Annotated in this window: 53 protein-coding genes and 3 tRNA genes (1 of these 56 running past the window's edge); 23 read left to right on the top strand and 33 right to left on the bottom strand. The window is 71.5% G+C overall.

Translation table 11 applies throughout. The annotated features are described in order from the left end of the window. Together recG and FR742_RS03165 are read right to left on the bottom strand one after the other, a co-directional pair. A protein-coding gene (gene recG / locus FR742_RS03170) for an ATP-dependent DNA helicase RecG (protein ID WP_148029518.1) crosses the window boundary here: on the bottom strand, positions 1–2180 show its 5' portion. It extends 7 nt beyond the left edge of the window; the window shows 2180 of its 2187 coding nt (coding positions 1–2180); the start codon lies at positions 2178–2180; its stop codon lies off the left edge, out of view. 34 nt (positions 2181–2214) lie between these two features. Next, entirely contained in the window at positions 2215–3762 is a 1548-nt protein-coding gene (locus FR742_RS03165) for a DAK2 domain-containing protein (RefSeq protein WP_148029517.1), read from the bottom strand. A 199-nt stretch (positions 3763–3961) separates the two neighbouring features. Here FR742_RS03165 and rpmB point away from each other — a divergent pair, with 199 nt between their 5' ends. Next, positions 3962–4147: a 50S ribosomal protein L28 gene (gene rpmB / locus FR742_RS03160; protein WP_043618345.1), complete on the top strand. Its 186-nt coding sequence runs from the start codon at positions 3962–3964 to the stop codon at positions 4145–4147. Positions 4148–4257: 110 nt separating this feature from the next. On the opposite strand, the gene thiD is transcribed toward rpmB, so the two are convergent. The 3 genes from thiD to FR742_RS45555 all read right to left on the bottom strand — a co-directional run bounded on the left by thiD (position 4258) and on the right by FR742_RS45555 (position 8360). Continuing rightward, positions 4258–5043, bottom strand: coding sequence for a bifunctional hydroxymethylpyrimidine kinase/phosphomethylpyrimidine kinase (gene thiD / locus FR742_RS03155; protein ID WP_148029516.1), 786 nt, complete (start codon positions 5041–5043; stop codon positions 4258–4260). Between the two features lie 68 nt (positions 5044–5111). Next, positions 5112–6812, bottom strand: a complete 1701-nt coding sequence (locus tag FR742_RS03150) for a cellulose binding domain-containing protein (RefSeq protein WP_148029515.1) — start codon at positions 6810–6812, stop codon at positions 5112–5114. Positions 6813–7112: 300 nt separating this feature from the next. Continuing rightward, a complete protein-coding gene (locus tag FR742_RS45555) occupies positions 7113–8360 on the bottom strand; it encodes a thiamine-monophosphate kinase (RefSeq protein ID WP_261808330.1) in 1248 nt (415 codons plus the stop codon). 140 nt (positions 8361–8500) lie between these two features. Here FR742_RS45555 and FR742_RS03140 point away from each other — a divergent pair, with 140 nt between their 5' ends. Then, positions 8501–8734, top strand: coding sequence for an Lrp/AsnC family transcriptional regulator (locus FR742_RS03140; RefSeq protein ID WP_138708324.1), 234 nt, complete (start codon positions 8501–8503; stop codon positions 8732–8734). An 11-nt stretch (positions 8735–8745) separates the two neighbouring features. Then, a complete protein-coding gene (locus FR742_RS03135; protein ID WP_148029513.1) occupies positions 8746–9174 on the top strand; it encodes a DUF3515 family protein in 429 nt (142 codons plus the stop codon). On the opposite strand, the gene FR742_RS03130 is transcribed toward FR742_RS03135, so the two are convergent. Genes FR742_RS03130 through FR742_RS03120 form a run of 3 tightly spaced genes read right to left on the bottom strand, consistent with a single transcriptional unit; the run spans position 9157 to position 12038 of the window. Beyond that, positions 9157–10254, bottom strand: a complete 1098-nt coding sequence (locus FR742_RS03130) for a D-alanine--D-alanine ligase family protein (RefSeq protein ID WP_148029512.1) — start codon at positions 10252–10254, stop codon at positions 9157–9159. The genes FR742_RS03135 and FR742_RS03130 overlap by 18 nt on opposite strands. Before the next feature lie 58 nt (positions 10255–10312). After that, positions 10313–11323, bottom strand: coding sequence for an NAD(P)H-dependent glycerol-3-phosphate dehydrogenase (locus FR742_RS03125; RefSeq protein WP_148029511.1), 1011 nt, complete (start codon positions 11321–11323; stop codon positions 10313–10315). Positions 11324–11327: 4 nt separating this feature from the next. Further along, the gene (locus FR742_RS03120; RefSeq protein WP_148029510.1) at positions 11328–12038 is read right to left on the bottom strand and encodes a 1-acyl-sn-glycerol-3-phosphate acyltransferase; all 711 of its coding nucleotides are present in this window, start codon (positions 12036–12038) and stop codon (positions 11328–11330) included. 77 nt (positions 12039–12115) lie between these two features. Between FR742_RS03120 and cofC the strand changes: the two genes are divergently transcribed. Both cofC and FR742_RS03110 read left to right on the top strand, forming a co-directional pair. Beyond that, positions 12116–12754, top strand: coding sequence for a 2-phospho-L-lactate guanylyltransferase (cofC, locus tag FR742_RS03115; RefSeq protein ID WP_148029509.1), 639 nt, complete (start codon positions 12116–12118; stop codon positions 12752–12754). An 18-nt stretch (positions 12755–12772) separates the two neighbouring features. Then, a complete protein-coding gene (locus FR742_RS03110) occupies positions 12773–12973 on the top strand; it encodes a hypothetical protein (RefSeq protein ID WP_148029508.1) in 201 nt (66 codons plus the stop codon). Positions 12974–13021: 48 nt separating this feature from the next. Here the strand turns inward: FR742_RS03110 and FR742_RS03105 are convergent, their stop codons facing one another. The 4 genes from FR742_RS03105 to leuC form a co-directional block, all read right to left on the bottom strand. Then, positions 13022–13321, bottom strand: a complete 300-nt coding sequence (locus tag FR742_RS03105; protein ID WP_148029507.1) for an HU family DNA-binding protein — start codon at positions 13319–13321, stop codon at positions 13022–13024. Between the two features lie 100 nt (positions 13322–13421). Further along, entirely contained in the window at positions 13422–13649 is a 228-nt protein-coding gene (locus FR742_RS03100) for a hypothetical protein (RefSeq protein ID WP_148029506.1), read from the bottom strand. Further along, positions 13628–14215, bottom strand: coding sequence for a 3-isopropylmalate dehydratase small subunit (gene leuD / locus FR742_RS03095; RefSeq protein ID WP_148029505.1), 588 nt, complete (start codon positions 14213–14215; stop codon positions 13628–13630). The genes FR742_RS03100 and leuD overlap by 22 nt, the downstream gene beginning before the upstream one ends. Before the next feature lie 14 nt (positions 14216–14229). Further along, on the bottom strand, positions 14230–15615 hold the full coding sequence (leuC, locus tag FR742_RS03090) for a 3-isopropylmalate dehydratase large subunit (RefSeq protein WP_148034312.1): 1386 nt from the start codon (positions 15613–15615) through the stop codon (positions 14230–14232). Positions 15616–15716: 101 nt separating this feature from the next. Here leuC and FR742_RS03085 point away from each other — a divergent pair, with 101 nt between their 5' ends. Continuing rightward, positions 15717–16433, top strand: a complete 717-nt coding sequence (locus tag FR742_RS03085; RefSeq protein ID WP_148029504.1) for an IclR family transcriptional regulator — start codon at positions 15717–15719, stop codon at positions 16431–16433. Positions 16434–16554: 121 nt separating this feature from the next. After that, positions 16555–18273, top strand: a complete 1719-nt coding sequence (locus FR742_RS03080; RefSeq protein WP_148029503.1) for a hypothetical protein — start codon at positions 16555–16557, stop codon at positions 18271–18273. Positions 18274–18380: 107 nt separating this feature from the next. Here FR742_RS03080 and FR742_RS03075 read toward each other — a convergent pair. The 4 genes from FR742_RS03075 to FR742_RS03060 all read right to left on the bottom strand — a co-directional run bounded on the left by FR742_RS03075 (position 18381) and on the right by FR742_RS03060 (position 19323). Then, positions 18381–18456 (bottom strand) — tRNA-Glu (locus FR742_RS03075). 18 nt (positions 18457–18474) lie between these two features. Further along, positions 18475–18550 (bottom strand) — tRNA-Glu (locus FR742_RS03070). Between the two features lie 78 nt (positions 18551–18628). Further along, positions 18629–19210: a hypothetical protein gene (locus FR742_RS03065; RefSeq protein WP_148029502.1), complete on the bottom strand. Its 582-nt coding sequence runs from the start codon at positions 19208–19210 to the stop codon at positions 18629–18631. 41 nt (positions 19211–19251) lie between these two features. Next, positions 19252–19323: transfer RNA gene (locus FR742_RS03060), tRNA-Gln, on the bottom strand. Positions 19324–19466: 143 nt separating this feature from the next. On the opposite strand from FR742_RS03060, the gene FR742_RS03055 reads away from it, so the two are divergent. Then, complete coding sequence (locus FR742_RS03055; RefSeq protein ID WP_148029501.1) at positions 19467–21434, top strand: M3 family metallopeptidase; 1968 nt, start codon at positions 19467–19469, stop codon at positions 21432–21434. Between the two features lie 4 nt (positions 21435–21438). Here FR742_RS03055 and FR742_RS03050 read toward each other — a convergent pair whose 3' ends face one another. Both FR742_RS03050 and FR742_RS03045 read right to left on the bottom strand, forming a co-directional pair. Then, positions 21439–22254 carry an NAD(P)H-binding protein gene (locus tag FR742_RS03050; protein WP_148029500.1) on the bottom strand — a complete coding sequence of 272 codons (816 nt, stop codon included), beginning with the start codon at positions 22252–22254 and terminating at the stop codon, positions 21439–21441. A 59-nt stretch (positions 22255–22313) separates the two neighbouring features. After that, the gene (locus FR742_RS03045) at positions 22314–23945 is read right to left on the bottom strand and encodes a heparinase II/III family protein (RefSeq protein WP_261808329.1); all 1632 of its coding nucleotides are present in this window, start codon (positions 23943–23945) and stop codon (positions 22314–22316) included. A gap of 129 nt (positions 23946–24074) precedes the next feature. Here FR742_RS03045 and FR742_RS03040 point away from each other — a divergent pair, with 129 nt between their 5' ends. After that, a complete protein-coding gene (locus FR742_RS03040; RefSeq protein ID WP_148029498.1) occupies positions 24075–24674 on the top strand; it encodes an HD domain-containing protein in 600 nt (199 codons plus the stop codon). Positions 24675–24684: 10 nt separating this feature from the next. On the opposite strand, the gene FR742_RS03035 is transcribed toward FR742_RS03040, so the two are convergent. Beyond that, a complete protein-coding gene (locus FR742_RS03035) occupies positions 24685–25053 on the bottom strand; it encodes an antibiotic biosynthesis monooxygenase (RefSeq protein WP_148029497.1) in 369 nt (122 codons plus the stop codon). Between the two features lie 124 nt (positions 25054–25177). Between FR742_RS03035 and FR742_RS03030 the strand changes: the two genes are divergently transcribed. Further along, on the top strand, positions 25178–25954 hold the full coding sequence (locus tag FR742_RS03030) for a fumarylacetoacetate hydrolase family protein (protein ID WP_148029496.1): 777 nt from the start codon (positions 25178–25180) through the stop codon (positions 25952–25954). Continuing rightward, positions 25947–27320 (top strand): glutamate--tRNA ligase, encoded by a 1374-nt coding sequence (gene gltX / locus FR742_RS03025; RefSeq protein WP_148029495.1) that lies wholly within the window; start codon positions 25947–25949, stop codon positions 27318–27320. The genes FR742_RS03030 and gltX overlap by 8 nt, the downstream gene beginning before the upstream one ends. A 91-nt stretch (positions 27321–27411) precedes the next feature. Here gltX and cimA read toward each other — a convergent pair whose 3' ends face one another. Both cimA and FR742_RS03015 read right to left on the bottom strand, forming a co-directional pair. Then, positions 27412–28986, bottom strand: coding sequence for a citramalate synthase (gene cimA / locus FR742_RS03020; RefSeq protein WP_148029494.1), 1575 nt, complete (start codon positions 28984–28986; stop codon positions 27412–27414). Between the two features lie 192 nt (positions 28987–29178). Continuing rightward, complete coding sequence (locus tag FR742_RS03015) at positions 29179–29826, bottom strand: thioredoxin domain-containing protein (protein ID WP_148029493.1); 648 nt, start codon at positions 29824–29826, stop codon at positions 29179–29181. Positions 29827–29916: 90 nt separating this feature from the next. Between FR742_RS03015 and FR742_RS03010 the strand changes: the two genes are divergently transcribed. From FR742_RS03010 to FR742_RS02995, 4 genes are all read left to right on the top strand, one after another. Further along, positions 29917–30573, top strand: a complete 657-nt coding sequence (locus FR742_RS03010; RefSeq protein ID WP_148029492.1) for an O-methyltransferase — start codon at positions 29917–29919, stop codon at positions 30571–30573. Positions 30574–30655: 82 nt separating this feature from the next. Continuing rightward, a complete protein-coding gene (locus tag FR742_RS03005; protein ID WP_148029491.1) occupies positions 30656–31006 on the top strand; it encodes a YciI family protein in 351 nt (116 codons plus the stop codon). Between the two features lie 5 nt (positions 31007–31011). Beyond that, entirely contained in the window at positions 31012–32250 is a 1239-nt protein-coding gene (locus FR742_RS03000) for an RNA polymerase sigma factor (RefSeq protein ID WP_148029490.1), read from the top strand. A gap of 75 nt (positions 32251–32325) precedes the next feature. Next, entirely contained in the window at positions 32326–32871 is a 546-nt protein-coding gene (locus FR742_RS02995; protein ID WP_148029489.1) for a Uma2 family endonuclease, read from the top strand. Positions 32872–32874: 3 nt separating this feature from the next. On the opposite strand, the gene FR742_RS02990 is transcribed toward FR742_RS02995, so the two are convergent. Next, on the bottom strand, positions 32875–34053 hold the full coding sequence (locus tag FR742_RS02990) for a DUF418 domain-containing protein (protein WP_187280966.1): 1179 nt from the start codon (positions 34051–34053) through the stop codon (positions 32875–32877). 82 nt (positions 34054–34135) lie between these two features. Between FR742_RS02990 and FR742_RS02985 the strand changes: the two genes are divergently transcribed. Next, complete coding sequence (locus FR742_RS02985; RefSeq protein WP_148029487.1) at positions 34136–34759, top strand: TetR-like C-terminal domain-containing protein; 624 nt, start codon at positions 34136–34138, stop codon at positions 34757–34759. 13 nt (positions 34760–34772) lie between these two features. Here FR742_RS02985 and FR742_RS02980 read toward each other — a convergent pair whose 3' ends face one another. Together FR742_RS02980 and FR742_RS02975 are read right to left on the bottom strand one after the other, a co-directional pair. Continuing rightward, on the bottom strand, positions 34773–35870 hold the full coding sequence (locus FR742_RS02980) for a branched-chain amino acid aminotransferase (protein WP_148029486.1): 1098 nt from the start codon (positions 35868–35870) through the stop codon (positions 34773–34775). Between the two features lie 176 nt (positions 35871–36046). Continuing rightward, on the bottom strand, positions 36047–37093 hold the full coding sequence (locus FR742_RS02975; protein WP_148029485.1) for a 3-isopropylmalate dehydrogenase: 1047 nt from the start codon (positions 37091–37093) through the stop codon (positions 36047–36049). A gap of 107 nt (positions 37094–37200) precedes the next feature. Here FR742_RS02975 and FR742_RS02970 point away from each other — a divergent pair, with 107 nt between their 5' ends. Further along, positions 37201–38016, top strand: a complete 816-nt coding sequence (locus tag FR742_RS02970; protein ID WP_148029484.1) for a class I SAM-dependent methyltransferase — start codon at positions 37201–37203, stop codon at positions 38014–38016. A gap of 405 nt (positions 38017–38421) precedes the next feature. Here the strand turns inward: FR742_RS02970 and serA are convergent, their stop codons facing one another. After that, positions 38422–40011 carry a phosphoglycerate dehydrogenase gene (serA, locus tag FR742_RS02965; RefSeq protein ID WP_148029483.1) on the bottom strand — a complete coding sequence of 530 codons (1590 nt, stop codon included), beginning with the start codon at positions 40009–40011 and terminating at the stop codon, positions 38422–38424. A 238-nt stretch (positions 40012–40249) separates the two neighbouring features. Here serA and FR742_RS02960 point away from each other — a divergent pair, with 238 nt between their 5' ends. Beyond that, the gene (locus FR742_RS02960; protein WP_148029482.1) at positions 40250–41104 is read left to right on the top strand and encodes a hypothetical protein; all 855 of its coding nucleotides are present in this window, start codon (positions 40250–40252) and stop codon (positions 41102–41104) included. A 50-nt stretch (positions 41105–41154) separates the two neighbouring features. Continuing rightward, the gene (locus tag FR742_RS02955; RefSeq protein ID WP_148029481.1) at positions 41155–42537 is read left to right on the top strand and encodes an MFS transporter; all 1383 of its coding nucleotides are present in this window, start codon (positions 41155–41157) and stop codon (positions 42535–42537) included. Here FR742_RS02955 and FR742_RS02950 read toward each other — a convergent pair. The 3 genes from FR742_RS02950 to FR742_RS02940 are packed head-to-tail and all read right to left on the bottom strand — an operon-like array spanning position 42494 to position 46334. After that, a complete protein-coding gene (locus FR742_RS02950; protein WP_148029480.1) occupies positions 42494–45148 on the bottom strand; it encodes an FtsX-like permease family protein in 2655 nt (884 codons plus the stop codon). The genes FR742_RS02955 and FR742_RS02950 overlap by 44 nt on opposite strands. Then, the gene (locus tag FR742_RS02945; RefSeq protein ID WP_148029479.1) at positions 45145–45825 is read right to left on the bottom strand and encodes an ABC transporter ATP-binding protein; all 681 of its coding nucleotides are present in this window, start codon (positions 45823–45825) and stop codon (positions 45145–45147) included. The genes FR742_RS02950 and FR742_RS02945 overlap by 4 nt, the downstream gene beginning before the upstream one ends. Next, the gene (locus FR742_RS02940) at positions 45822–46334 is read right to left on the bottom strand and encodes a PadR family transcriptional regulator (RefSeq protein WP_148029478.1); all 513 of its coding nucleotides are present in this window, start codon (positions 46332–46334) and stop codon (positions 45822–45824) included. The genes FR742_RS02945 and FR742_RS02940 overlap by 4 nt, the downstream gene beginning before the upstream one ends. 88 nt (positions 46335–46422) lie before the next feature. On the opposite strand from FR742_RS02940, the gene FR742_RS02935 reads away from it, so the two are divergent. The 3 genes from FR742_RS02935 to FR742_RS02925 all read left to right on the top strand — a co-directional run bounded on the left by FR742_RS02935 (position 46423) and on the right by FR742_RS02925 (position 49660). Continuing rightward, positions 46423–46980, top strand: a complete 558-nt coding sequence (locus tag FR742_RS02935) for a DUF1707 and FHA domain-containing protein (protein WP_148029477.1) — start codon at positions 46423–46425, stop codon at positions 46978–46980. 94 nt (positions 46981–47074) lie between these two features. Beyond that, positions 47075–48616, top strand: coding sequence for a D-alanyl-D-alanine carboxypeptidase/D-alanyl-D-alanine-endopeptidase (dacB, locus tag FR742_RS02930; RefSeq protein ID WP_148029476.1), 1542 nt, complete (start codon positions 47075–47077; stop codon positions 48614–48616). Positions 48617–48829: 213 nt separating this feature from the next. Beyond that, positions 48830–49660: a CAP domain-containing protein gene (locus FR742_RS02925; protein ID WP_222708821.1), complete on the top strand. Its 831-nt coding sequence runs from the start codon at positions 48830–48832 to the stop codon at positions 49658–49660. A gap of 140 nt (positions 49661–49800) precedes the next feature. Here FR742_RS02925 and FR742_RS02920 read toward each other — a convergent pair whose 3' ends face one another. Continuing rightward, positions 49801–50643, bottom strand: a complete 843-nt coding sequence (locus FR742_RS02920) for a LysR family transcriptional regulator (RefSeq protein ID WP_148029475.1) — start codon at positions 50641–50643, stop codon at positions 49801–49803. Positions 50644–50751: 108 nt separating this feature from the next. Here FR742_RS02920 and FR742_RS02915 point away from each other — a divergent pair, with 108 nt between their 5' ends. Beyond that, complete coding sequence (locus FR742_RS02915) at positions 50752–51264, top strand: nuclear transport factor 2 family protein (protein WP_148029474.1); 513 nt, start codon at positions 50752–50754, stop codon at positions 51262–51264. A gap of 87 nt (positions 51265–51351) precedes the next feature. Here FR742_RS02915 and FR742_RS02910 read toward each other — a convergent pair whose 3' ends face one another. From FR742_RS02910 to FR742_RS02895, 4 genes are all read right to left on the bottom strand, one after another. Further along, the gene (locus FR742_RS02910) at positions 51352–51603 is read right to left on the bottom strand and encodes a hypothetical protein (protein ID WP_148029473.1); all 252 of its coding nucleotides are present in this window, start codon (positions 51601–51603) and stop codon (positions 51352–51354) included. A gap of 314 nt (positions 51604–51917) precedes the next feature. Further along, on the bottom strand, positions 51918–52901 hold the full coding sequence (ilvC, locus tag FR742_RS02905) for a ketol-acid reductoisomerase (protein WP_148034310.1): 984 nt from the start codon (positions 52899–52901) through the stop codon (positions 51918–51920). 23 nt (positions 52902–52924) lie between these two features. Continuing rightward, positions 52925–53449, bottom strand: a complete 525-nt coding sequence (gene ilvN / locus FR742_RS02900; RefSeq protein WP_148029472.1) for an acetolactate synthase small subunit — start codon at positions 53447–53449, stop codon at positions 52925–52927. Continuing rightward, the gene (locus FR742_RS02895) at positions 53446–55182 is read right to left on the bottom strand and encodes an acetolactate synthase large subunit (RefSeq protein ID WP_148029471.1); all 1737 of its coding nucleotides are present in this window, start codon (positions 55180–55182) and stop codon (positions 53446–53448) included. The genes ilvN and FR742_RS02895 overlap by 4 nt, the downstream gene beginning before the upstream one ends. Positions 55183–55334 lie beyond the last annotated feature (152 nt).

Genomic DNA, 55334 nt, shown 5'->3' with positions numbered 1-55334 from the left:
TTCTCCAGGTATTCGGCCTTCTCGTCTTCCAGGAGCCTGTCGATCTCGGCCCTCAGCGCGGGGTGGGAGGCCAGCTCCGGGTCCTCGGCGAGGAGGGCGGCGGACTCCTCGCGGGCCGCGGCGATGACGTCCTCGTCCCTCAGGAGCTGCAGCAGCTTCAGGGACGAGCGCTTGCCCGACTGGGCGGCGCCCAGGACGTCGCCTTCACGGCGCTGCTCCAGGTCGACCCGGGAGAGCTCGAACCCGTCGAGTGTCGAGGCGACCGCGTCGAGGCGGGCGCGGGCGGGGGTGCCGTCGGCGAAGTCGGTGACCAGCAGGCAGAGGCCCGGCAGGCCGCCCCGGCCGACGCGGCCGCGGAGCTGGTGGAGCTGGGAGACGCCGAACCGGTCGGCGTCCATGATGATCATGACGGAGGAGTTGGGCACGTCCACGCCGACCTCGATGACCGTGGTCGCGACCAGGATGTCGAGCTCGCCGCGGGTGAAGGCGCGCATGACCGCGTCCTTCTCCTCCGGCGGGAGCTTGCCGTGCAGGACGCCCAGCCGCAGGTCGTGGAACGGCCCCTGGCCGAGCAGCTCGGCCACGTCGAGCACCGCGAGCGGCGGGCGGCGCTCGTCGTCGGCCGCCGGGGTCTCCTGGGCCGCCAGGTCGCCCTCGTCGCCTTCGAGGTCGCCGATGCGCGGGCAGACGATGTAGGCCTGCCTGCCGAGCGCGACCTCCTCGCGGACCCGCTCCCACGTGCGCTCCAGGTAGTGGGGCTTCTGCGCGGCGGGCACCACGTGGGTGGTGATCGGCGCGCGGCCCGAGGGGAGCTGCGAGAGCGTGGACACCTCCAGGTCGCCGAAGACCGTCATGGCGACCGTGCGCGGGATCGGGGTGGCGGTCATCACCAGCACGTGCGGGCGCGCCTCACCCGCCTTCTCGCGCAGCGCGTCGCGCTGCTCGACGCCGAAGCGGTGTTGCTCGTCGACCACCACGAGGCCCAGGTCGGCGAACTGGACGTGCTCCTGCAGCAGGGCGTGGGTGCCGACGATCACGCCGGCCGTGCCGGAGGCCGCGTCGAGCAGGGCCGCCCGGCGGGCCTGGGCGCCCATGGAGCCGGTCAGCAGGGTGACGGCGGTGCCGCCGAACATGCCGCCCTGCGCCAGGTCGCCCAGCATCGAGGTGATCGAGCGGTGGTGCTGCTGGGCGAGCACCTCGGTGGGGGCGAGCAGCACCGCCTGTCCGCCCGCGTCGACCACCTGCAGCATGGCCCGCAGCGCCACGACGGTCTTGCCCGCGCCGACCTCGCCCTGCAGCAGCCGGTGCATCGGGTGCGCGGCGGCCAGGTCGTCGGCGATCTCCTCGCCGACCTGGGCCTGCCCCTCCGTGAGCGCGAACGGCAGCCGCCCGTCGAAGGCGGCCAGCATGCCGTCGTCGCGGCGCGGCCGGGGCCTGGCGGGCCAGGCGACGGCCGCCTGCCGGCGCTGCAGCAGCACGGACTGCAGCACGAACGCCTCGTCGAACTTCAGCCGCTTGCGCGCCCGCTGCACGTCGGCGAGGTCCTTCGGCCGGTGGATCGCCTCCAGCGCGTCGGCCAGGCCGGTGAGGCGGTGGCGGGCGCGCAGCTCGCCGGGCAGCGGATCGTCCAGCGGGCCCAGCGTGTCGAGGACCACGCCGACGGCCCGCCTGATCGCCCAGGGCGTGATGTCCTTGCCCGCCGGATAGATCGGCACGGGTGCGGCGGCGAACTCCTCGGCGCTCGCCTCACCCTCCTCGAACAGCTCGAACTCCGGGTGGGCGAGCTGCCAGCGCGGTTTCGCGCGGGCGCCGAACAGGCCGACCTTGCCGGCGAACATGCCGCGCCGCCCCGCCTTGAGCCGCGACTCCGCGGCGTGGGAGCCCTTGCCGAAGAACGACAGGTAGATCTTGTTGCCGGTGCCGTCGACGACCTCGACCTCCAGCCACGTGCCGCCGCGGTTGCGCATCGGCTTGCGCATCAGCCGGGTCACCTCACCGACCACGGTGACGTGCTCGTCGACCGACAGCGCGTCGAGCGAGGTCAGCTCGCCGCGCTCGGCGTAGCGGCGAGGATAGTGGCGCAGCAGGTCGCCCACGGTCTCCAGGCCGAGCACGCCGCCCAGCAGCTTGGCGGTCTTCGGGTCGAGCGCCTTCGTCAGAGGCTCGTCGAAACGGCTCACGGCACCTAGTTCTACCGCGTACGGCCGACAGGAATCACTCGACACCGATGAGAAGCGGGTAACCGCCCTGCTCGCCGCCGTAGACGACGAGGTCCGCGTCGGGCCTGGCGCGCCGCAGGTGAGCGGCCACGCCGTCGGCGAGCCCGGCCGGCGCGCCGGCCCCGGTCACCAGCGTCACCAGCTCGCCGCCGCCCGCCAGCATCCGGTCGACCACCAGCGCGGCGACCTCCTCCAGCGTCCGCCCGATCACCGCCACGTCGCCGTCGATCAGCCCCAGGACGTCGCCGGGGTGGCACAGGCCCGCGCTGGTGACCCCCTCGCGGTCGGCGACAGCGAGATGGCCGTAGCGGGTGTGGCCGGCCGCGCCCGTCATGGCCACCACGTCGTCGTCGTAGCGCCGCAGCGGGTCGTGCACGGCCAGCGCCGCCAGCCCCTGCACGGTCGCCCTGGTGGGCAGCACGGTCACCACCACGCCGTCCTCGCGGGCGATCTCCGCCGCAGCCACGGCCACCGCGCCGGCGTCCTCGTCGTTGGGCAGCACCACGACCTCGCGGCCCGCCTGCCGGATCGCGGCGAGCATCGCGGGCAGCGCGGGCCGGCCGCCCGGCTCGCGCCGCACCACGACCGCGCCGCACTCCTCGAACAGCTTCGCGATGCCCTCGCCCGCCGCCACGGCCACCACTCCCCTGCCGTCGCCTACGCCCCTGGCGACGCGCTCGGCGAGGTAGGTGACCCTGATGCGGTGCGGCCTGCCCACCCGCAGCGCCGCCTCGATGGCGGGCCCGGCCTCCCCGACGTGGACGTGCACGTTCCACAGGCCGTCGCCGCCGACCACGACCAGCGAGTCGCCCATCGCGTCGAGCTCCTCGCGCAGCTTGCCGACCGCGCCGTCGTCGGCGTCGAGGAGGTACATCACCTCGTAGCCGGCGCCCACCTCGGTCATCGGCGCGACCCTCGCCGTCGGCGCGGGCACGTCGTAGCGCTCGCGGTGGCTGCCGGTGATCGCCGCGGCCAGCGACTCCAGCACGATGGCCAGCCCCGCGCCGCCCGCGTCGACCACGCCGCTGCGGGCCAGCACGTCGAGCTGGTCGGGCGTACGGCGCAGCGCGGCGCGGGCCTCCTCGGCGGCCCGCCGCGCCACCTCCGCCGGCCCGCTCTCCACCTCCTGCACCGCAGCGGCCGCCGCGGTCAGGACGCTCAGCACGGTGCCCTCGACGGGCCTGGCCACGCACCCGCGCGCCAGGTCGGCGGCCCTGGACAGCGCCGCGCGCAGGTCGGCGCCGTCCTTCAGGACCTCGGCCAGCCCGCGCAGCGCCTGGCTGACGATCACCCCGGAGTTGCCGCGCGCGCCCACGAGCGCCCCGTACGAGAGCGTCTGCCACATCACGCCGGCGTCCACGTCGTCGGGCAGCGACTCCACCGCCTCGGCGGCCGAGAGCATCGTGAGATGCAGATTGGTGCCGGTGTCGCCGTCGGCCACCGGGAACACGTTCAGCGCGTCGATGTCGGCCCTGGCCCTGCCCAGCGCGTCGGCCGCCAGCCGCGCCCACCGCCGCACCGAGGGCGGATCGAGAACGTCCATGGGCACGCCCCGACCTCCCGGTGCTACAGTTTCGACACAGAGGAGAATATCGTCGCGTCACGCCCGGTCCCAGTGATCGGTTCGCATGCACTGGTGGCGATCCGATATTCTTGCCTGGCTAGCCGGTTGTCCCGGCATGCCCTCCGCCCTCACAGCATCAGCGGACAGGGCTACATCGACTGTTTTAAGGAGCGATACCGTGGCTTCCGTCTGCGATGTCTGCCGCAAGGGACCGACTTTCGGCAACAACGTGTCCCACTCCCACCGCCGCACCCGCCGCCGCTGGAACCCCAACATCCAGACGGTCCGCGCCGTCGTCGGCGGGACGCCGAAGAAGCTCAACGTGTGCACCTCCTGCATCAAAGCCGGCAAGGTCACCCGCTGAGCCACACCTGACGAAGAAGCCCGCACTCCGCGAGGGGTAGCGGGCTTCTCGCTTTCACCGCGCCCGCCTCTCCACGAGTGGCGGGCTTTCGCGCGTACGGGCCCGGCGGGTCAGCGCCAGCGCCAGGCGTGGTCCACGGGGCCGATGCCGGCGCCGAGCGGGAAGCCGTGGGCGATCGCGCCCGTGACGTACTCCTTGGCCTTGCCGACCGCGCCCGGCACGTCCTCGCCCAGAGCCAGGTACGAGGCGATCGCCGAGGCCAGCGTGCAGCCGGTGCCGTGCGTGTGACGGTTGTCGTGACGCTCGGCGGTGAACCGGTGCTCGGTGACGCCGTCCGTCAGCAGGTCCACCGGGGCGCCCGGCAGGTGGCCGCCCTTGATCAGCGCCCACCTGGGCCCGAGTGCGAGCACGGCGTCGGCGGCGCGGCGCAGGTCGTCCTCGTCCTCGACCTTGACGGAGGTGAGCTGCTCCACCTCCCACAGGTTCGGGGTCACCACGGTCGCCACCGGCATCAGCCGCGCCCGTACCGTCTGCACGGCCTCAGGCGCCAGCAGCGCGTCGCCGTGCTTCGACACCCCCACGGGGTCCACCACGACCGGGGCCGCGTACGCGCCGAGCGCCTCGGCCACGGTCTCCACCAGGGCCGGCGAGGCGAGCATGCCCGTCTTGACCGCCTGGGCGCCGATGTCGCCCAGCACCGAGTCGAGCTGCGCCCGCACCGCCTCGGGCGGCAGCTCCCAGTAACCCTGGACGCCGATCGAGTTCTGCGCGGTCACGGCCGCGATCACGCTCATGCCGTGCACGCCGAGGGCCAGCATGGTCTTCAGGTCGGCCTGGATGCCCGCGCCGCCGCCGGAGTCGGATCCGGCGACGGTGAGGACGCGTGCGGGACTCATGGGGGAAGCTGAATCCGTCATGTCCCCCATCCAACCACTTGACCAGCGACGCAGCGGCCGCGCTCCGGTCAGGCGACGGCGCACTCCCCGCCGACGAGGCCGCAGCTCTTCGGCGCGCCCGCCTTGCCGGTGGCCGAGATCGTCAGGTCGGCGGTGGCGCCGGTGGCGATCGGCGTGGTCATGTCCAGGATCAGCAGGTTGCCGTCCTGCGTCCAGTCAGCGCCCTCCACGTCCAGGACCTTGCCCTTGACGGGCATGGACAGGGTGAAGACGCTCAGCGTCTTCCGGGAGTCGTTCGTCACGCTCATCGTCGCCGTGTAGCCGGTCAGCCGCTGCCGGTCCACGTTGAACTGGACGTTGACCGAGCTCGCCCCGCCCGACAGCGGCCGGCGCGAGCTCCCCGTGTCGCTGGACGGCGGCGTGTCCTCCGGCTGGGGGACGCCCTGGGTCGGGATGGAGCCGTTGTCGACGTCGAGCGGCGTGTCGGTCGGCTCCTGGGTGACCTCTTCCTCGGATATCTCCACCGCCGGCTCGTCGATCAGGTCCTCGGCGGGCGCCTTGGACTTGGTCCTGGTCGGCTTCGGCGTGGGCGTGGCGGTGCGGCGCGGGGCGGGCGCCTGGGTGTTCGCCCGCGTCGGCTCGGGCCGGGACTCCTCCTCCGTGGGGTCCTCCTCCGGCGTCGCCTCGTCCTCCTCCAGCTGCTCGGAGTCCTCCTCCACCGCCGGCTCGGACGCCTGCGGGCCCGGCTGGCTGGAGCCCTGCACGGCGGCGCACTTGCCGCCGGGGCAGCTCGCCTCGGCCCCTGGAGAGCTCATCATCTTGACGCCCGCGACCGTGCCGCCCAGCACGACCACCACGGCGGCCACGGACAGCAGGGCCAGCTTCCCCCTGCCACCGCCGGACGGGGCGTCGAGCCGGTCGGGGTCCTTCTGCTGCTTGCGCCGGCCGCGTCCGCGGCGGGACTCCTGGGCGGGCTCCTGGCCCGACCAGCCCGAGTCGAGGAAGCCGGTCTCCGCCTCCGCCCAGGCCGGGGTACGGGCGACCATGGTGGGCTCGCCGGCCACCTTGACGTCACCGGGCTCGGGCGGGAGGCTGGGCGCCTCGAACCGGCCCGTCGCCTCCTGCCCGAACGGGTCGCCCTGCTCCCCGGCGGACTCCCGGCCGAACCGGTCGTCCTGGAAGTCGCCGCGCGGATTCCCGAACGGGTCGTCCTGCGCACGGAGCCCGCCCTGCGGATCGGCGCCGAACGGGTCACCCTGCGCGGAGCGGAACCCGCCCTGGGGATCGCCGGGGCCGAACGGATCATCCTGCGGGGACCGGAAGTCACCGCGCGGATTCCTGAACGGGTCGCCCTCCGCGGAGCGGAACCCGCCCTGCGGATCGCCGGGGCCGAACGGGTCGTCCTGGGGAGAGCGGAAGTCACCGCGCGGATTCGCGAACGGGTCGTCCTGCGCGGAGCGGAACCCGCCCTGGGGGTCGGCGGGGGCGAACGGGTCGTTCTGGGGGGCGCGGTAGGCGCTGTGGGGGTCGGCGGGGGCGTGTCCGGACGTGTGGTCCTGGTCCGGCAGGCGGCCGAAGGTCTGGGTGCTCTCCGGGACGTCGTCCCAGGACGGCGGCGGGGCGAACGCGCCGGTGGTCTCGTACGGCTGCTCGTCCTGCGGGTGCCCCTGGTCACCGCCGGGGCGCGGGGGCACCGCGAAGGCGCCGGTGGTCTCGAAGGGCGCGGACTGGTAGCCCCCGGCCGGCGGCGGGGTGTCCTGCTTCGGCATCGGCGCCCACTGACCGGTCACTTCCGGCTGATCGGGCAGGGCAGGCCAGCCCGGAGGCTCCGGCTGCTCACCTCTGCCCCAGAAGCTGTCGGACTGCTGGTTGTCAGGGCCCCAGAAGGCGCTGTCCCCCCGATCGTGCGCGTCTTCGGATCCACCTGTCCCGTGGCGGCCCATAACAGCCCTTTCTGCCGGTTACGGTTGGCCGCCAATCTTCATAACACCTCGGCTACGTCTTTGTCCCATCAATCTCCATAGTCACAGCCCAAATCCGGAAATTATTACTCAAATCGGGACAGTCGATCACCGAAAGTGATCCCAGCCGCCGCGGCCCGGCGCGCGTCCCCGCACGTGCACGCCCTCCCCCTCCGACACCCGGCCCACGACCCGCCATGACGCCGGCAACGACACCTCCGGAGGGAAGGTCGCGGCCAGCGCGTGGTCCTCCCCGCCGGTGAGCACCCAGTCGAGCGGATCGGCGCCCAGCTCCCCGGCCGCCGCCGCCACGGCGTCCGCCACCGCGAACGCCCCCGGGTCCAGGTCGATCCGCACTCCGCCGGCCTCCGCGACGTGCCCCAGATCCTGCAGCAACCCGTCACTCACGTCGATCATCGCGCTCGCCCCGAGCCGTGCCGCCTCCACGCCGCACGAGTACGGAGGCCGCGGCCGCAGATGCGCCCCCACAGCTTCCCCGAGCAGATCCCCAAGCGCTTCCCCGCCTCCCGCGCCGCCCCCCGGGGCGGGCACGACAGAGGCCCCGTGCGGAGCGCCCTCTGCCTCCGAACCTCCCCCGCACACGTCCCCCGCCTCTGAGCTTTCCCGGTGCGCGCCCTCCGGCCCGGAGCCTCCCCTGTACACACCCTCCGGCTCCGCGATCCCGCCGTACGCGCCGGACACGGAGGGCCCGAGCGGAGCGCCTCCCCCGGAGGCGGCGGCGGACCCTCGCGGGCTGTCGGACGGCTTCCGGACTCCCTCGGATATGGCTCCCCCGGGGGCGGAAGGGTCGGGCGGGGATGCGGGCTCGTCCGGGGTGACCTCTGTCTTCTGGGGTTCCTCGTACGTGGCGGAGGTCGCGGGCGGGGGGACGCGGCCGGATTCGAGGAGGGCGAGACCGGCGGCCGACCAGCCGAGGCGGCCGGCGACCGCGACGACGTGCCCCGGCCGAGCGCCGGAACGCTCCACGGGCGGGCGGCCCTGAAGGTCGCCGAGCACCGTCACCCCGATCACCACCAGGTCGCACCGGGTGATGTCACCGCCCGCCACGCTCGCCCCCACCAGCGCGCACTCGTCGCGGAACCCGTCCGTCAGCGCGTCCAGCCACGTGACGGGAAGGCCGGCCGGGATGCCCAGCCCGACCACGATGGCCGTGGGCACCGCGCCCATGGCCGCCACGTCGGCGAGGTTCTGGGCGGCGGCCTTGCGTCCGACGTCGTAGCCGCTGGACCAGTGGCGGCGGAAGTGTCTACCCTCGATGAGGACGTCCGTGGAGACCACCACGCGCCCGTCGGGCGCGCTCACCATGGCGGCGTCGTCGCCCGGGCCGAGAAGCACCGTCTCGCCCTGGGGCAGCCGCCCCGAAACACGTGCTATGACACCGAACTCGCCGAGATCTCCGACTGTGATGACGCACCTCCTGACGCACACAGGGTACGGTGGCCCTTCGGCGTGATCCAATCGCCTGGGAGGACGTAATGGTGCAGGCCTACATCCTTATTCAGACCGAGGTCGGCAAGGCCGCCGCAGTGGCTCACGAGATCTCCGGCATCCCCGGGGTGACTCAGGCGGAAGACGTGACCGGACCGTACGACGTGATCGTCCGCGCCGAGGCCCGCAACGTCGACGAGCTGGGCAAGCTGGTGGTGGCCCAGATTCAGGCGGTGGAGGGCATCACACGTACTCTTACGTGTCCGATCGTCCACATCTGAGGTTCCCATCGATGCGTGCGGCTTCCATCCTGTTCGTCCTTCTCGCGCTCGCCGGGTGCGGCGCCGTCCAGGTGGAGCCGCCGGTGCCGGAGGGTGAGGCGGTGGCCGCCTGCGAGCGCCTCGCCGGGCTGCTGCCCGAGACCCTCGACGGCGACGGCCGCACCGCGACCATGCCCGAGTCCCCGTACGTCGCGGTGTGGGGCGAGGGCGCCATCGCGCTGCGCTGCGGTGTGCCGCGCCCGGCCAGGATGGCGCCAACCGACCAGCTCCAGGAGATCGACGGGGTGGGCTGGTTCGCCGATCCGGAGACGCCCACCCTGTTCACGGCCGTGGCCGCGCCGCTCTACGTGGAGGTCGCGGTCGGCGGCTCGCACGTGGCCGGCGAGGTGCTGGCCCTGCTGTCGGGCCCGATCGGGCAGGTCTCACCGCAGGCCGGGTGACCGGTTCAGGGCGAGCTGGATGAGCCTGTCGACCAGCTCCGGGTAGGACAGCCCGGACGCCGCCCACAGCTGGGGCGCCACCGACAGCGAGGTGAAGCCCGGCATGGTGTTGATCTCGTTGAGCACCAGCTCGCCCTCGGGCGTGTAGAAGAAGTCGACCCGGGCCAGCCCCTCGCACTCCAGCGCCTCGAACGCGCGCACCGCCAGCGCACGCACCTCCTCGGCCACCTCGGCGGGGATGTCGGCGGGCACGGTCAGCGACATCTGGTCGGGGTAGTACTTGGCCTCGAAGTCGAAGAACTCCTGCCCGCCCTCGACCTTGACCTCGCCGGGCCTGGAGGCGGCGGGCGGGTCGTCGCCGAGCGACTGCAGCACCGCGCACTCGATCTCCCTGCCGCCGACCGCCGCCTCGATGAGCACCTTGGGGTCGTGCTCGCGGGCGAACTCGACGGCACGCTCCAGCCCGGCCCTGTCGTGGGCCTTGGAGATGCCCTGCGAGGACCCGGCCCTGGCGGGCTTGACGAACATCGGCCAGCCGAGCTGCTGCTCGGCCTCCTTCATGATCCGGTCTCGGCCGAGCCGCCAGTCGCGGTCGCGTACGGCGAGGTAGCGGCCGATCGGCAGGCCGGCGGCGGCCAGCACGGCCTTCATGTAGCCCTTGTCCATGCCGACGGCGCTGGCCAGCACGCCGGAGCCGACGTAGCGGACCCCGGCCATCTCCAGCAGGCCCTGGATCGTGCCGTCCTCGGCGAACGGCCCGTGCATCACCGGGAAGACCACGTCGACCGACCCCAGCTCGACCGGGATGCTGCCCGGGTCGTAGGCGACCAGGCCGGTGCCGCCGGTGGGCAGCGCGAGCGACGCGCCGGAGGTGTCGACGGAGGGCAGCTCGCCGCCCTCGATCTGGAACCGCTGGTCACCGGCGGCCAGCACCCATCTGCCGTCTTGGGCGATCCCGATGGGGACCACCTCGTACTTGCTCGTGTCGATCGCCTCCAGCACGCTCCCCGCCCCCATCAGGGACACGGCGTGCTCAGAATTGCGACCTCCGAAGACGACGGCGACGCGTGGCTTGCTCATGTCGTCCGAATCTACCGGGCGCGTTCCCGTCACAGCGAGCCGAGCACGCGGTAACGGGTCAGACTCCGTAACGCTCGGGCTTGGGCGAACGCGACATCAGGAGCATCCCGGCCTCGGTCGGGGACATGCCGTCGTGCACCACGCCCACCACGACCTCGGTGATCGGCATCTCCACTTCGTGCTTCCTGGCCAGCCCCAGCACGGACTCGCAGGACTTGACGCCCTCGGCGGTCTGGCGGGTGGCGGCGATGACCTCGTCGAGGGTCATGCCCCGGCCGAGGTTCTCGCCGAAGGTGCGGTTGCGCGACAGCGGCGACATGCAGGTGGCCACCAGGTCGCCCATGCCGGCCAGGCCGGCGAAGGTGTGCGGGTCGGCGCCGAGCGCGGCCCCGAGGCGGGAGATCTCGGCCAGCCCCCTGGTCATGAGCATGGCGCTGACGTTGGCGCCCATGCCCATGCCGGCGGCCACGCCGACGGCCAGCGCGATGACGTTCTTCACGGCGCCGCCCAGCTCGACGCCCACCACGTCGGTGTTGGTGTAGGGGCGGAACCAGGGCGGCAGGTGGCAGGCCTTCTGCAGCCGGGCGGCGACGCCCTCGTCGGAGCAGGCGACGACGGCGGCGGCGGGCTGGCGCAGCGCGATCTCCTTGGCCAGGTTGGGCCCGGACACGACGGCCACCTGCTCGTCGGGGACGCCGGCGACCTCGCGGATCACCTCGCTCATCCGCTTGGAGGTGCCGAGCTCGACGCCCTTCATCAGGCTGACCAGGACCGCGTCGCGCGGGATGTGCGGGCGCCAGGCGTCCAGGTTGGCCCGCAACGTCTGCGAGGGCACGGCGAGCACCACGAACTCGGCCCCGTCGAGCGCCTCGGCCACGTCAGTGGTGGCGCGCAGCGAGGCGGGCAGCGCGATGCCCGGCAGGTAGTCGGTGTTCATGTGGGTGCGGTCGATGGACTCGACCACCTCGCGCCTGCGCCCCCACAGGGTGGTCCGGTTTCCCGCCTCGGCCAGGATCATCGCGAACGTGGTGCCCCATGACCCGGTGCCGAACACCGCGACCTTCGCCATCACGTCACCGCCCTTCGGGGTCGTAGGGAGTCTCCGGCGCCTTCTCGCCCCGGAGCTCTGCCAGCTGCGCGGTGATCGCCGCCATGATGTCGGCGGTGGCCTCGCGCAGCACCTGAGCGTGCGGGGGCAGGCCCGCGTATCCGGACAGGTCGACCGGCTCGCCGACCATGACGCGGAACGTCTTGCGCGGGAACAGCCTGGGCTTCTTCTCCCCGTACGGGAGCAGCTCCTGGGCTCCCCAGTGGGCCACCGGGATCACCTTCGCGCCGCTCTCCAGGGCCAGCCTGGCGACGCCGGTCTTGCCCACCATGGGCCACAGCCCGGGATCGCGGGTGCAGGTGCCCTCGGGGTAGAACAGGATCGCCCCGCCGGCCCTGAGCCGCTCCGACGACGCCTCCAGCGACCTGGCCGCCTCGCTGCTGCCGCGGTTGACCGGGATGGCGCGCAGCGACCGCACCGCGTGACCCAGGAACGGCACCTTGAACAGGGTGGACTTGGCCAGGACGATCGGCCAGCGGCCGTTGTTGTAGAGGAAGTGGGCCAGCAGCACGGGATCGGTCCACGACAGGTGGTTGGCCGCGATGATGATGCCTCCGGTGCGGGGGATGCGGTCGCCCCGGCGCCAGTCGCGCTTGACCAGGAGCGTCGAGAGCGGTTTCACGATCACGACGGCCAGCGTCTCCCAGAAACGCGATGGACGCGTAAAGCGGCTCATGGTCTCCTCCAGCACCGACGGATGCGCCCAAGTGTCCCGGTTGGCCGCGCGGGATGTCGAGGCGCGATGCTTAGCCTATGAGCTTGCGCTGGTCACTGGTGATCCCGGTGAAGACCCTGGTAGCGGCGAAGACCCGGCTGGCCGCCGCCACGGGTCCGCACCGGACGCGGCTGGCCGTCGCCGTCGCCTGCGACACCGTGACGGCGGCGCTCGCCTGCCCGCCGGTGGCGCGGGTGATCGTGGTGACGGCCGACCCCGCCGCCGCGGGGCCGCTGGCGGCCCTGGGCGCCGACGTGGTGGAGGACCCCGACCGGGGGCTGAACACCGCGCTGCGCACCGGCGCCGCGCACGCCGCGCGGCTGGCGCCCGGTGACGCGGTGGGGGCGCTGCAGGCCGACCTGCCGGCGCTGCGGCCGGCCGAGCTGGCCACGGCGCTGGCCGCCGCCGCCGAGTTCGACCAGGCGTTCGTGCCCGACGCGCTGGACGTCGGCACCACCTTCTACGGGGTACGGCCCGGCCGGCCGTTCCTGCCCCGGTTCGGCGGGGAGTCGCGGGCCAGGCACCTGGCGGGCGGGGCGAAGGAGCTGTGCCTGGAGGGCATCGACTCGCTGAGGCGGGACGTGGACACGCCCGACGACCTGCGCGCGGCGCTGGCGCTGGGGCTGGGGCGGCACACCGCCGCGGTGGTGGCCGAGCTGTGGCCGGGCTCGGGCTGACCCTCTAGATTGGTTCACGTGCAGGGCACAGTGCGCAGCTTCGACACCGGCACCCGGTCCGGCACGGTCTTCCTCGACGACGGGACCGTGCTGGCCTTCCCCACGCGCGCCTTCGACGCGGGCCCGCTCCGGCTGCTCCGCACCGGGCAGCGGGTCAACATCGCGGTGGCGGACGGCGCGATCACCTACATCACGCTGTCGACGTTCCCGCTGCCATGAAAGAGCCCGGGGCCGCGATCGCGGGACCCGGGCCTTCGCCGTCAGCGCTTACTTCTTCTTCGCGGCCTTCTTGCCGCCCTCGTTCACCAGCTCCTTGAAGTCGGAGCCGGGCCGGAACTTGGGCCCCCAGCTCTCCGCGACCTTGATCTCGGCACCGGTCGACGGGTTCCTCGCCGTGCGGGCGGGCTTGTGCACCATTTCGAAGGCGCCGAAGCCGGTGATCGAGACCTTGTCACCGTTCGCCACGGCCTTCTGGACGGCGTCGATGATCGCGTTGACGGCCTCGGTGGCCGTCCTCTTGTCGCCCACGCGGTCCGCGATGGCGTCGACGAGCTCCCGCTTGTTCATGAAAGTTCTTTCCCCCCAAGTTGCGGCTCGGGGTTCCAGCTCACGAGTCCGGCGTAGAAACCCCGTACGCGCTCGAAAGTAGGCGGGATCGCGGGTGAACTCAATCACCATGCGTGTTTTCGGCATCGCGTGGCGTGTCGAGCAGCGCCATCAGGCTTTCGAGGCGGGCGGCGGCCCGCCCCGGATCACGTTTGGCGAGATCGCAGATGGCGAGGTAGCGGCGGCCCAGCCGCTCCCGGTCTGCGGCGGGCAGCATGCGGACGCGGCGGTGCGCTTCGCGCAGCCGCCGCGCCAGTTCGTCGTCTTCTAGACGGTGGTCGGCAACCATGGCTGCCGACCATTCTCGTACGAGGTGATGTCGTCGGCGTGACGCAGGGTCAGCCCGATGTCGTCGAGGCCCTCCATCAGCCGCCAGCGGGTGTAGTCGTCGATCTCGAACGCGACGGTCTCGCCGGCCCAGCGGACCTGGCGTTCGGCCAGGTCGACGGTCACCTGCAGCTCGGGGTCCGCCTCGATCGCCCGCTGCAGGTCCTCGACCCGCTCGCCCGGCAGCACGACCGGCAGCAGGCCCATCTTGGTGGAGTTGTTGCGGAAGATGTCGCCGAACCGGGCGGCGATGACGACGCGGAAGCCGTACTGCTGCAGCGCCCAGACGGCGTGCTCGCGCGAGGAGCCGGTGCCGAAGTCGGGACCGGAGACCAGGATCGAGGCGCCCGCGTGGACGGGGTCGTTGAGCACGAACGACGGGTCCTCGCGCCAGGCGGCGAACAGGCCCTTCTCGAACCCGGTGCGGCTGACCTGCTTGAGCCAGACGGCCGGGATGATCTGGTCGGTGTCGACGTTGCTGCGGCGCAGCGGCGCGGCCTTGCCGGTGTGCGTGGTGAAAGCGTCCATCGGTACGGGGTCTCCTAGAGGTCGGCGGGCGCGGTCAGGCGGCCGGTGATCGCGGTCGCGGCGGCGACCTGCGGCGACACCAGGTGGGTGCGGCCACCCTTGCCCTGGCGGCCCTCGAAGTTGCGGTTGGAGGTGGAGGCGCTGCGCTCGCCGGGCTGGAGCGTGTCGGGGTTCATGCCCAGGCACATGGAGCACCCGGCCTCGCGCCACTCGGCGCCGGCCTCCTTGAACACCTCGTGCAGGCCCTCCTGCTCGGCCTGCTTCTTGACCATCATCGAGCCCGGCACGACCAGCATGCGGGTGGTGACCTTGCGTCCGCGCAGGATCTCGGCGGCCGAGCGCAGGTCCTCGATGCGGCCGTTGGTGCACGAGCCGACGAAGACGGTGTCGACCTCGATGTCACGCAGTCGCGTGCCGGGGGTCAGCGCCATGTACTCCAGCGCCCGCTCGGCCGCGGACCGCGCCACCGGGTCGGCGAAGCTCTCCGGGTCGGGCACGCTCGCGCCGAGCGGCAGGCCCTGGCCGGGGTTCGTGCCCCAGGTGACGAACGGGGTGAGCGTCGTGGCGTCGATCTCGACGACCTGGTCGAACACGGCGTCGTCGTCCGTCTTGAGCGTCTTCCAGTACGCCACCGCCTGGTCCCACGCCTCACCGGAGGGGGCGTGCGGGCGGCCCTTGAGGTAGGCGAACGTGGTCTCGTCCGGGGCGATCATGCCCGCGCGGGCGCCGGCCTCGATGGACATGTTGCAAACGGTCATGCGGCCCTCCATGGAGAGCTTGCGCACGGCCTCGCCGCGGTACTCGATGATGTGGCCCTGGCCGCCGCCGGTGCCGATCTTGGCGATGATGGCCAGGATCAGGTCCTTGGCCGTGACGCCGACGGGCAGCTCGCCCGAGACCTCGATGGCCATGGTCTTCGGCCGGTAGGCGGGCAGCGTCTGGGTGGCCAGGACGTGCTCGACCTCGCTGGTGCCGATGCCGAACGCGATGCCGCCGAAGGCGCCGTGGGTGGAGGTGTGGGAGTCGCCGCAGACGATGGTCATGCCCGGCTGGGTGAGACCGAACTGCGGGCCGATGATGTGGACCACGCCCTGCCCGGCGTCGCCCATCGGGTGCAGCCGGATGCCGAACTCGGCGGCGTTCTTGCGCAGGGTCTCGACCTGGGTCTTGGAGACCGGGTCGGCGATCGGGCCGAGCACGGTCGGCACGTTGTGGTCCTCGGTGGCGATCGTGAGCTCGGGCCTTCGCACCTTGCGGCCGGCGAGCCGGAGCCCGTCGAACGCCTGCGGGCTCGTTACCTCGTGGATGAGGTGAAGGTCGATGTAGAGCAGGTCGGGCTCGCCGTCGGCACGGCGCACCACATGCTGCTCCCAGACCTTCTCCGCCAGTGTGCGGCCCATGATCTCCTCCTGTTTGCCTGCGATGCCTCGTCGCACCGCCGCTCCCTCGCGGGGCTGCCCCCGACTTGCCTTCTCATATGGCGAGACTGCAGTATCGATGCATGGACAACTCTAGCGGAGTCGGAGTACTGGACAAGGCCGTTCTGGTGCTCAACGCCCTCGAAGCCGGACCGGCATCCCTGGCGCAGCTCGTTCAGGCGACCGGCCTGGCCCGCCCCACGGCCCATCGGCTCGCCGTCGCTCTCGAACACCACCGCATCGTGAGCCGTGACACGCAGGGCCGGTTCGTGCTCGGCCCTCGCCTTTCGGAGTTGTCCACCGCCGCCGGCGAGGACCGGCTGCTGGCGGTGGCGTCGCCCGTGCTGACCCAGCTGCGCGACACCACGGGCGAGAGCGCGCAACTCTACCGCCGCCAGGGCGACGAGCGGGTGTGCGTGGCCGCGGCCGAGCGCTCCAGCGGCCTGCGCGACACCGTGCCCGTCGGCTCGGCGCTGCCCATGACGGCGGGCTCGGCGGCGCAGATCCTGCTGGCCTGGGAGGAGCCCGACCGGCTGCACCGGGGGCTGCGCGGCGCCAAGTTCACCGCCGCGACGCTGGCGTCGGTGCGGCGGCGGGGCTGGGCCCACAGCGTGGGCGAGCGCGAGCAGGGGGTGGCCAGCGTCTCCGCGCCCATCAGGGGCAACGGCGGCAAGGTGATCGCGTCCGTCTCGGTGTCCGGCCCCATCGAGCGGCTGACCAGGGCACCCGGACGGCTGCACGCGGTGCCGGTGGTGGCCGCGGCGGAGCGGATCACCGAGGCGATGCGGCGCACCTCGTGATCGGTCGAAGCCGTGACGAACGGGAAACCGGCCCACCGGCCCGCCGCCAGCGGTTCCTATAGCACATTTCCCCTTCGTATTTCGGGAGCCGAGTGTCTCGCGGGAGCACTAGCCTGAGTGCGTGACCGATCGCATCGAGGTAGCCGCCACTGAGCTGCGACCCCTGCTCGAAGAGTTCATCTTGTGGGCGCGCACCAACGCGCCTGACAGCGACCCCGAGCTGGTGGGGCCCGCCGCACTCTGGCACCGCCTCGCCTTCTCGCCGGACCTCGGCACGTGGAAGCGCGCCGACCTGCGCGACCTGCTGCTGGACCGCATGCCGGAGGTCGTGGATGATCCTGACGCCGCGGCCGACGGCATGCTGCCGGCCGTCGACGCCTACCTGACGTTCCTCGCGCAGACCGGCAGGCTGACCGCGGGCTCCGACGGCCTCGACGATCTGCGGGCCGAGCTCGACGACGTCGAGGACCGCTTCGTCGAGCTCATGGAGGACCTCATCGACGACGTCGACGAGGACGAGGACGACGATGACGACGTCGGCGACCTCGGCGACCTGGAGCCGTTCGCCGACGAGCTCGCCGCTCTCCCGACGATCCGGCTGCGCCCCGACTCCGAGCTGGCCGCGGCCGCCCGGGGGGTGCCGCTGATCGCCAAGGCCCGCGACCTCGCCCTGTGGGTGGGCTCGGGCCGCCGCATGGGCGACGACACGCTGCTCAGCGACGCCGAGATCGAGGAGGCGCTGGCGACCGTCGGCCTGCCCAGGCCGGAGACGTCCGGCCCGCTGGCGGAGTCCGTCCCGCAGCTGTGGAACGTCTGGAACCTCGCCGTCGACCTGGAGTTCCTGGAGCCGGGCGAGGGCAACACGGTCGCGGTGCAGGACGACACCTCGGAGTGGCCGTTCGACGACGACGAGGACGTGCTCGACGCGTGGATGCTCGGCCTCCACTCGGTCGACTACGGCGACCCGGAGCCGTCCGACGACGACCTGGCCATGGCCCTGGCGGGCCTGACCCGCAACCTGCTCGTCAGGCTGCTGCTCGGGGGCGGCTCGCGGGCGCTGCCAGAGCTCCGCGAGGAGCTGGCGGAGGCCGTCGCCGACAACGACGAGCTGGGCGGCGACGCCTGGGCGGCGACCGGCGACCCGCTGGCGCCCGTGCTCGACTGGTTGACCGGCTACGGCATGGTCGAGCTCGACGGCGACACGCTCAGGCTCACCGCGCTCGGCACCGAAGGCGTCGTCCACCTGGTGGACGATTCCGACATCGAGATCGACGCCCGCCCGGCGATCGAGTCGATGAGCGCCCACGAGCTGCTGGTGCTCAGCGCCGAGCTGCCCGAGGAGGAGGCCGACGCCGAGCTGGCCGCGTGGATGCGGCTGCGCGAGCCGGCCAAGGCGGCGGAGGAGCTGCTGCAGGCGGCGGCCGAGGACGAGGCCGACGCGCTGATCCGGGTGCAGGCGGCCAGCGTGGTCGGCACGCTCGGCGCCGACGCGGTCCCGGCCTGGCAGGCGGCGCTGAAGGAGCCGTCGCTGCGCCCGTACGCGGCCACCCACCTGAGCCAGCTGGGGGTGGAGGGTGCGCCGCAGCCGACGGAGGACGACACCTACTGGCTGATCCTCGACATGTGGACGATCTCGGCCGGGCTGGGCCGGGCGGAGTTCGTGGGCAGCCTGCGTGACATCGACCCGGAGATGATCAACAACCTGCTCGAGGTGATCTGGAAGATCCCGCACGCGCACGTCGAGGAGCTGCTGGACCGGATCTCCCAGGTCCACCCCGACAAGCAGGTGGCCAAGGCGGCGCGAAGGGCGCTGTTCAAGGCCCGCTCCGCCAGTCAGTGACGTTTCGGGAAACGCCGCCTGCCCAAGCAACAGGGCAGGCGGCGTTTTCTGGCATATGCCCCGAAATGCGAAAAGACCCGGTCGGCAGACCGGGTCTTCATGAAAGGTGGTAGTCCCGACCGGATTCGAACCGGCGCTACCGCCTTGAGAGGGCGGCGTCCTGGGCCACTAGACGACGGGACCTTCGTGAGCTTGCGACAGTGGTAGTCCCGACCGGATTCGAACCGGCGCTACCGCCTTGAGAGGGCGGCGTCCTGGGCCACTAGACGACGGGACCCTGTCCGCAAGCGGTGTGCCGGGGACCTCCCCGGCAACGGACGTAACTCTACCGCACCCCGAGGAGCACTCCAAACCACTATGAGGCCAGCAGATCGGGCCTGTGGTGGCGCACCCACTCCCCCATCCGCCCGTTCTCCCAGGCCGGGTCCACCACTCCCAGGGGGATGCCGAGCCACTGCAGGCCGGTGTCCGGATCGACCGGCACCCGGGCCAGATGGGCGCGCATCCAGCCGGGGACGCGCAGCGGCACCTCGCGCTCGCCCCAGCCGACCAGGCCGACGCTCCGCATGGCCCCGGCGCGCACCTGGACGCCCCCGGGCCGGCCGACGCGGCGCGGGCTGGCCATGCGGCTCTCGACCACGTCGACGCGCTCGATGCCGGCCCACGGCAGCCGGAGCAGGAAGCCGTACGTGTCCGCCATCTCGACGCCTTCGGCAGAGAAGCGGACGACGGTGCCGCGGACCATGCGGCGGTATCTGGACACCAGCACGCCGGTGAGCGCGGCGGTGGCGATGATCCCGATGAGCAGGCCCAGGCCCCCGTCGCCGGCGAGGATGCCGCCCAGAGCGGTAGTGACGGGGAGGAACAGCAGGAGCGGGAGCCCGAAGGGAGCGACGAAGGCGCCGAAAGCCCGGTGCCGGATCCGAAACTCTTCCATAAAACAAGAAAACGGATGCCTTATCAGACATCCGTCACGTGCTGGGGTACCAGGACTCGAACCTAGACTAACTGAACCAGAATCAGTCGTGCTGCCAATTACACCATACCCCACCGCTCACGAGCTCCTTCGGAGCGCGCTCGGCGATGTCCGAAAGAATAGCCCAGCCGAGGGGGTAAGGCCAAAACGAATCCGCCACTCCCTTGGAGGCGTGCCAAGCTGAGGGGGACGAACCCCACGTGGAGGAGCCCCAGAGTTGGCCGAGAACCCGTTCTTCGCCCCGAGCAGCCTGCCCTACCGGCTGCCGCCCTTCGACGAGATCCGCGAGGAGCACTACCTGCCCGCGTTCGAGCGGGGGATGGCCGAGCACCTGGCCGAGGTGGAGGCGATCGCCGGCAGCGACGAGCCGCCCACGTTCGACAACACGATCGCCGCTCTGGAGCGCTCCGGCCGGATCCTCGACCGCACGGCCACGGTGTTCTTCAGCGTGGCCGCGTCCAACACCTCCGACACCCTCATGGAGATCGAGAAGCGCGTCTCCCCCGAGCTGACCCGCCACAGTGACGCGATCCGGCTCGACCGGGCGCTGTGGGCCCGCATCAAGCGGGTGACGACGGACGACCCCGAGCAGGCGTGGCTGCTGGAGAAGTACCGCGAGGACTTCATCAGGGCCGGCGCCGACCTGACCGAGCCCGAGCAGGAGCGGCTGCGCGGGCTCAACGAGGAGCTGTCCAGGCTGTCGACCGAGTTCTCGCAGAACCTGCTGAAGGCGTCGACCGAGTCGGCGCTGGTGGTCGACGACGCCGCGGAGCTCGACGGGCTGGACGAGGCCGCGATCAGGTCGCTGGAGAAGGACGGCCGCTACGTGCTGCCGCTGCTCAACATCACCAACCAGCCCGCCCTGGCCCAGCTCACCGACCGCGACGTGCGCAGGAGGCTGTTCGAGCTGAGCGTCGGCCGCGCGCCGGTCAACTTCGGGCTCGCCGTCCGCATGGCCACCCTGCGCGCCGAGCGCGCCGCGCTGCTCGGCTTCCCCGACCACGCCTCGTACGTGGTCGCCGACCAGACGGCCAAGACCGTGGCGGCGGTCGAGGAGATGCTGGGCCAGCTCGTCGGCCCGGCCGTGCGCAACGCCAAGGCGGAGGCCGAGGCGCTGGCCGGGCAGGCCGGGTTCCCGATCGAGCCGTGGGACTGGTCCTACTACGCGGAGAAGGTGCGGCGGGCCCGCTACGACTTCGACGCCGACGCCATGCGCCCCTACTTCGAGCTGGGCCGGGTCTTCCGCGACGGGGTGTTCGAGGCGGCGACGCGGCTCTACGGGGTGACCTTCACCGAGCGGCCCGACCTGTCGGGCTACCACGAGGACGTGCGGGTCTTCGAGGTGTTCGACGAGGACGGCTCCGCCCTCGGCCTGTTCCTGCTCGACCCGTACGCCAGGCCGGGCAAGCGCGGCGGGGCGTGGATGAACAACCTGGTCGACCAGTCGTTCCTGTTCGGCGAGAAGCCGGTGGTGATGAACAACCTCAACATCACCAAGCCGGCCGAGGGGCCGACGCTGCTGTCGTACGACGAGGTCAACACGGCCTTCCACGAGTTCGGGCACGCGCTGCACGGGCTGTTCAGCGCGGTGCGCTTCCCCCGGGTGTCCGGCACGAGCGTGCCGCGCGACTTCGTGGAGTATCCGTCGCAGGTCAACGAGATGTGGGTGACCTGGCCGGAGATCCTGGCCAGCTACGCCCGACACCACGAGACCGGCGAGCCGATGCCGGCCGAGCTGGTGGAGAAGCTGAAGGCGGCGGAGAGGTTCAACCAGGGCTTCAGGACGGTCGAGTATCTCGCGGCCACGCTGCTCGACTGGGCCTGGCACAGGCTGGCGCCGGGCCAGGAGGTCCCCGACGCCGAGGCGTTCGAGCAGGCGGCGCTGGAGGCCGCCGGGATCGCCTTCCCGCCCGTCCCGCCGCGCTACCGGACCAGCTACTTCATGCACATCTTCTCGGGCGGCTACAGCGCCGGCTACTACTCCTACATCTGGAGCGAGGTGCTGGACGCCGAGAGCGTGGAGTGGTTCAAGGAGAACGGCGGGCTCAAGCGGGCGAACGGCGACCACTTCCGGCGGGAGCTGCTGTCGCGGGGCGGCAGCGTCGACCCGCTGGCGTCCTTCCGCGCCTTCCGCGGCCGCGAGCCGGGCATCGGCCCGCTGCTGGAGCGGCGCGGCCTGGTCTAGGGCCTCACAGGAACGCCTCGGCGTGCTCGGCCGCCCACTGCGCGAACGTGCGCGGCGGGCGGCCGGTGACCGCCTGGACGGTGTCGGTGACCTGGTAGACGCCATCGGGCACGTCGAACGCCTCGACCTGGAAGGCGATCAGCTCCTCCGGCACGCCCCGCGCCCGGTAGCGTTCGCGCATCTCCGCCACGCCGAGCTCCACGTACGCGATCTCGCGTCCGATGGCCTCGCCCAGGATGCGCACCTTGGCGGGCATGTCCAGCAGCTCCGGCCCGGTGAGCCCGTAGGAGTGGCCGGCGTGCCCGTCGCCGGTGAGCACGGTCGCGATCACCGCGCCGATGTCGGCCTCGTGGACCATCGCCGTCTTCGTCGCCCCGAACGGCTCCTCGACCACGCCTGCCGCCCGCACCGAATCGGCCCAGGCCATGGCGTTGACCATGAACTCGGTCGGCTGCACGTACGTCCAGTCGAGGTCGCTGCCGGTCACCGCGGCCTCCAGGGTGCCGGTGGACCAGCCGCTGAGCAGGGTGACCTTGCGCACCCCGGCCTCGCGGACCAGCTCCACGACCTCCTTGCCGTGCGGCTGCGGCGCGTAGTCCGGCCCGCCGACGTCGATGAGGTGCACGCCGGTCACCCCGCGCAGCGCGGGGACGAGCGTCTCAGGGCGCGCGAGGTCGCCGCGGACGACCTGCACGCCCGCCGGCAGGCCGGCCCCGGCGGGGTCGCGGGTGAGCGCCCGCACGGGCGCTCCCATCCTGAGCAGCTCGTCGACGACGTGGCGGCCGACGGATCCGGTGGCTCCGGTGATGAGGAAGGTCATGGGAGCGACCGTACGGATCAATGCGGAAGGTTCGGTTCCGCGATGCGCCGGCGGAGCGGTCAGAGCACCTTCGCCGGGAAGGTCACGCCGTTGACCTTGACCTTCCCGCCCGCGCACGACACCTTCGGGTCGTCGGTGCCGGGCACCACGATCGTCAGCAGCTCCTTCGCCGCGGGCGAGACCACGACGTTGGTGCGCTGCTTGGACAGGTAGGTCGGCGACATCCAGCCGAGCCTGCCGCCCCGCTCCACCTTCTGCCCGCCCACCGGCCGGCAGGAGGAGAGCTGCACCAGCGTGACCTTGAACGAGCCGTCGCCGAGCACGACCCGGCCGCCCTTGTTCGAGATCAGCTTCAGCTCGTCGTCGAACCGCCACAGGTTGCGGATCTTCTTGCCGCCGGACGCGGTGTCGTGCACCGCCATCACGTCCTCGCCGTGGTTGACGAACACGGACCGGGTGCGGGTGACGCCGTAGGCCTGGTCGGACAGCCTGAACGACTGGCGGTCCTTGCCGTAGCCGGTCTTGACGAGCTTGCTGGCGGTGCGCGGCCGGAACCGCTGGCCCACCACGGTCGGCACGTTGTGCGCCTCGGGGGAGAGCGTCCAGTAGCGGTACGAGGTCTTCTCGTAGGAGTGGAAGCCGGCGTCGACGAGCACGTCACGGCCCTGGGCGTAATAGGTGACGCCCAGGTGGTCCTCGTGGCCGTGGTACTTCATGCCGGGGCCGTACCTGATCGAGTAGTACGCCGAGTCGCGCTTGTCCCAGTCGGTGCGGCCGTAGACGTAACCGGCCCGGTAGGTGCGGACCTTCTCCTTGGGCGTGCCCGTCTCCATCTTGGGCTCGGTCTCGGCGCTGCCGTCGCCGATGGGCACCATGAAGCCGTTCGGCTGGGTGGAGTGGGCGATGAAGTCCTTCAGCGCCTCGGCCCGCTTGCCGATCTCGCCGGGCACCTTGCGGCCGCACGCGCGCATGTTCGTCATCGCGACCTGGAGTCGCCCGTACACGTAGACGGCATAGCGGGGGGCCTGCTCCATCAGCGCGCCCTGGGAGTCGACGTCCAGCTTCACGGTGCCGGTCAGCCGCCTGGAGGCCAGGTCGGACCAGTCCTTGCGGTGGTAGCGGCAGCCGATGGCCATGAGCGCGATGTCCTGGTCGATGCCGTGGTTGTGGCCCTTCTTGTAGAGCCGGGGGTTGGACAGCAGCCTGGCGTGGACGGTCAGGCTCTCCTTCAGCCAGCTCTCGTTCACGTGCCTGCTCAGGCAGACGAGCGGCTGGGTGCGCAGCGAGACCGGGTGGTCGGTCCAGACGTAGGACTTGGTGCCCCGGGCGCCGTGCTTGTTGCGGGCCACCCAGTCCTTGGTGATCTCCTTGGCGCGGTCCAGGTAGCGCTTCTCGCCGGTGTTCTCGTACTCGACGACGAGGGTGCCCATCCAGCGGAGCGAGTGGTAGACGTACTCCCACGAGCGGTTCCGGTACGGGCTCGCGTTCCAGTCGATCTTCTTGCCCAGCTTGTAGGCGGGCAGGCCGACCAGGGAGATCTCGCCCTGCATCACGTCCGCGGCCGTCGGCGTGCCGGGCAGCCAGTCACCCTGGCACTCGGCGGTGCGCTTGACGGGGGTGTCCGCCTGCGCCGGGCTCCCAGCAGCGCCGAGGACGAGCGTGAGAGCAAGAGGGATCGCGAGGCGGCGCACGCCGATTCCTTTCGGGCCAAAGAGGTGAGGGTGAAACATGCTGGCCGAATCCGGATAACAAGGTCAAGTCGGGTGCGCGATCGTTAGCCGCCCGATGCGCTCCTCATCCGGGTCGGTCATGCTGATCTCATGAGATATGACGACATCGTGCTTCCCGACACCCCCGTGTGCCACGCCGCCCGGGAGATCGCCGCCAAGTACCACACGCCTTCCCTGATGAACCACTCGATCAGGGCCTACCTGTTCGCCGCCGCCTACGGGCAGGCGAACGGCATCGCGTTCGACGCCGAACTCCTGTACGTGTCCGCGATGCTGCACGACATGGGCCTGACGCCGGAGTTCGACAGTCACGCGGTGCCGTTCGAGGAGGCGGGCGGCCATCTGGCCTGGGCGGTCACGGCGGGCGCCGGGTGGCCCGAGGAGCGGCGGGTGCGCGCCGCCGAGGTGATCGTCCGCCACATGTGGGACGAGGTGCCGGTGGACAGCGACCCGGAGGGTCACCTGCTGGAGCTGTCGACCGGCATGGACATCTCGGGCCGGCGCACCGACGACATCCCGCCGGGCGTGCGCGAGGAGGTGCTGCGCCGCCATCCGAGGCTGGACCTGGCCCAGGAGTTCGCCGGGTGCATCGCCGAGCAGGGGCGGCGCAAGCCGTCGAGCATCGCGGGGGCCTTCCTGCGCGGCGGCGTGCTCGACCGGATCGCCGCCAACCCGCTGGACCGCCTCTGAGACGCGGGCGTCAGGACGCCGGTGCCGCGTGCTGGATCACCTCGAACGTCCACACCTGGGAACCCGACGCGGCCGGGCCCTGCCCGTGGCCGTGTCCCTGCCCGTGTCCCTGCCCGTGTCCCTGGCCGCCGCGCTCGGCGGCGGCCTCGGCGTGGCCGCGCTGGAAGGCCTGGCTCTCCTGCCAGCGCTGGAAGTCCTCCTCGCTGCGCCAGCGGGTGTAGACGAGGTACTGGTCGGTGCCCTCGACCGGGCGGAGCAGCTCGAACCACTCGAAGCCGTCGGCCGACTCCACCAGCCCGGCCCGGTTGGAGAAACGCTTCTCCAGCGTCTCGCGCATCTCGGCGGGGACGGTCAGCACGTTGATCTTCACCACGGACACGGGAGCTCCTCCAAGACGTTCCGGTGCTTGCCCGACAAGCAAATCACGGCGGCGGCCCGCTCGCCGGGCGGGCCCCGCCGGTTAATCGTCCGGACCCCGCCGGTGTCGGCGATAGCCTTGTCAGGTGCGTATAGCGAGGTTCTCCGCAGGCGAAGGTGTGGCGTTCGGCGTGGTCGAGGGCGGCCCCGGTGAGGAGATGGTGTCCGCCGTCGCCGGTCACCCGTTCAACCAGGTCCAGTTCACCGGCGAGCGGTTCCGCCTGTCGCAGGTGAAGCTGCTCGCCCCGATGCTGCCGAGCAAGGTCGTGGCGATCGGCCGCAACTACGCCGAGCACGCCCGCGAGATGGGCAACGAGGTGCCCGACGAGCCGCTGATCTTCATCAAGCCGTCCACCTCGGTGATCGGACACGGCGAGTCGATCGCCTACCCGACGTCGCTGTCCCACCGCGTCGACTACGAGGGCGAGCTGGCCGTGGTGATCGGCAGGCTGTGCCGCGAGGTGCCGGTCGAGCGGGCCAAGGACGTCATCTTCGGCTACACGTGCGCCAACGACGTCACCGCCCGCGACCTGCAGAAGAAGGACGTGCAGTTCACCCGGGCCAAGGGCTTCGACACCTTCTGCCCGCTCGGCCCGTGGATCCAGACCGACCTCGACGCGTCCGACCTGGCGCTCACCACGTCGGTCAACGGCGACATCCGGCAGAGCGGCCGCACCAGCCAGCTCATCCACGACATCCCCGCGCTCGTCGCCTACGTCAGCGCCGTCATGACACTGATCCCCGGCGACGTCATCCTGACCGGCACGCCCGCGGGCGTGGGCCCGCTGGAGATAGACGACGAGGTCAGCGTCGGCATCGAAGGCATCGGCACTCTGACGAACAAGGTGGTTGCTCGTGACTGATCTACGGGTGCGCTTCGCCCCGTCCCCGACCGGCATGTTCCACGTGGGCGGCGCCCGCACGGCCCTGTACAACTGGGCGCTGGCCGAGCAGTCCGGCGGCCGGTTCGTGCTGCGCGTCGAAGACACCGACGCCTCGCGCAACCGGCCCGAGTGGACCGAGGGCATCATCTCCGCCCTCGACTGGATCGGCGTCAACGGCACCAACCCGGCGTTCGAGGGCCCCTACTTCCAGTCGGCGTTCGAGCCGCAGCACCGCGAGGCGGTGGCCAAGCTGCTGGCCGACGGCAAGGCCTACTACTGCGACTGCACCCGCGAGCGGCTCGTCGCCCGCACCGGCTCCGAGCACCGCGGCTACGACGGTCACTGCCGCGAGCGCGGGCTGAGCGCGGGCGCGGTGCGCTTCCGCACCCCCGACGAGGGGGTGACCGTGGTCGCAGACCTGATCAGGGGCAACGTGGAGTTCCCCAACGAGGCGCAGGAAGACTTCGTCATCGCCCGCACCGACGGCTCGCCTCTTTACGTGCTGGCCAACGCGGTCGACGACATCACCCAGGGCATCACCCACGTGGTGCGCGGCGAGGAGCACCTCGGCAACGCCGCCAAGCAGGAGCTGCTGTGGCCGGCGCTGGGCGCCACCCCGCCGGTCTGGGCCCATCTGCCGGTGATCGTCAACGAGCAGCGCAAGAAGCTGTCCAAGCGCCGCGACAAGGTCGCGCTGGAGGACTACCGCGCCGAGGGCTACCTCGCCGAGGCCATGGTCAACTACCTCATGCTGCTCGGCTGGGGTCCGGGGGACGACCGCGAGATCATGCCGTGGTCGGAGATGGTGCCGCTGTTCCGGCTTGAGGACGTCAACTCCTCCAGCGCGTTCTTCGACGAGAAGAAGCTGCGCGCCTTCAACGGCGAGTACATCAGGGCGCTGCCGCTGGAGACGTTCGAGGAGCGTTGCCTGCCCTACCTGGAGCCGTCCTGGGACCGCGAGCTGTTCAGCAAGGTCGCCCCGCTGGCGCAGACCCGGGTCGGGGTGCTGTCGGAGATCCGGCAGAACGTCGACTTCCTGTTCCTGGAGGAGCCGGTGTTCGACCAGGCCTCCTGGGACAAGGCGATGAAGAACTCCCCCGAGGAGATCCTGAGCGGCTACCTCGACCGGCTCGACACCGTGAGCTGGGACCCGGAGTCGCTCAAGGAGGCGCTGGAGGAGGTCGGCGCCGCCAACGGCCTCAAGCTGGGCAAGGCGCAGGCCCCGGTGCGGGTGGCGGTCACCGGCCGGACGGTCGGTCTGCCGCTGTTCGAGTCGATCGAGGTGCTCGGCCGCGAGCGCGCCAAGGAGCGCGTCCGCGCGGCGCTGGCGCGCCTGCGAGGCTGAGTGCCGGGGTAACCGCCGCGCTCTGGGGCTTTCTCTCCACGCGCAGGGTTGGAGGGGCGCCACAAGGACGCCCCTCCAACGGTTCAGCCGCTCAGCACTCGTGTCCGGCGCGGAGCAGGCCGTACGTGACCGCCTGCTCCAGCGCCTGCCAGGAGGCGTCGATGATGTTCTGGCCGACGCCGACCGTGGACCATCCGGTGGTGTCGTCGCTGGAGGTGATGAGCACGCGGGTGATGGCGCCGGTGCCGTGGGTGCCTTCGAGGATGCGCACCTTGTAGTCGACCAGCTCCACCTTGGCCAGGTCGGGGTAGAGCTTCTCCAGCGCCAGCCGGACCGCCTTGTCGAGGGCGTTGACCGGGCCGTTGCCCTCGCCGGTGGCGACGATCCGCTCGCCCTTGGCGTGCAGCTTGACCGTGGCCTCGCTGACCAGCTCGCCGCCCTTGGTGTGCTCGACGATGACGCGCCAGGACTCGACCTCGAAGTGGCGCCTGCGCTCGCCGTGGACGGTGTCGCGCAGCAGCAGCTCGAACGAGGCGTCGGCGGCCTCGAAGGTGAAGCCCTTGGACTCCAGGTCCTTGACCCGGTCGACCAGCTCCTTGGTGTTGCCGGGGGTGAGCTCGTAGCCCAACTCGCGGCCCTTCAGCTCGACGGACGCGCGCCCCGCCATGTCGGAGACCAGCATGCGCATGTCGTTGCCGACCTCGGCGGGGTCGATGTGCTGGTAGAGGTTCGGGTCGACCTTGATGGCGCTGGCGTGCAGGCCGGCCTTGTGGGCGAACGCCGAGGCGCCGACGTACGGTGCGTGCGAGTTGGGGGTGACGTTGGTGACCTCGGTGATCGCGTGCGCGATGCGGGTCATGTCGGCCAGCGCCTGCGGCGGCACCAGCTCGAACCCGCGCTTGAGCTGCAGGTTGGCGACCACGGTGAACAGGTTGGCGTTGCCGGAGCGCTCGCCGTAGCCGTTGGCGCAGCCCTGCACGTGGGTGGCGCCGGCCTTGACCGCGGCCAGCGTGTTGGCGACCGCGCAGCCGGTGTCGTCGTGGCAGTGGATGCCGACCCTGGCGCTGGTCTGGACGGCGTCGTGGACGATCTCGGCCAGCTCGTCGGGGAGCATGCCGCCGTTGGTGTCGCACAGGGCGATCACGTCCGCCCCGGCCTCGGCGGCGGTCCTGACGACCTCCAGCGCGTAGGCTGGGTTGGACTTGTAGCCGTCGAAGAAGTGCTCGGCGTCAAGGAAGACGCGCTGACCCTCCGCACGAAGGTGAGAGACCGTGTCGCGGATCATCGCGAGGTTCTCCTGGAGAGTCGTGCGGAGGGCCAGCTCCACGTGCCGGTCGTGACTCTTGGCGACAAGGGTCACGACCGGCGCGCCGGATTCGCGCAGAGCGGCGACCAGGGGGTCGTCGGCCGCCTTCACACCTGCCCGGCGGGTCGCGCCGAACGCGGCTAGCTGCGCGTGCCTCAGGTCGAGCTCTGTTCGAGCGCGCCTGAAGAACTCGGTGTCCTTGGGGTTGGCGCCGGGCCACCCTCCTTCGATGAAGCCGACGCCCAGCCCGTCCAGGTGGCGCGCGACAGCGAGCTTGTCGGCCACCGTGAGGTTGAGGCCTTCCTGCTGTGCGCCGTCACGCAGCGTCGTGTCATAGACGTGGAACCGGTCGTCGGCCATGGATTCTCTTTCTGAGAGTGGAGGAAAACAAAAAGACCCCTCACGGACGTGAGAGGTCTGCGCGCTGGCGGTGTCCCTGCGTTAGCCAGCGCGCCTGCCGATAATGAGCAGACCGTAGAACATGGTGCTCCCGAGTCTGCCATACGAATCCAGTGCCCGGGACATCGATCTCACAGTACGGACGAGATTTGGTCAGACGGTTACCCCGTCACCGCCCGTGATGGCCTTCTCCAGCGCGGCCGGGTCGAACGCCTCGTTGCCCATCACCCGGCCGTCGAGCACCAGGGTCGGCGTGCCCTCGACGCGGATGCCTGCGGTGTCGCGCAGGTGCGCCTCCGCGTACGCCTGGGAGTTGACGCACGACTCGGCGGAGGCGGCGCCGGCCTTGCGCGCGGCGGCCACCAGCTCCTCCACGGTGAACCCGGTGGCCACGCCGTGCGGCACCGGCTGCATCGCGTACAGCTCGTCCCGGAAGGCCAGCCAGCTCGACTCGGGGACGCACCGGGCGGCCGCGGCGGCCCTGATGGAGTTCGACCGCGACGGCTCGTCCCGGAAGATCGTGACGGGGTGGTAGACGACCTTGACCTTGCCCTCCCTGGCCAGGCGTTCGATCGTGTCGTCGACCCGGGAGTGCAGCTCCCTGCAGACGGGGCATTCGAAGTCCTCGTACAGGACCAGCACCGGCGCCTGCCCGCCGCGGTCGGCCAGCACCATGGACCCGTCGGCCTGCCGCATCAGCCGCACGCCGTCGGAGGACGGCCCCGACTGGACCAGCGTCACGAATCCCATCACGGCCAGCACCGCAACGGCGGCCACGATGGCCGCCACCCTCTTGTTCATCCCCGCCCGCTCTCGTCCGCCGATCGCCGCGACCCTATCGGAACTGGGAACATAGGTGTTATCCGGCCACACCAGGCCAGAATCACCCTCATGAAGGCATTTCTCCTCGACCAGGCCATGGCCCGGTACATCCTCGACCACTCCACGCCGCCCGACCCGCTGCTGGAGGAGCTGGCCGCGGAGACCGTCGCGGTCACCGGCGACCACGCGGGCATGCAGATCTCGGCCGACCAGGGCACGTTCCTGACGATGATCACCCAGCTCGTGGCGCCTGAGGTGGCCGTGGAGGTGGGCACGTTCACCGGATACTCCTCGCTCTGCATCGCCCGCGGGCTGTCCGGCGGCACGCTGCACTGCTTCGACGTGAGCGAGGAGTGGACGGCCGTCGCCCGCCGGTACTGGGAGAAGGGCGGGGTCGCCGACCGGGTCACGCTCACGCTGGGGCCGGCGCTGGAGTCGCTGCGGGACTTCACCGAGCCGATCGACCTGGCGTTCCTGGACGCCGACAAACCGCGGTATCCCGCGTACTACGAACTGCTCGTCGGCAAGCTGCGGCCGGGCGGGCTGATCATGGTGGACAACACGCTGTGGTCGGGGCACGTGGCCGACCCCGGTAAGAATGACCCGGCTACGGTGAACATGCGCGAGTTCAACGCGCTGGTGCGCGAGGACCCCCGGGTGACCGTGGTCATCCTGCCGGTCGCGGACGGGCTGACCCTGATCCGCAAGCGGGTCACGCCGGCCTGAGGAAAATCCTGCCGGCCTCGTGTCCATCGGGCGGGGTCCCGTTCGTAGACATGGCACAAGCACGGCAGAAGGAGCCAGAACCATGAAGTACATGCTGCTGATCAACAGCGCCGGGACCGACCAGGCGCAGGAGGGCTGTGAGGCGTCCTTCGAGGACTGGATGGCCTACGACAAGGCCGTTCAGGAGGCGGGGATCTTCGTGGCCGGCCACTCGCTGGCCGACCTGACCACCGCGACGACCGTGCGGGTCGACGCGAAGGGCGAGCGGGCCATCACCGACGGGCCGTTCGCGGAGACCCGCGAGGTCCTCGGCGGCTACTACGTGATCGACGTCCCCGACCTGGACGTGGCGCTCGACTGGGCGGCCCGCTGCCCGGGCGCCACCGGCGGCGGCTCGGTGGTGGTGCGGCCGATCGCCGACTTCGAGGGCTGACCGTCATGACCGGCCCGTACGCGGAGAACGTGGAGGCGGTCTTCCGGGAGGAGCGCGGCCGGCTGCTCGCCGCCCTGGTGCGCCGCTTCGGCGACCTGGATCTGGCCGAGGAGGTCACGTCGGACGCGATCGAGGCGGCGCTGGTGCGCTGGCCGGTCGACGGCGTGCCGCCCAAGCCGGGCGCGTGGCTGATGACCACCGCCCGGCGCCGGGCGGTCGACCGGCTGCGGCGCGACAGGACGTACGCCTCCCGGCTGGCCCTGCTGCAGGTGGAGGCCGACCGGGCGGCGCCCCCGCCCACCGGCGCGGGCGACGAGCTGCCCGACGAGCGGCTGCAGCTGTTCTTCACCTGCGCCCACCCGGCGCTGAACGCCGACGACCGCGGGGCGCTGACGCTGCGCTGTCTCGGCGGGCTGGCCACTCCGGAGGTCGCGCGCGCCTTCCTGGTGCCGGAGGCCACGATGGCCAAGCGGATCGTACGGGCCAAGAAGAAGATCCGTGAGGCCCGCATCCCGTTCCGCGCCCCCGGCCCCGACGAGCTGCCCGCGCGGCTTCCCGGGGTGCTCCAGGTCATCTACTCGATCTTCACCGAGGGGTACGCGGCCAGCGCCGGACCCGACCTGCAACGGCTCGACCTCGCCGAGGAGGCCATCCGGCTGGCGCGGATCCTGCGCCGCCTGCTGCCCGCGGAGCGGGAGGTCGCGGGCCTGCTCGGGCTGATGCTGCTGATCCACGCGCGGCGCGACGCCCGCACCGGGCCCGGCGGCGAGCTCGTCCTGCTGGACGAACAGGACCGGGGCCGCTGGGACCGCGCGATGATCGAGGAGGGCCTGCGGCTGGTGCCCGCCGCGCTGGCCGGCGGCCCGCCCGGCCCGTACGGGGTGCAGGCCGCGATCGCCGCGCTGCACGACGAGGCCGCGGACGTCGCGACCACCGACTGGCCGCAGATCGTCGCGCTCTACGACGTCCTGCTCGCGCTCGCGCCCTCACCGGTCGTCGAGCTGAACAGGGCCGCGGCGGTGGCGCTGCGCGACGGCCCCGAGGCCGGCCTGGCGCTGCTCGACGCGCTGGCCGGCGAGCCCCGGCTGCGCGCCTACGCGCCCTATCCGATGGCCAGGGCCGACCTGCTGCAGCGCCTCGGCCGGCTCCCCGAGGCCGCGGCCGCCTACCGTGAGGCGCTCGACCTGGCGGGCACCGAGCCCGAGCGCGCCCACCTGCGCCGCCGTCTGGCCGCCGTCAGTTGACCTGCTCTTTGCCGTTCCCGCGCCCTGGTATTACGCTCTGTCGCGCATCGATCACCCAGAGTCGGGAGCGGAGACATGATCAGGCCTGTCGAAGAGCGCTACCGCACCGTGCGGGACGTCTTCCCGGAGCTCCGCGTCGAGCTGGTCAACGGCCGCATCGTGGTCAACGAGCCCGGCACCTGGCAGCACAACACCATCATCGCCCAGCTGATCGCCCAGCTCGCGCCCGTGGTCGCCGGGCGGGGCTGGGAGATCTGGCCGAACATCACCGTCCACCTCGGCGACGAGGCCGACCGGTACGTCCCCGACCTGACGATCGTCCCGCAGGAGCCGGTCATGGAGACCGACGAGGCCGTCCACGGCGCCAGCACTCTGCTCCTGGTCGACGTGGTCTCGGCCGGCAACGCCTACGACGACCACGTGATCAAGCCGATGGGCTACGCCCCGGCCGGGGTGCCGCTCTACCTGGTGGTCGACCCGTTCCAGCGCCTGCTCAAGCTCCACAGCGACCCGGCGCCGAGCGGCTACGGACGCGAGACGGTGGAGCCGGCCGGCGCTCCCCTGACGCTGCCCCACCCGTGGGACTGCGCGATCGACACGACCTCCCTGCTGAACCTCTGACCCTCAGCCCGCGCGGCGGTAGGTCAGGCGGCGCAGCAACGTCTCGGCCGGTCCGCGCCGGCCCGTACGGGACATCGACGCCGCCAGCACCACGGTGGCCAGCCAGGTGAGCACGGCCACGGCGGAGGCGGCCGCGTCGCCGACACGGGTGCCGAGCCCGCCCAGGTACGGCACGAAGACCACGGTGAAGACCACGGACTGGAGCAGGTAGCACGTCAGCGACCACTGACCGCACGCGGCCAGCGCCCTGGCCACCGGGCCCGGCGCGGCGCGGCGGGCTCCACCGGCCACGGCGAGGCCTATCAGCGCGGCGTACGCGAGACCGCCGGCGATGCCGCTGACGCTGTGCAGGGCGTACGCGGACACGCCGATCGCGTCCGAGGGCGCCCAGAGCCGGGTGTCGACGAGCATGAGCGGCACGCCACCGGCGACCGCGATCGCGGTGCCCACGACGCCGGTCCGGAGGAGCAGCGTACGGTGCGCCCACGGCTCCTCCAGCACGCGGCGGCGGGCCGCCCAGATCCCGAACAGGAAAGCGGGCACGACGCTCGCGGCGAAGTACGTGGGCGTCATCCCGGACCAGCCGACGACCCGCATCATGAGGGCCTCCGCCGGGTCGCCCATGCCGGCGATCGAGTCGCCCTTGTCGGCGCTCACGGTGAGCAGCCCGAACAGGGCGAGGACCGCGACGTGCAGAACAGTCGTGAGGCCGGCGGCCCACAGCAGGGCGCGGTCGCTGCGCCGGATGAAGCCCACGAGCACCAGGCCGACCAGGCCGTACGCGCCCAGGATGTCGCCGAAGAACAGCAGGAGGGCGTGGCAGAACCCGAAGGCCAGGAGCCACAGGCTGCGGGCGCGCAGCACCCGCCGCACCTCCGGCCATGCGCGACCGGCGGCCAGCTGCCGGCTCGCGAGCTGCACCAGGCCGTAGCCGAAGAGGGCGGCGAACATCGGCAGCGCCCGCCCGTCCACGAGGAGGATCTGGATCCCGGCCACCAGCCGGTCGAGGGCGCTTCCGTCCAGCGTGTAGCCGCGGAACCCGACCGGGTGACCGGACAGGTACATGTGTGCGTGCGCCACCGCGATGAGCAGGAGCATGAGACCTCGGGCGAGGTCGGGGGCCAGGGACCGGCGGGCGAGCGGCACGGCCCTCCGATCGGCGGACATGACGGTGGTGGACATGACTATCCCCTGGAATTAGATACACGAGTGTAGCTTAGGTTGAAGGTAAGATACACCGCTGTAGCCAACCAAGGGAACAGCCGTGAACAACAGCCGAACGCGGCGGCGGGGCGAGGAGCTGATCGCGGCCATCCACGCCGCGGTGCTCGAAGAGGTGGTGGAGGTCGGCGTCGCACGGCTGACCATGGACGGCATCGGCAAGCGGGCGGCGACCGCCCGCACGACCCTCTACCGTCGCTGGTCAGATCCGATCGAGGTGCTGCTGGACGCGCTCTACCACGCGCATCCGGTCGAGGAGCCGAGCCCGGGGGCGGACGACCTGCGCGGTGACCTGATCAGGGCGCTCCGGCTCATGCGCGACTGGATGCTCAGCCCCGCGGGCCACGCCGTCGCCCTGATCCTGACCGACCCGGTGAGCGCGTCCAAGATCTCCGAAGAGCTCGTCGACCGGGTCTTCGCCGTACGGGGCGGCACGTTCACCAACACCGTGCTGCGCCACTACGCCGAGCGCGGCCACTTCCCCGCCGAGCTCCTCACCCCGGTCGTGGCCGACATCGGGGAGGCGCTCGTCACCAAGCGGCTGATCGACACCAGGACGCCGCCCAGCGACGCCGACCTGGCGGACATGGTGGACCAGGCGATACTGCCGGCGATCGGGCTGGGCCCGGACGTGCGGGGAGGGCGCCGTCCGGACCCTGAGGCGTGATGCCGGCGGGCGGCTAGGCGATCTTGTGGATCCAGTCGCGGGTGTCGGGGCGCGAACCGTACTGGATGCCGATGAGCTCCTCGCGGATGCGCATCGTCACCGCGCCGGCGTTCCCGTCGCCGACGGTCCAGGCGCGGTCGGCGCCCTTGACCGAGCCGACGGGGGTGACGACCGCGGCGGTGCCGCAGGCGAACACCTCCGTCAGCTCGCCGGACTCGCACCCGGCCTGCCACTCCTCGACGGTGATGAGCCGCTCCTCCGTCTCAAGACCGAGGTCGGCGGCGAGGGCGAGGATGGAGTCGCGGGTGATGCCGGGCAGCAGGGTGCCGGTCAGCGACGGGGTGACGAGCTTGCCGCCGATGACGAAGAACAGGTTCATCCCGCCCATCTCCTCGACGTAGCGGTGCTCGGCGGCGTCCAGCCAGACCACCTGGTCGCAGCCGTTCTCGACGGCCTGCCGCTGGGCGACGAACGCGGCCGCGTAGTTGCCGCCGCACTTGGCGAAGCCGGTGCCGCCGGGGGCGGCGCGGGTGTACTCGGTGGACAGCCAGACCGAGACGGGCTTGACGCCGCCGGAGAAGTAGGATGCCGCGGGCGAGGCGATGGCGAGGTAGCGGTACGTCTTGGAGGGCCAGTTCACGCCCAGCCCGACCTGGGTGGCGATCATGAAGGGCCGCAGGTAGAGGCTGTGGCCCTCGGTGGTGGGCACCCAGTCCCTGTCGGTCTGGACGAGGAGTTCGAGCGACTCGACGAAGGCGTCCTCGGGGAGCTCGGGCATGGCCATGCGGGTGGCCGAGCGGTTGAACCGGGCGGCGTTGGCGTACGGGCGGAACATCACCACAGAGCCGTTGACCTGCCGGTAGGCCTTGAGCCCTTCGAAGAGCTCCTGCGCGTAGTGGAAGACGGAGGTGGCGGGGTCGAGGGTGAGCGGCGCGTACGGCTCCAGGCGGGCGTCATGCCAGCCCTGGCCCTCGGTGTAGTCGACGGAGACCATGTGGTCGGTGAAGACCTGCCCGAATCCGGGGTTCGCCAGTACCTGCTCGCGCTCGGCCGCGGTGCGAGCGTGGCCGGAGAGCTGCACGTCGAAGCTGAGCTTCTGAGCGATGGTCATGACGCTGGGTCCTTCTCTCTGCGATTTCGGGCGGCACTGCCACAAACAGGGGCAGTCCGTACTTCCTATTGTCTCGCCATTTGGAATGGCAAGGGGAGGGCGGGGGTGGACACGAAAAAGCGCCCGGCGGGTCCTGGGGGAACCGCCGGGCGCTGCTCGTCGAGCTGGGGGCGGCCCTAGCTCGATACTCGCTCGGTGATGTCGTCGCCGATCTCGCGGGTGGTGCGGCTGCTCCACCCGGTCAGGCGCTCGACGATGTCGTCGGCGACGGCCTGCTCGACCTTGGCGGCCTCGGCGGACAGGCCGAGGTGGTCGAGCATCATGGCGACGGACAGGATGGTGGCGGTCGGGTCGGCCTTGCCCTGCCCGGCGATGTCGGGGGCGCTGCCGTGGACCGGCTCGAACATGCTCGGCGCGGTGCCCTCGGGGTTGATGTTGCCGCTGGCGGCCAGGCCGATGCCGCCCGCGATGGCGGCGCCGAGGTCGGTGATGATGTCGCCGAAGAGGTTGTCGGTGACCACGACGTCGAACCGCTCGGGCTGGCTGACGAAGAACATCGAGGCCGCGTCGATGTGGCTGTAGTCGGTCGTGACGTCGGAGTATTCCTCCGCGACGCGGTCGACGGTGCGCTGCCAGAGGTCGCCGGCGTAGGTGAGCACGTTGGTCTTGTGGACCAGCGTGAGCTTCTTGCGCGGGCGGGAGCGGGCCTTCTCGAACGCGTAGCGCACGACCCGCTCGACGCCGTGGGCGGTGTTGAGCGACTCCTGGGTGGCGATCTCGTACGGGGTGCCGCGGCGCATGACGCCACCGGTGCCGGCGTAGAGGCCCTCGGTGCCCTCACGGACGACGATCATGTCGATGTTCTCGACGGGGGTGTCGGCCAGCGGCGTCTCGACGCCCGGGAAGAGCTTGACCGGGCGCAGGTTGACGTAGTGGTCGAAGGCGAACCGGATCTTGAGCAGCAGGTCGCGCTCCAGCACGCCGGGCGGGACGCTGGGGTCGCCGACGGCGCCGAGCAGGATGGCGTCGTAGCCGCGCAGCTCCTCGAGCACGGCATCGGGCAGCGTTTCGCCGGTGCGGTGGTAGCGGGCGGCGCCCAGGTCGTAATGGGTGGCATCGATCTTGGTGCCGACGGCCTCCAGGACCTTCAGACCTTCGGCCACCACCTCGGTGCCGATGCCGTCTCCAGGGATGACGGCCAGGCGGATGTTGCGCGACTCCATGGGCGTACCTTACCGGCTCGTCTCGGCTGACGAACACTTGATCTCATTGTGTGGACAGGTGGTGCTGCTGACCCAAATCTTTCACACCGCGGGCGTACCGTGGCGTCATGGCTGCCGAGAAGGTGTGTCTCGACGGCGAGAAGGCCACGCTCCTCGCCACCCTGTACGGCCGGGCGCTGGACGCCCGCTCCCCCGAGCCGATCCTGAACGACACGATGGCCGTGCGGGCGGTCGAGCGGATCGACCACGACTTCACCAAGATAGGCATGAGCCCCCGCAACGCCGGAGCGGTGGCGTTCCGGGCCAGGTTCCTGGACCGGTGGGCGGCCGAGTTCCTCGCCGCCCATCCCGGCGCCACCGTGCTGCACCTCGGGTGCGGCCTCGACACCCGGGTCCACCGGATGGACCCGCCGCCGGAGGTCGCCTGGTTCGACGTCGACTTCCCGGAGGTCGTCGCGCTGCGCGACAGGCTGTTCCCTGGGCGTCCCGGATACACGACGATCGGCTCGTCCGTCACCGACACCGGCTGGCTGGACCGCGTCCCCGCCGACAGGCCGGTGCTCGTGCTCGCCGAAGGGCTGGTCTACTACCTCGACGAGACGGGCGGCCGGGAGCTCTTCCGGCGGATCGTGGACCGCTTCCCGCACGGCGAGTTCGTCTTCGACGCCCTGAGCCCGTTCGGGCTGCGGCTCCAGGTGCTCAACAGCCCGGTGCGGAAGGCCGGGGCGCGGATGCACTGGGCCGTCGGAGGTCCGGAGGACCTCGAGTCGATCCACCCGCGCCTGCGCTGCCGCGACGCGATCAGCGCGCTCGACCTGCCGGGCTACGACCGGCTGGCCAGAGGACTGCGCCTGGCCACCCGGCTGATGAGAGCGGTGCCCGCGATGCGGCGGGCGGCCGTCTTCTACCGGCTGGAGTTCTGAGGCGCGCCGCCGTTGTCGCGGCGGTCCAGGGCGGTCTGCAGGGCCTCGGCGGCCTCGTCACGGTGCTCGTCGGCGGCGTACTCGCGCATGGTGATCATCTCGTTTCGCGGGGTGTGTGCTTGCAGTGAGTCGGAACCCCGGTCGCGGACCCGACCGGGCCTGATCTCGCCAGTCCGGGTCACGGACCGGGCGATGGGGCTTACCGGCCGACGCGACGCCGCTCACCGCGGCGGGTCGTCGACCTGCCCTAACAGGCCCCGCCGCGGCAGGCAATGAGTACGAGCACCTGACGCATCACCAGCCAGGTTACCCGAGCATCTCGTTGGATGTCCTAGCATCTCGCATCGTGAGACAACGAAACGGCCGCCGCCGGAAGCCCGGCGGCGGCCGTCGTCACTGGAGCCGTCAGTCCTCCAGGTCGACCGAGCGCCCGGTGTCGGCGCCGATCTCCTGGCCGATCTGCTCGACCACCTCGGCCGGGATGGCCGTGTCGACGGTCAGCGCGATGAGCGCCTTGCCGCCCTTGGCGTGGCGGGAGACCTGCATGGAGGCGATGTTGATGCCCTGCTCGCCGAGGATGCGGCCGACCACGCCGACGATCCCCGGGCGGTCGGTGTAGGTGAAGAACGACAGGTGGGCGGTCGGCTCGATCTCCATCTCGTAGCCGTTGACCTCGACGATCTTGGTGATCTGCCGGGGGCCGGACAGCGTGCCGGAGACCGAGACCTGGCGGCCGTCGGCCAGCACGCCGCGCACGGTCACGACGTTGCGCCAGTCGGGGCTGTCGGAGCTGGTGACCAGGTCGACGCCGACGCCCCGGTCCTTGGCCAGCAGCGGCGCGTTGACGTACGTGACCTGCTCCTCGACGACGTCGGAGAAGACGCCCTTGAGCGCGGCCAGCTCGATGACCCGCACGTCCTGCGCGGCGATCTCGCCGCGCACCTCGATGTCGAGCTTGGTGGCCACCTCGCCGGCCAGGGCGGTGAAGACCCGGCCCAGCTTCTCGGCCAGGGGCAGGCCCGGCTTGACGTCCTCGGCGACCGCGCCGCCCTGGACGTTGACCGCGTCGGGCACGAACTCGCCGGCCAGCGCCAGCTTCACGCTCCTGGCGACCTGGGTGCCGGCCTTCTCCTGGGCCTCGTGCGTGGAGGCGCCCAGGTGGGGCGTGACGACGACCTGGTCGAGCTCGAAGAGCGGGCTGTCGGTGCAGGGCTCCTTGGCGAACACGTCGAGGCCGGCGCCGGCGACGCGGCCTTCCTTGATCGCGGCGTAGAGTGCGGCCTCGTCGACGATGCCGCCGCGGGCCACGTTGACGATGCGCACCGACGGCTTGACCTCGTGGAGCTCGCGGTCGCCGATGAGGCCGACGGTCTCCTTGGTCTTGGGCAGGTGGACGGTGAGGAAGTCGGCCTGCTTGAGCACCTCTTCGAGGCTCAGGAGCTGGACGCCCATCTGCGCGGCGCGGGCCGGCGGCAGGTAGGGGTCGTAGGCGATCAGCTCGACGCCGAACGGCTGCAGCCGCTGCGCCACGAGCTGGCCGATCTTGCCCAGGCCGAGGATGCCGACGACCTTCTCGTCGAGCTCGACGCCGGTGTACTTGGACCGCTTCCACTCGCCGTTCTTCAGCGCGGCGTGGGCCTGCGCGGTGTTGCGGGCGCTGGCCAGGATGAGCGCGACGGTCTGCTCGGCGGCGCTGGTGATGTTGGAGGTGGGCGCGTTGACCACCATGACGCCGGCCTTGGTGGCCGCCTCGACGTCGACGTTGTCGAGGCCGACGCCGGCCCTGGCCACGACGCGCAGCTTGGGCGCCGCGGCGATCGCCTCGGCGTCCACCTTGGTGGCGGATCGGACGATGAGCGCGTCCACGTCGGCGAGGGCGGGCAGCAGCTGGGACCGATCGGCGCCGTCGGTGTGGCGGACCTCGAAATCGGCACCGAGCACGGCCAGGCCGGCCTCGGAGAGCTCCTCTGCGACCAGTACGACGGGCTTGTTCACGAGCGTGAGTCCTTAGTAGCGTGCGGCGGGCGTCAGGGACACGTCGATGGGTCCCCCGGTCACCTGAGAGTCTATCGGTGGCTTGTGAACGCTTTCACGAAGGATCAGCATCTGAGATGACGCGGTCCGTACCCCTGGACGGGACAAGTCATCCACACCGCAGCCATCTTCATCTTGATCCGGAGAATTATTCGCCATTAGCCTGATAAGCCGTGGCCGACTACCTATGGTTCGTCATATGAGCATCGGGAATCCTGCGCTTGCCGACGTGCTCGCCCAGCATGGTGCTCCGCACCGGTTGCTGGCGGCTCTCGCTGACGGTGGAGTCCTGGTGGCCGTGCGACCGGATCGATCCGTCGTCCTGGGCACGACCCAGGCCGGTGACCGCGTGCTGCTCGGATACACCAGCGCGGCGACCTACGCCAGACACCACGGCACCCATTCGCTCTCGGCCTGTGACGCCGACACCATCCTCGACATCGAGCGTGTCACCGGCGTCCGGGAGATCGTGATCGACGCCGCAGGCCCGGCCGCGGCCGCCGTTCCGATCGACGACCTGCAGCGTTTCCTCACCTCGACCCGCACCGGGCCCACCCCCGTCCTGTCCGGGGCCGCCCCCGCCGCGTACGCGACGGGCGCGATGGCCACGGTGTCGCGGAGCGGCGCGATCGCCCAGGCCGCGCCGCGGTCGCAGGAGGCGCCCCCGCTCCCGTGGATCCCGGCGCCCAGACCGCATCTGTCGGGGCCGATGCAGCAGGTCGACCCCGGCTACCGCCGGTGCGCGCACCCGATCCTGCCCGCGCTGCGCCAGGCCGTCGCGCAACTGCTCATGGACTTCCCGCTGGTCCACCACGTGTGGATCTCCGAGGCCCGCACCGCCTCCGGCGCTCCCGGCATCATGCTGCACGTGAAGGTCCACATGACGGCCGCCGAGGACGTGGTGCGCGACCTCCACCGGGGCGTGCGCGCCCGGCTGCCGCAGCTCGCGGCGAGCGGGGCGCCGATCCTCATGGCCAGGGTGGCCGACTCGCTCAGCGAGCGCCGCATGGTGGAGATCGGTGCGCATGTGGTATGCGCCAACGTGAACGAATAGCGTGGATCCGTCGAACTAGGCCCTACCGAACGGTCTTCCGCTCGGCTTCAATGAGTTCCGTGATCGCACCCGCCGTGGCCGCCCCCACGGTCCCCAGAGGCGTGCGGCTGGGCTACGGTGTCGGCTCGTTCTGCACCGCCACCTTCGGTTCCGTGCCCGGGCTGCTGCTGCTGTTCTACATGACCAACTTCCTGGCGGTGCCCGCGTGGCTGGCCGGGATCGTGGTGACCGCGCCCAAGGTGTGGGACCTGCTGATCAACCCGCTGGTGGGCCGCTGGTCCGACCGGACCGTCTCGCGGCTCGGGCCGCGCCGGCCGTGGCTGCTGGCCGGCGCCTGCACGCTGCCGGTCGCCTTCTTCCTGGTGTTCGCCGGCCCGCCGCTCACGGGCATCCCCGCCGCCTTGTACGTGGGAGCCTGCTTCATGGCCGCGGCCACGGCCTACGCGCTGTTCGAGGTGCCGTACAAGGCGATGCCCGCGGAGATGACCGACGACTACCACGAGCGGACGTCGCTGCTGCAGTGGCGGATGGTGTTCGTCGGCGCGGCGACGGCGATCGCCGGCGTCGCGGCCCCCGCGATCGTCAACAGCCAGGGCGAGAGCGGCACGCTGGCGAGCTACCGCCTCATGGGCGTGGTGATCGCCGTGGTGCTGTTCGCCGCCATGCTGGGATCCTTCTTCGGTACGGCACGCGCCCCCATGACGGGTGCGCCGGAGGCCGACACCGGCAGCCTGATCAAGCAGTTCGCGGTGGTCAGGGGCAACAAGGCGTTCATCTGGCTGACGGCGCTGAGCTGCACGCAGCAGCTCGCCGTGGCCATCATGCTGGCGGCCGCCCCCTACTTCGCCACGTACACCATCGGCGATCCCCGGGCCACCACCACGCTGTTCGCCGCCCTGGTAGTGCCGATGATGCTGACGATGCCAATGTGGACGTGGCTGTCCAAGCGCTTCGACAAGCGGAACGCGATGATCATGGCGGCCTCCACCTTCGCCACCGGCACGGCGCTGGCGCTGGCCACCCCGATCTTCGGCGGCTGGTACGCGCACGTGATGATCCTGCTGGTCGGCACCGGGGTCGCGGGGGTCACCCTGCTGCAGTTCTCGATGCTGGCCGACGTGATCGCGGTGGACGCCGCCACCACGGGCAAGCGGCGGGCGGGCGTGTTCACCGGCCTGTGGACGGCGATCGAGAGCGGGGTCAGCGCGTTCGGCGCGCTGATCCTGGGATCGATCCTGAGCATCGGCGGGTTCCTGTCGTCCGTGGCGAGCCAGCGGGTCGAGCAGCCGGACAGCGCCGTGACCGCGGTGCTCATCGGGCAGACCGCGGTCCCGGCGCTGATCATCCTGCTGTCGGTCGTGATGACGCTGCGCTACCAGCTCAGGGACCCTAAGCGAACCGTCTCCCCGGCGGTCCCTGACGCGACCGTGTGACGAGCCCGGCCACCAGCGCCGCCAGCAGCGGCGGCCCGAGCACCACCAGGGCCGTGGCCGCCCAGGGCACGGCGATCACGGCAGGCCCCAGGCCGTCCAGGGCACCCAGCGGCTGTCGCTCCCTGGTCAGCGGCACGGCCATCGCCGCGCCCATGACCGCGCCGCCGGCCGCGCCCACGAGGGCGCCGATCCCGGCGATGAAGCCGGCCTGAGCGGCCAGGATCGCCCTGCGCGTCCTGGGCGGCCCGCCGACCGCCGACACGATGTCCAGGTCGCGGCGCAGGTCGGCCGCGGCCAGCCCGGTGGCGGCCAGGGTGCCGCCGAGGCTGAGGAGCAGCGCCAGGCCGAACACCCACCAGAACATGCCCAGGGTCGAGGGCGCCTCCCTGTCCAGGACGGCCACGTCCGCGCGCGCGGACGGCATGCTGAGCTGCCGTTGCAGGCGCTGGACGTCGGCGGACCGGTGCGTGGCGTACAGCACCCGTTCGGCCACCGTGTACCCGGCCTTCTCCAGGGCCGCGGGCGGGATCACGACACCGGTCCTGCCCGGGTCGCCGGACGCCGCCGCCACGGCGGGGATCCGGATGAGACTGCCTCCTCCCCCGCCGTTCGCCGTCAACTGCAGGGCGAGCGTGCCGTTCTGGAGCAGCGCGGGATCGAACACCACCGCTTTGCCGTCGGCCAGCGCCTCGGCCGCCCGCGGGTCGGGCCGTCCCTGGAAGAAGGCCAGCAGGCGGGCGTCGCCGATGGGCGGGTCCACGAGGAAGTAGCTGATCCTGGGATTCTCGTCCGCCAGGATCTGCACGGCCCTCCCCTCGCTGTCGAACGCCTTGCCCGCGGGCACCAGCGGCACCCCCGGCAGCGCCTCGGCGGCGGCCGCGCGCAGGTCGGCCCATCCCCGGTCGTCGACCTGCCTGGCCGCGATCCGCAGCGTGTCCGGCGGCTGCTGGGCCCGGTGCGTCGTAAGGGCGGCGGTGATCGAGCTCTCCACCCCGATGCCCAGCGTGACGGCCCCCATCGTGGCGGCCATCACCGCCGCCGCCGCGGACGCCGTACGGGTCCGGTGGCGGGCCGCGTCGCGTACGGCCAGCCGGAGCGGGAGCGGCAGCCGCGCGGCGAGCCCGCCGAGGGCCGTCACCATGACCGGAATGAGCGCGACCAGGCCCAGCACCACCAGCACACCGGCCGGCAGGAGAAACGCATCGGCGATCACCCCGTACGGACGCCCGCCACGCAGCGCGTACACGGTCACGGCCAGCCCGCCCACCAGCAGGAGCACCGCCAGCACGGGAAGCCGCCCACGCCGCGAGCCGGCGAGCGCGGGACGCCGGGCACCGCGCGGGTTGATGACCCCGAAACGCCGGGCACGGCGCGCGACGACGCCGGCTCCCGCGCTCTCCTCGCGGTCGGCCAACACGCGGGCCGGGTCCTGGCGCGCGGCTGACACGGCGGGGACGAGGGCCGCGACGAGCGCGCCCGCCACGCCGAGGGCCGTCACGCCGAGGACCGGGCCCCAGGGCACGTCCGCCGGGCCGGACGGGCCCAGCAGCCGCTTGAGCAGCGGCATGAGCGCCAGCGTGCCGCCGGTGCCGAGCGCCGCGCCGAGCAGGGCGGCCACCCCGCCCAGCACCAGCCCGTCGGCCAGCACGATCACCTTCAGATGACGGGCGGAGCCGCCCTGCGCGGCGATCAGCGCCAGTTCCCGGCGTCGGCGCCGCAGCCCGACGGCGAAGGCCGGGCCCGTCAGCAGGGCCATCTCCATCACGACCAGCACCGCCATGGCGGCGAGCGTCATCAGGGCGGGCGCGCCTAGCGCGCGGTCGAACGGGTCACCGTACGCGCCGGCCACCGGCGGGCCGGTCAGCACGGCACGGGAGGTCACGAGCATGCCGATGCCGTTCAGTCGCTGCACGTCCTCCCACAGGACAGGCCGCGCGGAGTCGGCGAGCCACCCGGGACCGTGCCCGCCGCGCTTGTCCAGCAGGAGCGTGTGCTGGAGGCCGACCACCTCCTGGATCGCCACGTTGTGCGGGTGCTCGACCACGCCGACCACGCGGACCCGCCGGTCCCTGGCCGTCACGGTGATCGTGTCGCCGACGCGCAGGCCCGACCCCCGGGCCAGGGCGGGTGTCACGGCCACCTCACCCGCGGAGGCGGGGAGACGGCCCTCGGCCAAGAGGCGGACGCCCTGGGTCATCGGGTCGCGCAGGTCCAGCTCCAGCGCACTGACCTCGTGGTAGCGGTCGGTGTCGCGGATCTCCACCGATCCCACGTCATAGGGGATGAGCCGGGCGTCCAGCAGCGCGGTCACCTCGTCCGCGGTCCGCACCGTGCCGTCCGTCGCGGGCCCCTCGGCCGCCAGCATGAACCGGCCGTGCACGGGCTGGGAGACGCGGCCGCCGTGGGCCGTGGTGACGATCCGCGCGTCCGCGGCGCCCAGCTCGGCCGTGATGTCCTCGCCGGGTGCGACGTCCACGGTGGCGTCGTAGGTGAGCAGGGCGGTGAAGACCAGCACGGGCAGCCCGATCATGGCCATGACGAGCGCGGTGCGGCCCTTGGCGCGCAGCGCCTCCCTGCGGGACAGGCGCAGCGCCGCCAGGAACGCGCTCATCTCGCGCTCTCCAGGGGCTCCGCGGTCGAGTCGGCCACCCGGCCGTCGCGCAGGTAGACCACGCGGTCGGCCCAGGCCGCGTAGCGCGGCTCGTGCGTCACCAGCAGCACGGCCGCGCCCGCGTCGCACCGCTCGCGCAGCAGCCGCAGGATGTCGTCGCCCGTCGCGGTGTCGAGCGCGCCGGTCGGCTCGTCGGCCAGCAGCAGGCGTCGCTCGCCGACCAGCGCCCTGGCGATCGCCACCCGCTGGCGCTGGCCGCCGGACAGCTCGCCGGGGAAGCGGCCGGCCACCTCGCCCGCGCCCACCTCGCCCAGCGCGGCCTCGGCCTCCTCGCGGGCCCGCCCGGCGCGCACGCCGTCGAGCTCGCGCGGCAGCATGACGTTCTCGGCGGCGGTCAGCGACGAGATCAGGTTCAGGTCCTGGAACACGTACCCGATGCCACCGCGCCGCAGTGCGGCCAGATCACGCACCGAGGCCAGGTCGGCGCCCTCGACGGACACGCTCCCCGAGGTGGGCCGGTCGAGCCCGCCGGCCAGGTTGAGCAGGGTGGACTTGCCGGACCCGGACGGGCCCATCACGGCCAGCAGCTCGCCGCGTCCCACCGCCAGGGTGACGCCGCGCAGCGCGGGCACGTCCCCGAACGTCCGGGTGACCTCCCGCATCTCCAGCACGCTCATGCCTTCCTCTCCTTGAGTACGGCCTCGCAGTGGTCCAGCCAGCGCTGTTCCGCCTCGGCCTTGAAGATCATGGAATCCAGGACGAGCCGCTGGGCGGCCCCGTCCGCGGCGCCGCGCTTGGCCCTGGTCAGCTCCTGCAGCGTGCGCATGGTGGCCATCCGCTGGGCCAGGATCACGCCGGCCACGTCCACGTCGGCGGCGGCGACCGCCATGGCGATCTTGATGACCAGTTCGTCCCTGGGCCTGTCGGTCTGGCCGACAGGGGTGGCGAACCACGTCGCCAGCTCTTCCCGGCCCGCCTCGGTGATCGCGTAGAGGGTGCGGCCCTGATCGTCGGCGCCGCCCGGCGCCACCAGGCCGTCGCGTTCCAGGCGGGAGAGCGTCGTGTAGACCTGGCCGATGTTCAGCGGCCAGGTCGCCCCCGTCGACGCCTCGAACTCCACCCTGAGCTGGTAGCCGTAGCGTGGCTCGCCGCTCAGGAGGGCGAGCAGTCCGTGTCTGATCGACATGCATACTGAGTATGCATACTCGGTATGCTCTCGGCAACAGATCCGCGTATTCTGGACAGGGTGCGCACTCGCGGCCGATACTCGGGAGATGAGCTCGACGCACCCACCGTTCCGCGCCTCTGATGGCGAACGGGATCGCGCGATCGACGAGCTCCGCGAGCGCGCCGCCGAGGGGCGGCTCTCGCACGACACCTTCGTGGTCCGCGTCGACCAGGCGCTGCGCGCCCGCAACCAGCAGGAGCTCGACGCGCTCGTGGCCGACCTGCCGCGGCGGCTCACGCTGCGCCGGCGGGTGACGAACGCGGTCACCGGCGCGGTGTCGGCGGTCTCCGACTTCACCACCAGCCTGCAGTCCGCCTGGCGCAAGCCCCGGCTGCCCCGCCTCGCCCTGCCCGACGACGACCGCCGGCGCTACGTGGTCGGCCGCGGGTCCGCGTGCGACCTCGTCCTGTCGGACCTGACGGTCTCCCGGGTCCACGCCGAGCTGCGCCGCGACGACGACGGCGAGTGGATGCTGGTCGACCTGGGCTCGCTCAACGGCACCCGGCTCAACGGCTGGCGGCTGGTCGGCCCGGCCCGGGTCAAGCCCGGCGACGAGGTCTCGTTCGGCGACTGCGGGTTCGTCATGAACGCCGAGGGGCCCTAGTTCCACAAAAATACGGATATTTGCGGATTACACCGTGCGCCGCCTGGTTCATGATCACAGGCGAGCCCCTGTCGCATCCCTTTGGAGACCCCCTATGCGGCGCACCTCAGCATCCCTCGTCGCGGGCGCGCTCGTCGCGGCCCTCGCGTGGGCGTCCGGCCCCTCCTCCCCCGCGGTCGCGCTCGAACCCTCGCCCGGCGTGGCCGACCTGGCCCAGGACATCAACCAGATCCTCGCCGACTCCCGGCTGACCATCGCCCAGGCCGGTGTGATGGTCAAGAGCGCGGCGAACGGCGAGGAGCTCTACTCGACCGACGCGGGCAAGCTCCTGATGCCGGCGTCCAACACCAAGCTGTTCACGTCGGCCGCGGCGGCGGAGGTGCTCGGCCTCGACTACCGGTTCACCACCAGCGTGCTGAGCTCCGGGCGCAAGGCCGGTTCCGTGCTCACGGGCGACCTGGTGCTGCGCGGCACCGGTGACCCGACCATGCTGGCCGAGGACTACGACGCGCTGGCCGCCGAGGTCGCCGGCTCGGGCGTCAAGCTGGTCACCGGCAAGCTCGTGGCCGACGACACCTGGTTCGACGCGGTCCGGCTCGGCCAGGACTGGGCGTGGGACGACGAGACGGCCTACTACGCGGCCCCGATCTCCGCGCTCACCGCCTCCCCCGACCGCGACTACGACGCGGGCTCGGTGATCGTCACCGTCGCGCCCGACGGCGGCAAGGTCAAGGTGACCACCACACCGGACACCGACTACCTGGAGATCGTCAACAAGGCCACGGTGGGATCGTCCACCGATGTGCTCATCGAGCGCACGCACGGCACGAAGACCGTGGTCATCACCGGCACGGTCGCGTCCACGTACAACGAGTGGGTGTCCGTGGACGACCCGGCCTCCTACACCGCGGCGCTGTTCCGCGACGCGCTCAAGAAGCACGGCGTGCGGGTGCTGGGCAAGACCGTGGCCGGCGCGGCCCCCGGCGGTGCGAAGGAGCTGGCGAAGAAGGAGTCGATGCCGCTCAGCGAGCTGCTCGTGCCGTTCATGAAGCTGAGCAACAACATCCACGCCGAGATCCTCACCAAGGCGATGGGCCGCAAGGTCGCCGACCAGGGCACCTGGGCCGCCGGGCTCAAGGCGAGCTCCGACTTCGCCCGCGCCAACGGGGTGCAGGTGCTCAACCTGCGCGACGGCTCCGGCCTGTCGCGCCGCGACGGCATCACGCCCGCCTCGATCGCGCAGCTGCTGCTCGCCGTGCGTGACAAGCCGTGGTACCAGGCCTGGTACGACTCGCTGCCGGTCGCGGGGAACGCGGACCGGTTCGTGGGCGGCACCCTGCGCAGCCGGATGCGCGACACTCCGGCGGCGAACAACGTGCGCGCCAAGACCGGGTCGCTCACCGGCGTCACGGCGCTGTCCGGATACGTGACGAGCGCCGACGGGGAGCCGCTGGTGTTCTCCATCATGCTGAACCAGTATCTGTCGTCCTCGCCGAAGGACATCGAGGACAAGATCGCGATCCGCCTCGCGCAGTTCTCCAGGACCGCGACGGTGGACGCCGCGGTCCAGCTCAAGTCGGCCGCCGAGGAGTCGCCCGACCTGGAGTGCTCGTGGCTCAAGCCCGCGCAGTGCTAGCACGATCACTTTTCTGACCGGGTGCGCCCCAACGGGCGCACCCGGTTTTTTGCGCCCTGGACGCGTGATCCAGACGTTGGGTTTACCGAGGCCAGCGGGTTAATTGTTACGATTGGGTCACGTGGAGCTCCAGATATAGAGGAGTTTTTCCGGACATCAACGACGCGGAGGGCCAGAATGCGGTCTCGACGCTCAACTCACCGGAGGACAGCGATGCGAAGACGGCTCCAGGCACTGGCCTGCCTCGGAAGTCTCGCGGCGACGGGCATTCCCGCGTCGAGCCCGGCGGCCGCGCAGACCGCGTACACGGCGCAGGCCGTGGGGACCGCGGCGGGCGCCGCGGTCCCCACGATGGCGGCGTGCCGCGTGGTGGCCGCCAGGCCGGCGCTGGACCCGGGCGGGACGATCACGGCCACGGCCGTGCGGACCGGCTGCGACGACGAGTCCCTGCTCCGCCTACGGATCAGGGAGGCAGGACCCGGCCCCGACCGCACCCTCGGGAGCGACTCCCGGGTGCTGGTGAACGGCCGCGTCACGGTCAGGCTGCGCTGCTCCCCCGCTCCGCGCCGCTACTACGTCACGGCCATGGACTTCGAGGGCCGCCCCGCCATGTCGCGCAGCGTGGTGCTGTCATGCGGGTACGGGCCGGGGTCCGGTTCGGACGCCTCCGCCGCCGAAGCCGCGGTCGTCAGGCTCACCAACCAGGCCCGCGCCGGCCGGGGCTGCCGGCCGCTGCTGCACGACCGCAGGCTGCACAGGGCGGCCGAACGGCACTCGGCGGACATGGCCGCCAGGGGCTACTTCGACCACACCGGCCGGGACGGCCGCTCCGGGGGCGACCGCATCCGGGCCGCCGGTTTCGCACCGCTCCGCGGCTGGGGCGAGAACATCGCCGTGGGCCCGCACTCCGCCGCCCAGGTGGTGCGGGGCTGGCTCGACAGCCCCGGTCACCGCAGGAACATCATGGACTGCTCGTACACCCACATCGGCGTCGGCCAGCACCCGCGCGGCCCGCACTGGACCCAGACCTTCGCCAGCCACTGAGCGCCGGGCGCCGAGACCACCGGAGCGCCGGGCGTACCGGCCCCACCCGTGCCGGTTCCCACCGCACGCCCCGCGCTCCCCTCCGGCGGGCCCGGCCGCGACTCCGTATCGGACCGTGGCCGGGCCCGCACCCAGGTGTGTCAGTCGCTCAGAAGGTCCACCGCGGCCCGGCCGAACGCGCGCACCCTGCCCGTCTCGCCGCCGGCCCGCCACACCAGCCCCCATTCGACCCGCGGCGCGTCGCGCACCGGCACGTAGGCCACGTCAGGGCGGGCGTAGTAGCGCCGCGTCTGCGCCCCCACCAGTAGCACCCCACGCCCCGCGCCGACCAGCGTCAGGGCCTCGTGCAGGGTCGCCGCCCGAGGCCCCGGCGAGCCCGGTGCGACCCGGCCGCCGCCCGCCAGCTCCACCACCGTCACCCGCTCCAGGTCGGCCGGCCCCACGGACTCCCGGCGGGCGAACGGATGCCCCGCCGGAACCGCCGCCATCAGCGCCTCCCGCACCAGCACCGGCCCCGCGTCCGCGCCCGGCACCGGCAGCGTCGTCAGCACGACGTCCACCTCGCCGTCGCGCAGCCACGGCGCCACCTCTCCCGGCTGCGCCTCCCTGATCACCACCTCGCAGCCCGGCACCCTGCTCCGGAACAGCTCCTCCACCCCGGCCAGCAGTTGCCCCGCGGCCGCCCCGGTGAAGGCCGCTCGAAGCGTCCCCGTCAGCCCGCGGCCCGCGTCGGCCGCCCGCTCGTACGCGGCCCCGATGGCCTCCCAGGCGGGCCGCACCTCCTCGTGGAGCCGGCGCCCCACCGGGGTGAGCGCGACGCGGCGGCTGGTCCGGTCGAACAGCGGCGCGCCCACCCGCCGCTCCAGCTTCCTGATCGTCTGGCTGACCCGCGCGGTGGACACGCGCAGCCGCTCGGCGGTGCGCCCGAAGTGCAGCTCCTCGGCGAGGGTCAGGAACGCCTCGATCTCGTGCCTCTCCAGCACCCCGCCCTCCCGTCCTTAAGCCCGGCTTCACGATCGTGGCACAGAGCGGCGTTGATCACGGCCCGCCGGTACCGGAGGCTGAAGGCGCGTTCGAAGGGAGCACCACGCATGTACGTCACCGAGCACCACGCCCTGTCCGGGGCCCCGCGCGAGCTGGAGGACCGGACGGAGATCACCGACGCCCTCCTCCGCTTCGCCCTGGGCCAGGATCTGCGGGACGAGGACCTGTTCGCGTCCTGCTTCACCGAGGACGCCGAGCTGGACTTCCGCCCGGCCGCCGCCCGCTGGGGCGCCGCGCCGCCGCTGATGAAGGGCCGGGACGCGATCGTCGCGACGATCCTGTCCGGCTTCAGCGGACGGGTCGACACCACCCACCAGGTCACGAACCCGCGCATCGCCGTCACCGGCGACACGGCCCGCCTCACCGCCCTGGTCGAGGCGCAGCACCTGCTCACCGCCGACCACACCACGCACGCGCTGCTGAAGAACCGCTACGACGTCGAGCTGGTACGGGACGGCGGCCGATGGCTGATGAGCCGGATCCGCATCGAGAACGTCTGGTACACCGGCGACCCGGCGGCCATCTTCACGGACAGTAACCGGCCCGGCTGCGTCGCTTAGAGGGAGGGGAATGGGGAAAGGGCGGAAAACGGTGACGGGGCCCACCTCGTCGATGAGGTGGGCCCCGCTCTAACGACCTGTTATGCCTCAGCGGTTGGTGAGGATGTCCAGGACATCGTTGAGGACGTCGAGGTCGAGGAAGTCATTGTCAGAACCGTTGTTGGTCCACTCGCCATCCTGCGACCTGTTGTACCTGATGTCGTCGCCGTCGTCGTGGTGGTCGTGGTCGTAGTTGGCCACTACCGGTGCGGTGGTGTAACCCTGAGCGAGCGCGGGAGCGCCGCCCAGCATGACCATGCCGCCGATCAGACCGGTCAGGACAAGTCCCGTCTTGTACATCGGATCTCCTCTGTTACCTCTCGACTACTCTCCGTAGGTAGCGGTCGGAAGTATCCCCCAAGGCCTCTCCGAACAAACGGCGAGAATCACGCTTTGACGTACGAAGAAGCCTCCCTTGGCGGAACCTAGACGAAAGCCGGTCCTCCATGACGATCGGACTACCCACAGGCGACCCCGTCCGGATGAGACGGGGACGGGCACGGCGGTGCCGGAGAAGCGGCAAAAAGGACGCGGCCCCGGCCGGAGGATCACCCCGGCCGGGGCCGCGCACGCGGACTCACGCGGCTCTGTCAGCCGCGTGACGTCATGAAAAATCAGGCCTTGAGCCAGCTCATCATCGGACGGAGCTCGGCGCCGGTCTTCTCGATCGGGTTCTCCGCCAGCTCGTCACGGTGACGCTGGAACTCCTTCTGGCCGCCGTCGAACTCCTCCACCAGCTCGCGGGCGAACCGGCCGTCCTGGATCTCGGCGAGGATCTCGCGCATCGCCTGACGGGTCTGCTCGGTGACGACGCGCGAGCCGCGGGTGTAGCCGCCGTACTCGGCCGTGTCGGAGACCGACCAGTACATCTTCGAGATGCCGCCCTCGTACATGAGGTCGACGATGAGCTTCATCTCGTGCAGGCACTCGAAGTAGGCCACCTCCGGCTGGTAGCCCGCCTCGATCAGGGTCTCGAAACCGGCCTTGATCAGCTCGGAGACGCCGCCGCACAGCACGGCCTGCTCGCCGAACAGGTCGGTCTCGGTCTCCTCGGTGAAGGTGGTCTTGAGCGCGCCGGCGCGGGTGCCGCCGATGCCCTTGGCGTACGAGAGCGCCAGGTCGAGGGCCTTGCCGGAGGCGTCCTTCTCCACCGCCACCAGGCAGGGCACGCCGCGCCCCGCCTCGAACTGGCGGCGCACCAGGTGGCCGGGGCCCTTGGGCGCGACCATGCACACGTCGACGCCCTCGGGCGCCTCGATGAGGCCGTAGCGGATGTTGAGGCCGTGGCCGAAGAAGAGCGCGTCGCCCTCCCTGAGGTTCGGCGCGACGTGCTCGGCGTAGAGGTGGCGCTGGATGTGGTCCGGCGCCAGGATCATCGTGACGTCGGCCTCCTTGACCGCCTCCGACGGCGTGAGCACGCGCAGGCCGTCGTTCTCGGCCTTCTCGCGGCTCTTGGAGCCCTCGGGCAGGCCGACGCGCACGTCGACGCCGGAGTCACGCAGGGAGAGCGCGTGGGCGTGGCCCTGGCTGCCGTACCCCAGCACGGCCACACGGCGCCCCTGGATGATCGACAGGTCGGCCTGGTCGTCGTAGAAAATCTCGGTCACTTGCGAATAACCTTTCAGGCGGTACGGTCCAGTGCCCTGAGGGACCGGTCGGTGATGGAACGGGCGCCGCGGCCGATGGCCACCATGCCCGACTGGACGAGTTCTTTGATGCCGAACGGTTCGAGCACCTTGACGAACGCGTCGAGTTTGTCGGGGGTGCCGGTGACCTCGATGGTCACCGCGTCGGAGGCCACGTCGATGCAGCGGGCCCGGAAGAGCTGGACGAGCTCCAGCACGTGGGAGCGGCTGTCGGCGTCGGCCTTGACCTTGATCAGCGTCAGCTCGCGCTGCACGGACTGGGACGGGTCGAGCTCGACGATCTTGAGCACGTTCACCAGCTTGTTGAGCTGCTTGGTGACCTGCTCCAGCGGGAGCTCCTCGACGTTGACCACGATCGTCATGCGGGAGATGTCTTCGTGCTCGGTGGGCCCGACGGCCAGCGAGTCGATGTTGAAGCCCCGCCGGCTGAACAGCGCGGACACCCGCGCCAGGACACCCGGCTTGTTCTCCACGAGCACTGACAGCGTGTGTCTGCTCATTCTTCGTTCTCCCACGTCGGCGCCATGTCACGGGCGTACTTGATCTCGTCGTTGCTCGTCCCTGCCGCGACCATGGGCCAGACCATGGCGTCCTGGTGGACGACGAAGTCGACCACCACCGGCACGTCGTTGATCTCCATGGCCTTCTTGATGGTCGCGTCGACGTCCTCGGGACGCTCGCACCTCAGGCCAACACAACCATAGGCCTCCGCCAGCTTGACGAAGTCGGGGATCCGGCGGGTCGCCTGCAGGTCGGTGTTGGAGTAGCGCTCGTCGTAGAAGAGGGTCTGCCACTGGCGGACCATGCCGAGGTTGCCGTTGTTGATGACGGCGATCTTGATCGGCACGCCCTCCAGGGTGCACGTGGCCAGCTCCTGGTTGGTCATCTGGAAGCAGCCGTCGCCGTCGATGGCCCACACGACCGCGTCGGGGTCGCCCATCTTCGCGCCCATCGCGGCCGGGACCGCGAAGCCCATGGTGCCGGCGCCGCCGGAGTTGATGAACGCGCCCGGCCGCTCGTGCGCGATGAACTGGGCGGCCCACATCTGGTGCTGGCCGACCCCGGCCACGTAGTAGGCGTCGGGCCCGGCGATCGCGCTCAGCCGCTGCATCACGTACTGAGGGGCCAGCGAACCGTCGTCGAACTCGTCGTAGCCGAGCGGGTAGGTCTCCTTGTAGCCGTTGAGTGTCGTCCACCAGTCGGCGTAGTCGCCCTGCTGGCCGGACGCCTCGACGGCGGCGATCAGGTCGCCGATGACCTCCTTGCAGTCGCCCACGATCGGCACGTCGGCGTGGCGGTTCTTGGAGATCTCCGCCGGGTCGATGTCGGCGTGCACGATCTTGGCGTACGGGGCGAACGTGGAGAGCTGGCCGGTGACCCGGTCGTCGAACCGGACACCCAGGCCGACGAGCAGGTCCGCCTGCTGCAGGGCGCCCACCGCGGAGACCGAGCCGTGCATGCCGGGCATGCCGAGGTGCTGGGGGTGGCTGTCGGGGAACGTGCCGCGCGCCATCAGCGTGGTGACCACCGGGATGCCCGTCAGCTCGGCCAGGCGGAGCAGCTCCTCGGAGGCGCGGGCCTTGTGGACGCCGCCGCCGACGTACAGCACCGGCCGCCGGGACTCGGCGATCAGCTTGGCCGCCTCGCGGATCTGCTTGGAGTGCGGCCGGGTGACGGGGCGGTAGCCGGGCAGCTGCATGACCGGCGGCCAGCTGAACAGGGTCTCGGCCTGCAGCGCGTCCTTGGAGATGTCGACCAGCACGGGCCCGGGGCGGCCGGTGGCGGCGATGTGGAACGCCTCGGCGATCGTCCGCGCGATGTCGTCGGCGTCGGTGATGAGGAAGTTGTGCTTGGTGATCGGCATGGTGATGCCGGAGATGTCGGCCTCCTGGAAGGCGTCCGTGCCGATCGCCCCGCTGGCCACCTGCCCGGTGATCGCCACGATCGGCACCGAGTCCATGTAGGCGTCGGCGATCGGAGTCACCAGGTTGGTCGCACCCGGCCCGCTGGTCGCCATGCACACGCCGACCTTGCCGGTGGCCTGCGCGTATCCCTCGGCCGCGTGCCCGGCGCCCTGCTCGTGCCGTACAAGCACGTGCCGGACCTTGGCCGAGTCGTACAGGGGATCGTAGGCGGGGAGGATGGCGCCGCCAGGGATCCCGAACACGGTGTCGACTCCCACGTGCTCCAAGGCCCTGACCAGGGCCTGTGCACCTGTCATCCGTTCGGTCATCGGCTCGTTCCTTGTGTGATCACACGTCAGGACATAAAAAATGCCCCTCCCCACGGGAAGTGGGAGCGGGGCGGCGCGCAGGTCGGAGTGCTTCGCTAACGGCCTGCGCGCCGGCGAAGTACTACGAGAATCTCACTGCGAAGCATGGCTTA

The sequence above is a fragment of the Nonomuraea sp. C10 genome (assembly GCF_008017515.1).
Lineage (GTDB): Bacteria > Actinomycetota > Actinomycetes > Streptosporangiales > Streptosporangiaceae > Nonomuraea > Nonomuraea ferruginea.
This window is presented reverse-complemented; position numbering and strand designations above follow the sequence as displayed.

Coding starts and splice junctions, on each gene's coding strand:
- FR742_RS03165 (WP_148029517.1), bottom strand. CDS start 3,762: ATGGACGTTCTCGATCCGCCCTCGGTGCGGCGGTGGGCGCGGCTGGCG.
- thiD (WP_148029516.1), bottom strand. CDS start 5,043: ATGAGTCCCGCACGCGTCCTCACCGTCGCCGGATCCGACTCCGGCGGC.
- FR742_RS03150 (WP_148029515.1), bottom strand. CDS start 6,812: ATGCCGAAGCAGGACACCCCGCCGCCGGCCGGGGGCTACCAGTCCGCG.
- FR742_RS03140 (WP_138708324.1), top strand. CDS start 8,501: ATGGTGCAGGCCTACATCCTTATTCAGACCGAGGTCGGCAAGGCCGCC.
- FR742_RS03135 (WP_148029513.1), top strand. CDS start 8,746: ATGCGTGCGGCTTCCATCCTGTTCGTCCTTCTCGCGCTCGCCGGGTGC.
- FR742_RS03130 (WP_148029512.1), bottom strand. CDS start 10,254: ATGAGCAAGCCACGCGTCGCCGTCGTCTTCGGAGGTCGCAATTCTGAG.
- FR742_RS03125 (WP_148029511.1), bottom strand. CDS start 11,323: ATGGCGAAGGTCGCGGTGTTCGGCACCGGGTCATGGGGCACCACGTTC.
- FR742_RS03120 (WP_148029510.1), bottom strand. CDS start 12,038: ATGAGCCGCTTTACGCGTCCATCGCGTTTCTGGGAGACGCTGGCCGTC.
- cofC (WP_148029509.1), top strand. CDS start 12,116: ATGAGCTTGCGCTGGTCACTGGTGATCCCGGTGAAGACCCTGGTAGCG.
- FR742_RS03105 (WP_148029507.1), bottom strand. CDS start 13,321: ATGAACAAGCGGGAGCTCGTCGACGCCATCGCGGACCGCGTGGGCGAC.
- FR742_RS03100 (WP_148029506.1), bottom strand. CDS start 13,649: ATGGTTGCCGACCACCGTCTAGAAGACGACGAACTGGCGCGGCGGCTG.
- leuD (WP_148029505.1), bottom strand. CDS start 14,215: ATGGACGCTTTCACCACGCACACCGGCAAGGCCGCGCCGCTGCGCCGC.
- leuC (WP_148034312.1), bottom strand. CDS start 15,615: ATGGGCCGCACACTGGCGGAGAAGGTCTGGGAGCAGCATGTGGTGCGC.
- FR742_RS03085 (WP_148029504.1), top strand. CDS start 15,717: ATGGACAACTCTAGCGGAGTCGGAGTACTGGACAAGGCCGTTCTGGTG.
- FR742_RS03065 (WP_148029502.1), bottom strand. CDS start 19,210: ATGGAAGAGTTTCGGATCCGGCACCGGGCTTTCGGCGCCTTCGTCGCT.
- FR742_RS03050 (WP_148029500.1), bottom strand. CDS start 22,254: ATGACCTTCCTCATCACCGGAGCCACCGGATCCGTCGGCCGCCACGTC.
- FR742_RS03040 (WP_148029498.1), top strand. CDS start 24,075: ATGAGATATGACGACATCGTGCTTCCCGACACCCCCGTGTGCCACGCC.
- cimA (WP_148029494.1), bottom strand. CDS start 28,986: ATGGCCGACGACCGGTTCCACGTCTATGACACGACGCTGCGTGACGGC.
- FR742_RS03015 (WP_148029493.1), bottom strand. CDS start 29,826: ATGAACAAGAGGGTGGCGGCCATCGTGGCCGCCGTTGCGGTGCTGGCC.
- FR742_RS03010 (WP_148029492.1), top strand. CDS start 29,917: ATGAAGGCATTTCTCCTCGACCAGGCCATGGCCCGGTACATCCTCGAC.
- FR742_RS03005 (WP_148029491.1), top strand. CDS start 30,656: ATGAAGTACATGCTGCTGATCAACAGCGCCGGGACCGACCAGGCGCAG.
- FR742_RS03000 (WP_148029490.1), top strand. CDS start 31,012: ATGACCGGCCCGTACGCGGAGAACGTGGAGGCGGTCTTCCGGGAGGAG.
- FR742_RS02995 (WP_148029489.1), top strand. CDS start 32,326: ATGATCAGGCCTGTCGAAGAGCGCTACCGCACCGTGCGGGACGTCTTC.
- FR742_RS02990 (WP_187280966.1), bottom strand. CDS start 34,053: ATGTCCACCACCGTCATGTCCGCCGATCGGAGGGCCGTGCCGCTCGCC.
- FR742_RS02980 (WP_148029486.1), bottom strand. CDS start 35,870: ATGACCATCGCTCAGAAGCTCAGCTTCGACGTGCAGCTCTCCGGCCAC.
- FR742_RS02975 (WP_148029485.1), bottom strand. CDS start 37,093: ATGGAGTCGCGCAACATCCGCCTGGCCGTCATCCCTGGAGACGGCATC.
- FR742_RS02970 (WP_148029484.1), top strand. CDS start 37,201: ATGGCTGCCGAGAAGGTGTGTCTCGACGGCGAGAAGGCCACGCTCCTC.
- FR742_RS02960 (WP_148029482.1), top strand. CDS start 40,250: ATGAGCATCGGGAATCCTGCGCTTGCCGACGTGCTCGCCCAGCATGGT.
- FR742_RS02955 (WP_148029481.1), top strand. CDS start 41,155: ATGAGTTCCGTGATCGCACCCGCCGTGGCCGCCCCCACGGTCCCCAGA.
- FR742_RS02950 (WP_148029480.1), bottom strand. CDS start 45,148: ATGAGCGCGTTCCTGGCGGCGCTGCGCCTGTCCCGCAGGGAGGCGCTG.
- FR742_RS02945 (WP_148029479.1), bottom strand. CDS start 45,825: ATGAGCGTGCTGGAGATGCGGGAGGTCACCCGGACGTTCGGGGACGTG.
- FR742_RS02940 (WP_148029478.1), bottom strand. CDS start 46,334: ATGTCGATCAGACACGGACTGCTCGCCCTCCTGAGCGGCGAGCCACGC.
- FR742_RS02935 (WP_148029477.1), top strand. CDS start 46,423: ATGAGCTCGACGCACCCACCGTTCCGCGCCTCTGATGGCGAACGGGAT.
- dacB (WP_148029476.1), top strand. CDS start 47,075: ATGCGGCGCACCTCAGCATCCCTCGTCGCGGGCGCGCTCGTCGCGGCC.
- FR742_RS02925 (WP_222708821.1), top strand. CDS start 48,830: ATGCGAAGACGGCTCCAGGCACTGGCCTGCCTCGGAAGTCTCGCGGCG.
- FR742_RS02915 (WP_148029474.1), top strand. CDS start 50,752: ATGTACGTCACCGAGCACCACGCCCTGTCCGGGGCCCCGCGCGAGCTG.
- FR742_RS02910 (WP_148029473.1), bottom strand. CDS start 51,603: ATGTACAAGACGGGACTTGTCCTGACCGGTCTGATCGGCGGCATGGTC.
- ilvN (WP_148029472.1), bottom strand. CDS start 53,449: ATGAGCAGACACACGCTGTCAGTGCTCGTGGAGAACAAGCCGGGTGTC.
- FR742_RS02895 (WP_148029471.1), bottom strand. CDS start 55,182: ATGACCGAACGGATGACAGGTGCACAGGCCCTGGTCAGGGCCTTGGAG.